Origin of the sequence: Agromyces sp. ISL-38 (assembly GCF_018613935.1) — a bacterium.
Taxonomy (GTDB): domain Bacteria; phylum Actinomycetota; class Actinomycetes; order Actinomycetales; family Microbacteriaceae; genus Agromyces.
Genome location: NZ_JAGGPF010000001.1, coordinates 561,218 through 616,932, shown reverse-complemented (window position 1 = coordinate 616,932; position 55,715 = coordinate 561,218). Strand labels below are relative to the sequence as shown.

The 55,715-nt window shown below is 68.4% G+C and carries 51 protein-coding genes and 1 pseudogene; 26 read left to right on the top strand and 26 right to left on the bottom strand.

Going from position 1 to position 55,715, the window contains the following annotated elements; genetic code table 11:
• Positions 1-5,214 (bottom strand): PA14 domain-containing protein (locus J7E25_RS18255; protein ID WP_214867753.1); only part of this gene is annotated, 5,214 nt, incomplete at its 3' end.
• Positions 5,215-5,779: 565 nt separating this feature from the next.
• Here J7E25_RS18255 and J7E25_RS02955 point away from each other — a divergent pair.
• Entirely contained in the window at positions 5,780-6,652 is an 873-nt protein-coding gene (locus tag J7E25_RS02955) for a GNAT family N-acetyltransferase (protein ID WP_214867751.1), read from the top strand.
• Positions 6,653-7,839: 1,187 nt separating this feature from the next.
• Positions 7,840-8,145: a hypothetical protein gene (locus tag J7E25_RS02950; protein WP_214867750.1), complete on the top strand. Its 306-nt coding sequence runs from the start codon at positions 7,840-7,842 to the stop codon at positions 8,143-8,145.
• A 121-nt stretch (positions 8,146-8,266) separates the two neighbouring features.
• Here the strand turns inward: J7E25_RS02950 and J7E25_RS02945 are convergent, their stop codons facing one another.
• From J7E25_RS02945 to J7E25_RS02935, 3 genes are all read right to left on the bottom strand, one after another.
• Positions 8,267-9,253: an aldo/keto reductase gene (locus tag J7E25_RS02945; RefSeq protein ID WP_214867748.1), complete on the bottom strand. Its 987-nt coding sequence runs from the start codon at positions 9,251-9,253 to the stop codon at positions 8,267-8,269.
• 1 nt (position 9,254) lies between these two features.
• The gene (locus J7E25_RS02940) at positions 9,255-9,665 is read right to left on the bottom strand and encodes a cupin domain-containing protein (protein ID WP_214867746.1); all 411 of its coding nucleotides are present in this window, start codon (positions 9,663-9,665) and stop codon (positions 9,255-9,257) included.
• 203 nt (positions 9,666-9,868) lie between these two features.
• Positions 9,869-12,172, bottom strand: a complete 2,304-nt coding sequence (locus J7E25_RS02935; RefSeq protein ID WP_374196187.1) for a glycoside hydrolase family 3 C-terminal domain-containing protein — start codon at positions 12,170-12,172, stop codon at positions 9,869-9,871.
• Positions 12,173-12,267: 95 nt separating this feature from the next.
• Here J7E25_RS02935 and J7E25_RS02930 point away from each other — a divergent pair, with 95 nt between their 5' ends.
• Entirely contained in the window at positions 12,268-12,846 is a 579-nt protein-coding gene (locus J7E25_RS02930) for a TetR/AcrR family transcriptional regulator (protein ID WP_214867742.1), read from the top strand.
• Between the two features lie 5 nt (positions 12,847-12,851).
• On the opposite strand, the gene J7E25_RS02925 is transcribed toward J7E25_RS02930, so the two are convergent.
• Positions 12,852-14,066: an amidohydrolase family protein gene (locus tag J7E25_RS02925; protein WP_214867740.1), complete on the bottom strand. Its 1,215-nt coding sequence runs from the start codon at positions 14,064-14,066 to the stop codon at positions 12,852-12,854.
• A 38-nt stretch (positions 14,067-14,104) separates the two neighbouring features.
• On the opposite strand from J7E25_RS02925, the pseudogene J7E25_RS18415 reads away from it, so the two are divergent.
• Positions 14,105-14,683: pseudogene (locus J7E25_RS18415) on the top strand (creatininase family protein); the annotation flags it as partial.
• Positions 14,684-14,775: 92 nt separating this feature from the next.
• Positions 14,776-14,880, top strand: coding sequence for a creatininase family protein (locus J7E25_RS02920; RefSeq protein WP_214867871.1), 105 nt, complete (start codon positions 14,776-14,778; stop codon positions 14,878-14,880).
• Position 14,881: 1 nt separating this feature from the next.
• On the opposite strand, the gene J7E25_RS02915 is transcribed toward J7E25_RS02920, so the two are convergent.
• Both J7E25_RS02915 and J7E25_RS02910 read right to left on the bottom strand, forming a co-directional pair.
• Positions 14,882-16,243, bottom strand: a complete 1,362-nt coding sequence (locus J7E25_RS02915) for an amidohydrolase (RefSeq protein ID WP_214867739.1) — start codon at positions 16,241-16,243, stop codon at positions 14,882-14,884.
• Positions 16,240-17,292 (bottom strand): LacI family DNA-binding transcriptional regulator, encoded by a 1,053-nt coding sequence (locus J7E25_RS02910; RefSeq protein ID WP_214867737.1) that lies wholly within the window; start codon positions 17,290-17,292, stop codon positions 16,240-16,242. The genes J7E25_RS02915 and J7E25_RS02910 overlap by 4 nt, the downstream gene beginning before the upstream one ends.
• Positions 17,293-17,581: 289 nt before the next feature.
• Here J7E25_RS02910 and J7E25_RS02905 point away from each other — a divergent pair, with 289 nt between their 5' ends.
• From J7E25_RS02905 to J7E25_RS02875, 7 genes are all read left to right on the top strand, one after another.
• Entirely contained in the window at positions 17,582-18,694 is a 1,113-nt protein-coding gene (locus tag J7E25_RS02905) for an ABC transporter permease (RefSeq protein WP_214867735.1), read from the top strand.
• Positions 18,691-19,671, top strand: a complete 981-nt coding sequence (locus J7E25_RS02900; protein ID WP_214867733.1) for an ABC transporter permease — start codon at positions 18,691-18,693, stop codon at positions 19,669-19,671. Before J7E25_RS02905 ends, J7E25_RS02900 begins: the two co-directional genes overlap by 4 nt.
• Positions 19,672-19,741: 70 nt before the next feature.
• Entirely contained in the window at positions 19,742-20,821 is a 1,080-nt protein-coding gene (locus J7E25_RS02895; RefSeq protein ID WP_214867731.1) for a BMP family ABC transporter substrate-binding protein, read from the top strand.
• Between the two features lie 94 nt (positions 20,822-20,915).
• Positions 20,916-22,454 (top strand): ABC transporter ATP-binding protein, encoded by a 1,539-nt coding sequence (locus J7E25_RS02890; protein ID WP_214867729.1) that lies wholly within the window; start codon positions 20,916-20,918, stop codon positions 22,452-22,454.
• A complete protein-coding gene (locus J7E25_RS02885) occupies positions 22,451-23,776 on the top strand; it encodes an amidohydrolase family protein (RefSeq protein WP_214867727.1) in 1,326 nt (441 codons plus the stop codon). Before J7E25_RS02890 ends, J7E25_RS02885 begins: the two co-directional genes overlap by 4 nt.
• 19 nt (positions 23,777-23,795) lie before the next feature.
• Positions 23,796-24,377 carry a hypothetical protein gene (locus J7E25_RS02880; RefSeq protein WP_214867725.1) on the top strand — a complete coding sequence of 194 codons (582 nt, stop codon included), beginning with the start codon at positions 23,796-23,798 and terminating at the stop codon, positions 24,375-24,377.
• Positions 24,378-24,415: 38 nt separating this feature from the next.
• The gene (locus J7E25_RS02875) at positions 24,416-25,312 is read left to right on the top strand and encodes a nucleoside hydrolase (RefSeq protein WP_214867723.1); all 897 of its coding nucleotides are present in this window, start codon (positions 24,416-24,418) and stop codon (positions 25,310-25,312) included.
• Here J7E25_RS02875 and J7E25_RS02870 read toward each other — a convergent pair.
• On the bottom strand, positions 25,288-26,250 hold the full coding sequence (locus J7E25_RS02870; RefSeq protein WP_215006437.1) for a nucleoside hydrolase: 963 nt from the start codon (positions 26,248-26,250) through the stop codon (positions 25,288-25,290). The genes J7E25_RS02875 and J7E25_RS02870 overlap by 25 nt on opposite strands.
• Before the next feature lie 104 nt (positions 26,251-26,354).
• Between J7E25_RS02870 and J7E25_RS02865 the strand changes: the two genes are divergently transcribed.
• The 3 genes from J7E25_RS02865 to J7E25_RS02855 all read left to right on the top strand — a co-directional run bounded on the left by J7E25_RS02865 (position 26,355) and on the right by J7E25_RS02855 (position 29,653).
• Entirely contained in the window at positions 26,355-27,845 is a 1,491-nt protein-coding gene (locus J7E25_RS02865) for a carboxylesterase/lipase family protein (protein WP_214867719.1), read from the top strand.
• A gap of 84 nt (positions 27,846-27,929) precedes the next feature.
• On the top strand, positions 27,930-28,715 hold the full coding sequence (locus J7E25_RS02860) for an SDR family NAD(P)-dependent oxidoreductase (protein ID WP_214867717.1): 786 nt from the start codon (positions 27,930-27,932) through the stop codon (positions 28,713-28,715).
• A gap of 56 nt (positions 28,716-28,771) precedes the next feature.
• The gene (locus J7E25_RS02855) at positions 28,772-29,653 is read left to right on the top strand and encodes an AraC family transcriptional regulator (protein ID WP_214867715.1); all 882 of its coding nucleotides are present in this window, start codon (positions 28,772-28,774) and stop codon (positions 29,651-29,653) included.
• Positions 29,654-29,894: 241 nt separating this feature from the next.
• Here J7E25_RS02855 and J7E25_RS02850 read toward each other — a convergent pair whose 3' ends face one another.
• The 6 genes from J7E25_RS02850 to J7E25_RS18110 form a co-directional block, all read right to left on the bottom strand.
• Positions 29,895-31,106, bottom strand: coding sequence for an MFS transporter (locus J7E25_RS02850; RefSeq protein ID WP_214867713.1), 1,212 nt, complete (start codon positions 31,104-31,106; stop codon positions 29,895-29,897).
• A gap of 105 nt (positions 31,107-31,211) precedes the next feature.
• Positions 31,212-31,994 (bottom strand): polyprenol monophosphomannose synthase, encoded by a 783-nt coding sequence (locus J7E25_RS02845; protein WP_214867711.1) that lies wholly within the window; start codon positions 31,992-31,994, stop codon positions 31,212-31,214.
• Between the two features lie 503 nt (positions 31,995-32,497).
• Positions 32,498-32,932: a DUF2809 domain-containing protein gene (locus tag J7E25_RS02840; protein ID WP_214867709.1), complete on the bottom strand. Its 435-nt coding sequence runs from the start codon at positions 32,930-32,932 to the stop codon at positions 32,498-32,500.
• A gap of 84 nt (positions 32,933-33,016) precedes the next feature.
• Positions 33,017-33,715, bottom strand: coding sequence for an alpha/beta fold hydrolase (locus J7E25_RS02835; RefSeq protein ID WP_214867707.1), 699 nt, complete (start codon positions 33,713-33,715; stop codon positions 33,017-33,019).
• 139 nt (positions 33,716-33,854) lie between these two features.
• Positions 33,855-33,980, bottom strand: coding sequence for a hypothetical protein (locus tag J7E25_RS18115; RefSeq protein ID WP_285289787.1), 126 nt, complete (start codon positions 33,978-33,980; stop codon positions 33,855-33,857).
• 155 nt (positions 33,981-34,135) lie between these two features.
• Complete coding sequence (locus J7E25_RS18110; protein WP_285289779.1) at positions 34,136-34,774, bottom strand: Lrp/AsnC family transcriptional regulator; 639 nt, start codon at positions 34,772-34,774, stop codon at positions 34,136-34,138.
• On the opposite strand from J7E25_RS18110, the gene J7E25_RS02825 reads away from it, so the two are divergent.
• Both J7E25_RS02825 and J7E25_RS02820 read left to right on the top strand, forming a co-directional pair.
• Positions 34,728-35,795, top strand: coding sequence for a DMT family transporter (locus tag J7E25_RS02825; protein ID WP_214867705.1), 1,068 nt, complete (start codon positions 34,728-34,730; stop codon positions 35,793-35,795). The genes J7E25_RS18110 and J7E25_RS02825 overlap by 47 nt on opposite strands.
• Complete coding sequence (locus J7E25_RS02820) at positions 35,677-36,867, top strand: aromatic amino acid transaminase (RefSeq protein ID WP_214867704.1); 1,191 nt, start codon at positions 35,677-35,679, stop codon at positions 36,865-36,867. The genes J7E25_RS02825 and J7E25_RS02820 overlap by 119 nt, the downstream gene beginning before the upstream one ends.
• A 12-nt stretch (positions 36,868-36,879) precedes the next feature.
• Here J7E25_RS02820 and J7E25_RS02815 read toward each other — a convergent pair whose 3' ends face one another.
• From J7E25_RS02815 to J7E25_RS02800, 4 genes are read right to left on the bottom strand one after another with little or no spacing between them, the layout of a single operon-like run.
• Entirely contained in the window at positions 36,880-38,049 is a 1,170-nt protein-coding gene (locus J7E25_RS02815; protein ID WP_214867702.1) for a glycoside hydrolase family 1 protein, read from the bottom strand.
• 43 nt (positions 38,050-38,092) lie between these two features.
• On the bottom strand, positions 38,093-39,004 hold the full coding sequence (locus J7E25_RS02810) for a carbohydrate ABC transporter permease (protein ID WP_214867700.1): 912 nt from the start codon (positions 39,002-39,004) through the stop codon (positions 38,093-38,095).
• Position 39,005: 1 nt separating this feature from the next.
• Entirely contained in the window at positions 39,006-39,926 is a 921-nt protein-coding gene (locus tag J7E25_RS02805) for a carbohydrate ABC transporter permease (protein ID WP_214867698.1), read from the bottom strand.
• 5 nt (positions 39,927-39,931) lie between these two features.
• A complete protein-coding gene (locus J7E25_RS02800) occupies positions 39,932-41,194 on the bottom strand; it encodes a sugar ABC transporter substrate-binding protein (protein ID WP_251038708.1) in 1,263 nt (420 codons plus the stop codon).
• Between the two features lie 142 nt (positions 41,195-41,336).
• Between J7E25_RS02800 and J7E25_RS02795 the strand changes: the two genes are divergently transcribed.
• On the top strand, positions 41,337-42,029 hold the full coding sequence (locus J7E25_RS02795; RefSeq protein ID WP_214867696.1) for a TetR/AcrR family transcriptional regulator: 693 nt from the start codon (positions 41,337-41,339) through the stop codon (positions 42,027-42,029).
• A gap of 3 nt (positions 42,030-42,032) precedes the next feature.
• On the opposite strand, the gene J7E25_RS02790 is transcribed toward J7E25_RS02795, so the two are convergent.
• Positions 42,033-42,539, bottom strand: coding sequence for a CGNR zinc finger domain-containing protein (locus J7E25_RS02790; protein WP_214867694.1), 507 nt, complete (start codon positions 42,537-42,539; stop codon positions 42,033-42,035).
• A 139-nt stretch (positions 42,540-42,678) separates the two neighbouring features.
• Here J7E25_RS02790 and J7E25_RS02785 point away from each other — a divergent pair, with 139 nt between their 5' ends.
• Complete coding sequence (locus J7E25_RS02785) at positions 42,679-43,512, top strand: alpha/beta fold hydrolase (protein ID WP_214867693.1); 834 nt, start codon at positions 42,679-42,681, stop codon at positions 43,510-43,512.
• Positions 43,513-43,891: 379 nt separating this feature from the next.
• Positions 43,892-44,455 (top strand): hypothetical protein, encoded by a 564-nt coding sequence (locus J7E25_RS02780; protein ID WP_214867691.1) that lies wholly within the window; start codon positions 43,892-43,894, stop codon positions 44,453-44,455.
• 78 nt (positions 44,456-44,533) lie between these two features.
• Here J7E25_RS02780 and J7E25_RS02775 read toward each other — a convergent pair whose 3' ends face one another.
• Positions 44,534-45,397 (bottom strand): hypothetical protein, encoded by an 864-nt coding sequence (locus J7E25_RS02775; RefSeq protein WP_214867689.1) that lies wholly within the window; start codon positions 45,395-45,397, stop codon positions 44,534-44,536.
• Positions 45,398-45,532: 135 nt separating this feature from the next.
• On the opposite strand from J7E25_RS02775, the gene J7E25_RS02770 reads away from it, so the two are divergent.
• Entirely contained in the window at positions 45,533-46,063 is a 531-nt protein-coding gene (locus tag J7E25_RS02770; protein WP_214867688.1) for a hypothetical protein, read from the top strand.
• A 177-nt stretch (positions 46,064-46,240) separates the two neighbouring features.
• On the opposite strand, the gene J7E25_RS02765 is transcribed toward J7E25_RS02770, so the two are convergent.
• From J7E25_RS02765 to J7E25_RS02745, 5 genes are all read right to left on the bottom strand, one after another.
• Complete coding sequence (locus J7E25_RS02765; RefSeq protein ID WP_214867686.1) at positions 46,241-46,642, bottom strand: hypothetical protein; 402 nt, start codon at positions 46,640-46,642, stop codon at positions 46,241-46,243.
• 461 nt (positions 46,643-47,103) lie between these two features.
• Positions 47,104-48,321 carry an ornithine--oxo-acid transaminase gene (rocD, locus tag J7E25_RS02760; protein ID WP_308164326.1) on the bottom strand — a complete coding sequence of 406 codons (1,218 nt, stop codon included), beginning with the start codon at positions 48,319-48,321 and terminating at the stop codon, positions 47,104-47,106.
• A gap of 158 nt (positions 48,322-48,479) precedes the next feature.
• Complete coding sequence (ddaH, locus tag J7E25_RS02755) at positions 48,480-49,340, bottom strand: dimethylargininase (protein WP_214867682.1); 861 nt, start codon at positions 49,338-49,340, stop codon at positions 48,480-48,482.
• A gap of 321 nt (positions 49,341-49,661) precedes the next feature.
• A complete protein-coding gene (locus tag J7E25_RS02750) occupies positions 49,662-50,462 on the bottom strand; it encodes an LLM class F420-dependent oxidoreductase (protein ID WP_214867681.1) in 801 nt (266 codons plus the stop codon).
• Between the two features lie 55 nt (positions 50,463-50,517).
• The gene (locus tag J7E25_RS02745) at positions 50,518-51,129 is read right to left on the bottom strand and encodes a TetR/AcrR family transcriptional regulator (protein ID WP_214867679.1); all 612 of its coding nucleotides are present in this window, start codon (positions 51,127-51,129) and stop codon (positions 50,518-50,520) included.
• Between the two features lie 65 nt (positions 51,130-51,194).
• On the opposite strand from J7E25_RS02745, the gene J7E25_RS02740 reads away from it, so the two are divergent.
• From J7E25_RS02740 to J7E25_RS02720, 5 genes are all read left to right on the top strand, one after another.
• Positions 51,195-52,016 carry a sugar phosphate isomerase/epimerase gene (locus J7E25_RS02740; RefSeq protein WP_214867677.1) on the top strand — a complete coding sequence of 274 codons (822 nt, stop codon included), beginning with the start codon at positions 51,195-51,197 and terminating at the stop codon, positions 52,014-52,016.
• Positions 52,016-53,143, top strand: coding sequence for a Gfo/Idh/MocA family protein (locus tag J7E25_RS02735; RefSeq protein ID WP_214867675.1), 1,128 nt, complete (start codon positions 52,016-52,018; stop codon positions 53,141-53,143). The genes J7E25_RS02740 and J7E25_RS02735 overlap by 1 nt, the downstream gene beginning before the upstream one ends.
• Positions 53,144-53,242: 99 nt before the next feature.
• The gene (locus tag J7E25_RS02730; RefSeq protein WP_129518914.1) at positions 53,243-53,680 is read left to right on the top strand and encodes an Lrp/AsnC family transcriptional regulator; all 438 of its coding nucleotides are present in this window, start codon (positions 53,243-53,245) and stop codon (positions 53,678-53,680) included.
• Between the two features lie 2 nt (positions 53,681-53,682).
• On the top strand, positions 53,683-54,123 hold the full coding sequence (locus J7E25_RS02725; protein ID WP_214867673.1) for a toxin-antitoxin system YwqK family antitoxin: 441 nt from the start codon (positions 53,683-53,685) through the stop codon (positions 54,121-54,123).
• A gap of 19 nt (positions 54,124-54,142) precedes the next feature.
• Positions 54,143-54,511: a GntR family transcriptional regulator gene (locus J7E25_RS02720; RefSeq protein ID WP_214867671.1), complete on the top strand. Its 369-nt coding sequence runs from the start codon at positions 54,143-54,145 to the stop codon at positions 54,509-54,511.
• Positions 54,512-54,524: 13 nt separating this feature from the next.
• On the opposite strand, the gene J7E25_RS02715 is transcribed toward J7E25_RS02720, so the two are convergent.
• Positions 54,525-55,715, bottom strand: a complete 1,191-nt coding sequence (locus J7E25_RS02715) for a RimK family alpha-L-glutamate ligase (protein ID WP_214867669.1) — start codon at positions 55,713-55,715, stop codon at positions 54,525-54,527.

Genomic DNA, 55,715 nt, shown 5'->3' with positions numbered 1-55,715 from the left:
CACCGTCTCGACCTGCCCGTCCACGTTGTACGACAACTCGGTGGTAGCAGCGGTGCCCCCAGGAGGCACCACCATCCCCTTCGTGGCCTGCCCGATGAGGTTGTACTCCGCCGTTGACGTCGTGCCCCACACATCCGTGTAGCTCACGACCCGGCCGAGCAGATCCACCACCGTGGTCACTCGACCAGCCGCGTCCTCCGCCCAGCCCGTAAGCGGGTCCCCGCCCGCCGCGAACGTGAACGTCGCAGTGCGCGCCGAGGTGTCTCCATACGCGGGGTAGGCGACACTCGTCGCGCGTCCCCGCGCGTCGAGAGTGGTGCAGGTCCAGTCGTTGTCACCGGTGCGTTTGCTGCCCAGAGTGCGGCCGAGCTGGTCGTACACGAACGAGGTCTCGACGGCTTGGCCGTTCGCGGCGACCGGCTGGCGGACGGACTTGAGGAGCCCGGCCTGGTTCGTCCCCGCCGGGATCCCGCAGGTCGCGGTGCCGAGGCCTTCCTTGTCGCCGTAGTACGTCGAGATCGTGCCGGCGTCGGTTGAGGAGGGGTTCGCGGCGGGCAGGTGCCGGGTGGTGCGGCGCAGGTACCCGGTGCCTTCTGGTTCGTAGCCGGTGCGGGTGGTCAACGCCAGCCCGCCCGGGTCCAGGATCGACTCCCGTACCAACCCCAACCATGGGGTCGACCCGTACCCGGTGGCGGTGGTGATATCGGGTGCGGCGGCGTCGGTGAGCCCGTACGTGTTGGTCGGGACGCTGTCCTCGGTCAGGGACGAGGTGACGAGATTGTACCCAGGTGACAAGGCGGTGCCGGGGATGGTTTCCTCGGTGCCGCCGGGTTTGGTCCAGGTCAGGCGCAGTTGTGCGTCCCCGGTGAGCTCGAGGTACTGCAGCCGGATCCGGGCGGTCTGCCCGGCGGTTGCGTTGAAGGTGACTTCGTTTGACCAGGCCGCGGTTTGGGGTTTCCAGTTGTCGATCTTGATCACGTCGTCCAACCAGAGTTGGGTGCCGTCATTGGAGTAGGTGCGGAGCTTGTAGGTGCCTGCGACGGGGAACGTGATCAGCCCGGTCAGCCGGAGTGACCAGTTGTCCGCTGGGATGCCGGTGAGGGGAGCGGCAGTGCCCCACTGCTTGTTCACTTCCCCAGTGGCCGGGCCGACCCCGAGCTGGTACACCTTGGGGGCGCCGCTCAGGCTCTTGTTGTCGTAGTACGCTGCCGCGAGCCCCGGCAGTTGCCCGTCATACATCGGGACGGTATGCGCCGGGGTCACCTCACACGGGGTCTGTGGGACTCTCGTGGTCGGGTTGAAGCAGGACGCCGGCGCCGGACCGTAGGTGTGCGTGACCCGGTTCTGCGAGTCGTACAGGGTGGTGGACTTCACGTTCCACGGGTCGGTCTGGGACAGGATCAGGTCCCTCCCGGTGGGATCCCATTCAGTGGACGCGGTCAGCCCGGCCGCGCCCTGGTCGGTCACCTGGCGGAGAGCGGTGTCGTATGTGACGGTGCGGGCGTGCCCGTTGGATGGGGCGGTGTTCGGGACGGTCAGGCCGGCCACGTCCACATAGCTCGTGCGAGTGGCGGTGTCGTACGTGTACGTCTTCTTCGGTCGTTTCGCCGGTGTGGTCCCGTCCGGGGCGGCGAGCGTCACCGTCGCGACCCTGCCCTTGTTGTCGTAGCTGATCTCGGTGCGGGACAGCGTCGGGTCTGGGGTGGTCGGGTTCTTCGCGTACCAGTCGTTCTGCAGGCTGTCCCGGATCGCGGTGAGCTTGCCGGTGGTGCTGTCGTAGCCGAACGATGCGGAGGCGCCGCCAGGGTCGATGATCCGGGCGATCTGCCCGCCCTCGTAGTACAAGATCCGGGTCGTGTCGTCCACTCCCGCGCCCGGGTCATGCCCGGGATAGAAGATCCGGCAGAGATTCTGATCGGGTGCCTTGGCGTACTCGCTGGTCAGGGTGGGACACGCCGTCCCGGTGCCGGGCAGGCCGAGGCCTTCGAGCGTGTCATCGCCGTACGCGAGGATCACCTCGCGCGTGTAACCCGGGCTCGTGTACGTGGCGTAGTTCGTCGGTGCGGTGGTGTCTTTCGAGGTGGGGTCACTGATTCGAGACAGGCGCCCGTCCGGCCGGTACTTCAGGACCGGATTCGCGGGCTTTCGCACATCTCCGGCGGTCGTGACCGACGCGAGCTTCCCGTCCGTTCGGAACGTGTACACCGTTCCGCCCCCATCGACCAGGACTGGCTGGCCGTTCGCGTCCAAGCTCGCGGTGCCGACCTCTCCCGGCGGGGATGCGTACCCGCCCGCGGAGGTCTTCGTGTAGGTGTGCGGGGTCCCAGACGAATCGGTGAACGCCAAAGCCGTCTCGGTAACCCGGACCGACTGGTACGCGTTCGCGCCTGCGATCGCGGAGGACGAGGTCCACCCCTGCGGCAGCAGCGGCAGAGACCGGCTGAACCAGTCCGCGGGCACGGCATGTTGGTACTGGACCCCGGCCTTGGTGTACCTGACCCACAATTGCGCGTACGCCCACCCAGACATCTCGAAGTAGTCGAGGCTGAACTTGTGTGCCTTGGTGTCGCCGAACAGTTTCGTGCCGGCCCACTCCACGTTCCCGCTGGTCTGGCTGACCGTGTACCGGTCGAATATCTGCTGGCCGTCGATGAGCAGCTTCGCGCCGTCGTCGCGGGACATCCCGAACTCGTACGACCCGGCATCGGGAACCCGGATGTACCCGTCCCACCGCACAATGAAATGATCCGACGGTATCGACGGTGACGGCGAGCCAGCGCCCCAGTCGAAGTTGACCCCAGGATCGGTCCGGATCAGCACCGGCGTGCGCGACCCGTACTCGATGTGGTAGTTGATTCCAGCGGTGTCCGTCGCGTCGTAGTAGGTGCCCGTCAGGCCGAGGTTGTTGGGTTGTTGCGAGTTGTACCGGAAGGTAAGCCCCATCGGCCCGCCCACCGTGTTCACCGTCGGTGACGAGAACGACAATGCCGCGTTCCCATTCGCGAGGTTCACCGTCACCGGCCCGGCAGCATCCATCGGTGACGGCCCGGACGCGCCGAGGCGGAGGTTGACCGTGAACCGGTTCACCCAGGTGTTCACGGACTCGCCGTACTGGTCCTTGGTCTGTACCCGCCACGTGTACGCGCCGCCGTCCTGGAGCACGCCCTCCGGAACCTGCCAGGTCGTCCCGGTCTGCCACCCGGACATCGCGACCGCACCCGACTTCCCATCCGGCCCGGTGGCGACGGTGAAACGGTACGAGTCCGGCGCCGCGCCGAACTGGTTCGTCGCCGGCGGCGCCGACAGGGTCGGCTGCAGTTCCGCGAGCACCACCCCGTCGGCGGGTAAGCTCGGCCCCTGCGCCGGGTCCGCCGGTTGGCGCACGGTGAACGAGTACACCGGGGTCACGCGTTCCGTGGATGTGCCGTGGTTGCCACTGTACGCGTCGGCGACAAACGCCTTCCAGTAATACGTGGTCCCCGGCTTCAGCACCGTCGCAGGCACCTTCGCCTCGTCCGGGCCGATCCAGCCGGACTCCCACACCGTGGCGGTGTCAATCGTCGCCGCGGACGTGCCGATCCGGAACAGATGCGCCAGCCCGCCACCGGCGGGGTCGGTGTACCCCCCGACCTTCAACGTTGGCGTTTCACCGCCCCACCCGCCATTCGATGGTGACGGTGACACCAAGGCGCCAGGGGTCGGGAAGTCCTTCCACACCGTGATCATCTGGGCGGTGTTGAACATCTTGTATGTGTACGTGTTCGACTCGTCGCCGCGGTGCATGAGATACCCGTCGGGCCCGCGCGTGTTGACCCAGTCCACCATCTGCTGCGTCAGCCGGTCATCATCGACCCAACCTTCGTCGCTGTCCGTGTACAGTCCGCCGAGGCTATGCCCGACCCCGTTGTAGGAGAACGCGTTGGCCCAGTTCAGGGACCCCGTCCGGTCGGTGACCGTCGAATCGTTGGTGATGTTCCAGAACGCGAGGTTCACGTCCAGGACCTGCTTGCCGAAGAACTGCTCGTAGGGATAGTGCGCGACCGTGCGCCAGATGCCGTTCGTGTTCGTGTCGCCGATCTTCAGCCCGTAGTTGTACGTGTACTGCCCGTTCGACTTGTACGCGTGGACCTTGTCGACACCATTCGAGTACTGCCACAGCGGGTCAATCCACACCGGATATACCCGGTCCTTGTCGTTCAACCAGTCCCGGTCCGCGCGGACCGTGACCTCCCAGTCGGATCCGCTGCCCGAAACGAGCGTCTCCAAGCCCACGGACACGTTCGCCTGGGTGCCCACGTTCGCACCCGACTCGCCCGCCGAGTCCCACGCCTGCAATGGCGGCAGGGCCAGCACGACCTGGTCGTGCTCGTCGCGGAACTCGACGACGTTGTCCTCGGTCTTCACCAGCTCGAGCCCGCCCGAGTCGACCCGCCACGTCCATGACGCCCGCCCGTCCTGCCCCGGAGCATCCGCCAGACGGAAGAACTGCTTCACGCCGCTGTTCTCGACGTCGTACACCAACGTCGTCGCCGGAAACACATTCGGGTACTCGACCCGGTTCTTGTCCCCGAACCCGAGATTGCGCTGCATCCCCGAATCCGCAGCGCCCTCTAACGCATACGTCAGGTCGTAACCCTGCGACGACACCCGCAGCAGCTCATCCGACGTGGCGTTCTCCGCGAACCGGGGCGACAACGGATGATCGATAACCTCACCCTCACCGAACCCGAGGAACGACCAGAACCCCACCCCCTGCACATCCGTGGAAATCTCACGCCACTCCCCGTCACGCTTGACGTTGATCGGCTCCAAACTCGACCGCGTGATCCGAACCCCGTCTCCAACGTCGTACGTGTCGGAGAACATGTCCTGCTTGATGATCTTCGAATCATCCGGCAACTCCGACTCCGCGACCGGAGCCTGAACCTCGGCCACCGCATCCCCGGCATCCTCCGGTTCGGAGGACGACGGCCCGTCAGTTGCGACGGGCTCAATGGGGAGGCCCGGCTCAACCGAATCCGGCGTCGACGCTTCCGGGAGCACCTCACCAGGCGCGTCACCACCCTCCAACGGGAGATCCAAGATCTGCGCATCGCTCGGCGAGCCGACCTCCGCCTCGTCGGCGACAGCAGGGAACCCGGGGTCGAGGAGCAACCCACCCAACAATGCGATCGAAGCAACAACACCAATGACGCCTGCGCCAGATCGAACCACTTGCACTCCGAATCACATGAAACCCCACGAGGAGTCTCAGCCGAATGCAACCCCGGTCAAAATCCACAACCGCCCCCAGTTGGGGGGCCTTGCTACGCGGTCCGTCCAGCCAATACCGTTGTCGGCCCGATCGGAGGGATGGTCCATGGATGAAACCTCGCGGGTTCGCGCATATGGAGCGGATTTGGGTGCCCTCCGCGACAGCCCCTGCGGATATGCCGTGGTCGAATGCCCGGCGATCGGACCTCAAATGTACGCCGGATCAAGCCCGGTTCGGCCCCCGTCCACCAGCCGGAACGGGCTCGTTCGTCGTGCCCGTTCGGGAACCCCTCATTGGTGATCTATCTACAGGGCCCGCGCGGCGCACGCGCCACGGCGTCAGCGGTTCCGTGCACGCCGATCCTCTGGGCGAGGGTGTCGAGGTCTGAGAGCTCGTCGGCCGACCCCGCGATCTCTCCCATCGATGTCGCGAATCATCCGTCACACACGCACGTCGAATTCGTCACCGTGCGCGTGCCCTCGCGCACACTCGCACCTCCATGCAGGTGCAGTGCGAAAATGAGGGGTGCTCCCGATCTCGACTCGCCCGCTCGTTCGCCGGGCCATCCTCGGCGGCGAAGACTCAGCGGCGGTGGGGCGACTCGTCAGGGCCTATTTACGCCAGACGGAGCACGAGAAGGCCGCGCACTTGCCCGGCGCGTTGAGCGACAACGACGAGCTCCCCGCGGGCTATCGGTCCGAGGCCGAGAATCCGGATGCGGCCTACGCGGGCTCGTCGGTATACCTGGCGGAGCTGGGCTCTGCCGTTGTCGGCGTCGCAGTGCTCAAGAAAGCCGATGGTGCGACGGAGATCAAGCGTCTCTGGGCTGACCCAGGTGCGCGTGGGCGCGGGTTCGGATCCGCCCTCCTCGATGCTGTTCCCATCAACGGGTTCGACTTCAGCGGCCAGCGCCAAGACTGCGGTGCCTGTAACCATGGAAAAGTCGGTGCGAAGCGTGGGTGGTGGCAATTCGCTTCATATTCGTATCGACACGAATTCACGGTAGCGAGTGTCAGCAAGAGATGGAACGCGAAGTCGGTGATGGACGTGTTCAAGTCCAAGCCGCGGCAGATCTTCCCATTTGGCGTTTCTGGGTGCTCAGGGTTTGCCAGCGGCGGTGTGTGTCAGTTAAAGGGCTCCATACCCGCTGAGGAAACCGCAAAGGTGAGTGTCTCAACGACGCCCACAAGCGTCACATTCACGGTTCTTTCGAATGGCTACTTCGATGAGCCTGGCTCGAAAATCACGTTCAGCACTTTCGAACGGGACGGGTTCGTATATCTCCAGCAGCAGGCCAGTGCCAATCAAGCGAACATGTTTGTCGCGATGGGAATAGATGTCGGATCTGAATTTGTGTTGACCGCTCAAGCTCAAAACCTGTACAACCTCCTCCAGTAAGGCCTATCCATGCGAAGACCTTTGTCCCTTCTTTCCGTTCTCCTAATCGCTGCTGGCGTGGGTGGCGTGACTGCGCTATCCGTCGCCCTTGTGGGATATCTCTCGACGGACCCGCTCGGTTCTTTCATCGTGTGGATTCTCGTCGCCGTATTCATGGCAATGCCGCTCGGTGCGGTGATTGGGATGGTTTGCGCGACTGCTGGCATAGCCCTTGCAGCAGTTGCCCAGTTTCTGCCCGCTCAGTCCGGGTGGCGGGATACGGCCGCGGCAGCTGCTGGCGTTGTTGTGAGTGGTATTGGTGTGGCGACGCTATTGGCGACCATTGGGGTCATTCCTGTCTTCTCAGGTGGGTGGGTGATTGTGGTGCTCGTAGCGCTGAGTGGGGCTTGCGCCTTGGGCGCGTGGATTCGACGTCGAGCGGCGCCTGCGGCTTCCTCATCACGAGTGGGCGGGTTGGAGGTGAGTCCCACCTCGGGAGGTTCGGCTCTCAGTCGTCGTCAGCGGAGACAGTCGAAACGGGAACATCGCCGCCGCTATCGCTGCTCCACCCTCAGAGTTCCACAGCGGCGTTGGTTTCGCCCTGACGGCCAGACCTATGAGCCCTTCCTGCGTGGACTGCGTTTGATCTACGCAATCGGGATGGGGGTCGCCGCTGCATTCGTCTGTTCGTTGAACCTTGATGGACAGCCGCTCGCGATGATGACCTGGCTCGTGTTCCCGCTGACGCCTGTCGCATACTTTGTTGGTGCGATCATCGCCGTATCAGCCGGGTCATGGTTCGAGCAGCCAACTGACCTTCTGGTCACGTCGAGCGTCTACGGGCTCGTCATTGGTGCATGCGCGTATTTGCAAGTCAGCGTCATTGTGGCCATTATTCGATGGGCTCGACGGAGAGGAGTACGAACAGGATAGGGCGTTGCGGCAATCCCGTGTCGCGCACCCGATGTATCTTGCGGACATCGTGACCGCGCGTGCTAATCAAGTCTCGAGTGGTGGTATGCCGGTAAGTGTTCCTTCGAGGAATGGTTAGGTGATTCGGCCTGGGTTTAGATCCGTCTTTTGATCAAGGATGGAACCGATGGCCAGATACACACCCGAGTTGCGTGAGCGGGCGCTGCGAATGCTGGCCGAGGCGCGTCCGGAGCACCCGAACCTGATGAGCGCGATCCGGCACGTTCTTGGGCGAGGTGGCCCGCAACGCCGGCCACCGGATCGACTGGCGCTCGGCCGCATTCCAGGAGCGCAACGACGACGCCTCGCTCGAGGCGCGCAAGAACGACAACATCGAGCCGCTGCGATCGATGATGCGCGAGTGCGTCGTATCGACGCAGCAGTGGGCGGCACGTCAGCAGGCGATCGCAGCGGCGCGTCTCGCCGCCAACTCGGCCAGCCGTGCACCAGGTGCAGGCACGCCGTCGTCTCCCCGACGGCCCGGAGCGCCCGGTGCGCATATCGGAGGCGAGTCCGAACGGCGTGGTGGTCGTGTCGGATGAGTTCGGGGCCGCCTCGGCGGTGGGCGCCGTGCTCGACCGGTACCGGGTGGCCTTTCCGGTCTCGGACGAGTTGCGTCTGCGTTGACGGCCCGCATCATCGGCCCAGAAACGATCGCCTGCGTCAGTGGTTGACGTACTGCATCTGCGACTCGTTGTACCGGGCGCCGTGCACGCCGATGCGCTGCGCGAGGGTGTCGAGGTCTGAGAGCTCGTCGGCCGACAGCGGCACCTGGGTGGCGCCGGCGTTCTCCTCGATCCGTGAGGTGCGCCGCGTACCGGGTATCGGGACGATCCAGGGCTGCTGCGCGAGCAGCCACGCCAGCGCGATCTGACCCGGTGAGGCGCCCTTCCGCCGGGCGAGCTCGGCGACGTGGTCGACGAGCTCGGCGTTCGCGGTCCGGTTCTCCTCGGTGAACCTGGGGATAGTGGCACGGATGTCGCCGTCGGCGAAGTTCGTGGTCGGCGCGACCGTGCCGGTGAGGAAGCCCTTGCCGAGCGGGCTGAACGGCACGAACCCGATGCCGAGCTCCGCGAGCGTGGGCAGCACTTCAGCCTCGGGGTCGCGGGTCCACAACGAGTACTCGCTCTGCAGCGCGGTCACCGGGTGCACCGTATGCGCGCGGCGAATGGTCGGGGCGGCTGCCTCGGACAACCCGAAATGGCGGACCTTGCCGTCCTTGACGAGCTCACCGACCGTGCCGGCGACATCCTCGATCGGCACGTCGGGATCGACGCGGTGCTGGTAGAACAGGTCGATCACGTCGGTGCGGAGACGCTTGAGGGATGCGTCGGCGACGCGACGGATCTGCTCGGGGCGGCTGTCGACCCCGACGCTCTTGCCGTCCTCGATGCGCCACCCGAACTTGGTGGCGATCTGCACCTCGTCGCGGATCGGCTCGAGAGCCTCACCGACGAGTTCCTCGTTGACGAACGGGCCGTACACTTCCGCGGTATCGAAGAAGGTCACGCCCAGATCGAGGGCCGACCGAAGCACGGCGATCATGTCGTCGCGGCTGCCGGGGTTGGGGCCGTAGCTCTGCGACATCCCCATGCAGCCCAACCCGACCGCGGACACCTCGAACCCCTGGCCAAGAGTGCGTCGATGCATGTCACACCTCCGTTGCGTTGCGGTAGTCGTCGTCGGAGACGTGCTCGAACCAGCCGTCCTTCGCACCGGACCCCTCGGCGGTTTCGAGCATCGCGAGGTGCTCCATGAAGTCGTCGGGCGTGGCGCCGTGCCAGTGCTCTTCGCCAGGCGGGGTGTAGATCGTCTGGCCGGGAGTGGCGCGGACGACGTTCCCGTCGCGGGTGCCGATGAGCGCTACGCCCTGGGTGATGTGCAGGGTCTGCCCGCGTCCGTGTGCGTGCCAGGCGGTATGGGCGCCGGGGGTGAACCGGACGCGGCTGACGAGCATCCGCTGGTCCCCCTGCTTCGGTGCGGCGAGCGGGTCCACGTACACGTCGCCCGTGAACCGCTCCGGCGGTCCCTTGGTGGTGGGCGGTTTGGGTTCGATGTTCATCGGTGCTCCTCTGCTTCGCGGCGGCACGTTGCGTTCCGCCGCGTGCTGCCATCGCGACCGATGATACGCCGGCGGATTCACACGAGGGATGCCCTGCCAGAACACCTCTCGTTCGATTTTGGAACACCGGATGCCGCGTTCCTCTGCCAGCACCGCCCCACCAACCCTCATCAGTGGGGCACGCCATCAAGGCAGAGCCCGCGCTACCGCGACACCTGCGGCGCGTTCGCCGCGGCGAGGAGCTGCTCGACCTGCTCGCGGCCGAACGGCGATCCGGGGAACGACGCGACGCGCCCGATCGGGAACGATGCCATCATCTTGAACACGCTCGGGTCGGCGATGAGCGCACTCTCGACGCTGTCGCCTGCGGCGAGCGCCTGCCGTGCGAACCCCCCCGCGATCGGGTGCTCGAGCACCTCGCCGATCGTCGAGTTCAGCGTGAGCGGCACGGGAAGGCGGTCTCCCTCCACGGCGACCGACACCGACGAGCGGATGTCGCGGCTCGATGCCCCGACCGCCACGGTGTACTCGCCGCCCTCGACCAACCATCGGTCGACACGGATGTCCCAGTACGCGAGGTCCTCACGGCGCACCTGCACCACGACCTCGCGCGACTCCCCAGCGGCGAGCGCGACCTTCGCGAACCCCTTGAGCTCACGAGGCGCGCGAACCACCGCCGAGCCCGGCAGCGACGTGTAGACCTGCACGACCTCGGCGCCGGCACGGTCGCCCGTGTTGGTCACGGTGACCCGCACAGCGAGTCCGGTGGCATCCGTGGTGACCGCGACATCCGTGTACGCGAAAGTCGTGTACGAGAGGCCGTGCCCGAACGGGAACGACACCTCGAGGTCGCGCGCGTCGTACCAGCGGTAGCCCACGAAGAGGCCCTCGCCGTAGCGCACGTGGCCGTGCTCGCCTGGGAAGTCGAGGTACGCGGGGCTGTCGGCAAGGCGCAGCGGGATCGTCTCGGCGAGGCGGCCCGACGGGTTCACGACCCCGTAGAGCACGTCGGCGATCGCGCCGCCGCCGGCCTGGCCGAGCAGCCAGCCCTCGACGATCGCGGGCACGCGCTCGGCGAGCCCCGAGAGACGCACGACGCCGCCGTTCGAGAGCACCACGACGGTGCGCGGGTTCGCGGCGATGACCGCATCGGCGAGCGCGAGCTGCGCGGCCGGCAGCTCGATGTCGTCGCGGTCGAAGCCCTCCGATTCGAGGGCGGCGGGCACGCCGAGGAAGAGCAGCACGGTTTCGGATGCGGATGCCGCAGCCACGGCTTCGGCGGTGAGCTCATCGGATGCCGCGCCGTCGCCGCCATACCCGGCGGCGAACGCCACGTCGGCATCAGGCCCGGCGAGCGCGCGGATCTCGTCGAGGGCGTTGTCGAGTCGCGTCGGGTTGATGAGCGACGAGCCGGCGCCCTGGTAGCGCGGTGTGCGCGCAAGGTCGCCGATGACGGCGACCGACGCATCGCGGCCGAGCGGCAGCACGGCGTCGTCGTTCTTCAGCAGCACGATCGACGCAGCGGCGACCTCGCGAGCGAGCGCGTGGTGGGCATCGGCGTCGTACGCGGCATCCGCTCGGGCTCCCTTCACTGCCTTCTGCACGAGCTCGACCGCGCGCGTCGCCGCGGTGTCGAGCGTCCGCTCGTCGAGCACCCCCGAGCGAACCGCGGCGACGAGCTCGGCGTCGGTGCGGCCGCCGCTCGCCGGCATCTCGAGGTCGAGGCCCGCAGCGACGCCGGTGACGCGCTCGTTCACGGCGCCCCAGTCGGAGACCACGAGACCCTCGAAGCCCCACTCATCTCGCAGCACTCGCGACAGCAGCCACGGGTCTTCCGAGGTGTAGACGCCGTTCAGGCGGTTGTACGAGCACATGACGGTCCACGGCTGCTCGTCTTCGACGACGCGCTGGAACCCGCGCAGGTAGATCTCGCGCAGCGGCCGAGGGTCGATGTCGGCCGACACGCGCATGCGGTCCGCCTCCTGGTTGTTCGCCGCGAAGTGCTTGAGCGAAGCGCCGCCGCCCTGCGACTGCAGTCCGCGCACGAGCGCCGAGCCGAGCACGCCCGAGACGAGCGGGTCCTCCGAGAGGTACTCGAAGTTGCGGCCGCACAGTAGCGAGCGCTTGATGTTGATGCCCGGGCCGAGCAGCACGCCCACGCCCTCCGCTTGCGATTCCTCGCCCAGGGCGATGCCCACCCGCTCGAGCAGCGCCGGGTCGAACGTCGATCCGAGCGCGACGGCTGGCGGGAAGCACGTGGCGGGCACGCTGTCGCCGATGCCGAGGTGGTCGGCTCCGGCGCGCTGCTTGCGCACGCCGTGCGGGCCATCGGTGAGCATGATCGACGGCAGGCCCACGCGATCGATCGGCTTGGTCGTCCAGAAGTCGGCGCCGCTCGTGAGCGAGGCCTTCTCCTCGAGGGTGAGGTCGGCCACGATCTCGGCTGCAGGGCGATCGAGGGCGGATGCCGCAGCGGCATCCGTCGACTGATTCAAGAGGTCGGTCACGAGTGGGTCCTTTCGACGCCGCAGCGGTGAGGCAGTGTCGGAAACCATATCCCGTTCGGTTTTCATTCGCAATGGCAAGTCCGTACGATGCAGGTATGGCGCGCAGAGGCTCATACGCGAAAGGCATCGCGAAGCGCGAGGAGATCCTCACGGCGGCGCTCGAGGTCATCGCCCGCAACGGCTACCGCCGCACTTCGGTGCGTGAGCTCGCCGAAGCCGTCGGGCTCAGCCAGGCCGGCCTTCTGCACTACTTCAGCTCGAAGGAAGAGCTCTTCCAGGAGGTGCTCCGAAAACGCGACGAGGTCGACCACGACAGCTACGGCGTCGACATGGCGCGCCCGATCGACGGCCTCATCGCCGTGATCCGTCACAACGCCGACGTGCCCGGCCTCGTGCAGCTCTACGCGCAGCTCTCCGTCGAGGCGGTCGACCCCGAGCATCCGTCGCACGACTTCTTCGTCGAGCGGTATGAGTCGGTGCGCCGCGAGTTCGGCGAGTTCATCCGTGAGGAGCAGCGGGCCGGCGCGATCGACCCCGAGCTCGACCCCGACCTCACCGCGACGCTCTTCGTCGCGGCATCCGACGGCCTCCAGACCCAGTGGATGCTCGACCCGTCGATCGACATGTCCGAACACATCATGCAGCTGTGGCGACTCGTCGCCCGGAAGGCCTGAACGCCTCAGTCGAACGCCGCGGTCTCGCCTCCGGCGACCACCCGGCCGCGTGCCACCACCGCGACGATGCGATCCGGATCGAGTTCCACGAGGTCGACCCAGGGGCGCCCGCGCAGCACGACGAAGTCGGCGCGCATCCCGGGTGCAAGCCGACCGAGCGAGTCGGCCCGGCCGATCGAGGCCGCCGCGCGGGACGTCGCTGCCTGCAGCGCGCGCTCGGCGCTCCAGCCGAACACCGCGGCCATCCGCCCGACTTCGAGGTATTGCTCGCCGAAAGCCACGTGTGCACCATTGGCGTCGGTCCCGAGAACGAAATCGACTCCCGCGTCCGCGGCAGCGCGCAACAGCACGTCGCGGCGGTCGACGAGCTCTGCGGCCTTCTGCCGCTGCTCCGGCCCGGCGCCGCGTCCGCCTGCGATCCGGTCGTTGATGAGCAGTGTCGGCGCGACCGCGACCCCGGCCGCCGCGAGACGATGCGCCTGCTCGACGCCGAGCAGCGTGCCGTGCTCGATCGAGTCGACGCCGGCTGCGAGCGCGATCTCGATGCCCTCCTCGGTATGGGCATGCGCCGCGACGGGCATTCCGAGTGCATGCGCCTCGTCGACGATCGCCTCGATCTCGGCGCGGGTGTGGTTGCGCCAGCTCGGCCGGTCACCCACGGAGAGCACGCCGCCGCTCGTGGCGATCTTGATGCCGTCGGCGCCGGCGCGCGCGTGGCGACGCACGAGCGCGCGGCAGGCGTCGGGCCCGTCGGCGACGGGTTTGCGCTCGGCGACGGCCGGGGGGACGAACAGGTCGCCGTGCCCGCCGGTCATGCTCACCATGCCGTGCGCGAGCACGCGCGGACCCTCGACGAGTCCAGCGTCGAGCGCCCGTCGCAGCGAGAACTGCACGTCGTCGGCCGCGAGGTCGCGCACAGTGGTGACCCCTGCGCGCAACGCCCGCTGCGCGTGCGCGAGCCCGTGCAGCGTCTGCTCCTCGGGCCGTGTCGTGAGTGGCCAGGTGAGGAAATCAGCATGACCGTCGCCGGCGTATCCGATCAGGTGCACGTGGGTGTCGATCAGGCCCGGGATGACGCTCAGCCCGCTCGCCGAACCCGCTGCCGCCGGGTCGATCGCTACGATACGACCGTCGCGTCCGTCACGCTCCCAGCGCAGGTCCACCAGGCCGACGGCACGTTCGCCGTCCCACAGCTCGACACCCGTCAGGCGCTCGGTCATGGGATCTCCTCGGGGATCGGGTCGATGGATTCGCGCCGATGACCCCGGCGACCGGCCGAGGTCTGACGTTGGAAGAGGGTACCGCTCCCATGCTCGATGCCTATCGCACACCCTGGACGGATGTCGCCGCGCACCTCGCGCGACCGGCATCCGTCGCCATCCTGCCCTTCGGAGCGCTCGAGCAACACGGTCCGCAGCTTCCCCTCGGCACCGACACGGCGACCGCGCTCGAGGTCGCGCGTCGGCTCGCCGAGCGACTCGACGCGGTGCTGCTGCCACCTGTGCACTACGGGGACACGTGGAACAACGCGGGCTATCCCGGAACAATGTCCCTGTCGACGGCGACCGTCGTGGCGATCGCGACCGACATCGGTCGGTCGGCAGCCGCGTCGGGCGCAGCGCGGTTCATCGTCGTGAACGGCGACTGGGGAAATCGGCTGCCGCTCGCGCAGGCGATGCGCGCCCTCGACGACGACGGGGTGCGAGCGATCACGCTCGACTACCCGGGCATGGATGCCGCGATCGCGGAGGTGCGCGAGAGCCCGGCCGCCGCGCCGGGACTCAACCACGCCGAGGAGGTGGAGACCTCGATCATGCTCGCGATCGATCCCATCGCCGTGCACGCCGATCGGTTCGCCGCCGACTACCCGAGCTTCCCGAGCGACTTCGGCATCCGTCAGATGCAACTGCACCCGTTCTCAAGAGTGGCGTGTTCGGCGACCCGACGCCCGCGACCGCGGCGAAGGGCGAGCAGATCCTCGCCGCGACGGTCGAGGCCTCCCTCGCCGTGCTCGCCGACTTCCTCGCGGAGTAGCTCACGCATCGTAGTTCTGGATGCTCCGGCCGTGGCTGCGATCGGTGAGGCGGGCGAGGCGCGGGCGGAGGTCGTCGAGGATCGCCTCGAGATCCACGGTGAGCAGCTTCCGGTCGCGCATGAGCACGCGTCCGGCGACGATCGTCGTGTCGATGTCGTCGGAGCGGCCGCTGTAGACGAGCGTGTTCGCGAGGTCGTGGATCGGCTGCAGGCGCGGTGCGTCCAGGTCGACCAGCAGGATGTCGGCCTGATGGCCCGGCGCGAGGCGTCCGATCGTGCCGGTCATACCTAGCGCGGCCGCACTCTCGGTCGTCGCATGGCGAAGCGCCGCACGTGCTGGCAGGTACGCAGGATCGCGCTCCGCGGCCTTGTTCACCAAGGCGAGGTAGGTCATCGACTCCCACACGTCGAGTGTGTTGTTGGAGGCCGCGCCATCCGTAGCGAGGCCCACGGGAACGCCCGCCGCGGCGAGCAACCGCACCGGGGTCGAATCCGGGCCGTGCTTGAGATAGCCCTTCGGCGCCGAGGCGACGCCCACGCGACCGCCCGCCGCACTGAGCGCCGGGACATCCTCGGCGACGATGCCGATCCCATGGGCGATGAGCGTCTGTACGTCGAGCAGACCGGCCCGGCGAAGCGCCTCGACGGGCGTGTACCCGTGACGGTCGATGCTGTGCCGGGTCTGGCCGCGACTCTCCGACGCGTGCACGTGCACGAGCAGGTCGTGCTCTCGAGCAGCCTCGGCGGTGGCTGCGAGGTCGTCGTCGGTCACGGTGTAGGTCGCATGCGGGGCGAGCGCCGTGGTGATGCGCCCGGCTGCGGTGCCCCTTCGTTCGAGGGCGAAGCCGAGCGAGCGTTCGAGTCCCGCGGCGCCGTCGCTGGAGAAGAACGTCGAGCCGAGGACGGCGCGGAGGCCCGAGGCGTCGACGACGCGAGCGATGGCATCCATGTCGAAGTAGTGGTCGGCGAACGTGGTCACGCCGGCCCGGATCATCTCCGCTGCGGCGAGCCACGTCGCGACCTCGACATCCGTCTCGGTCAGGTTGACCTCCATCGGCCAGATGAACTCGTTGAACCAGCGCTCGTCGGGCACGTCCTCCGCGGCGCCACGGAACATGACCATCGGCGAGTGGGTGTGGCAGTTGATGAATCCCGGCATCGCGACCGTGCCGCCGGCGTCGATCACGAGGGACGCGGCCGGAGCGGGCCCGGTGTCGGGCTCGACGGCCGTGATGGTGTCGCCGTGCACGAGGATCCGGTGGCGGTCGGCGAAGGAGACCTCTCCCGCGTCGTCATGCACCAGCACGGTCGCGCCTGTGATGAGGAGGTCGGCCGGGATGCCCCGGGCTCCATCTTCGGTCATGTCGGCTGATTCCCTTCCATCTGCTGCGACGCCCCGGCGCCAGGCGCTGCGGTGGACTCCCGAATGACGAGCTCGACCGGGAGCACCGTGGACGCCGGCACGATCGGCGCGTCGTCGACGAGTGCCTTCAACACGATCTGCGCGGCTCGGCGGCCCATCTCCTGCGCCGCCTGGCGTACCGTCGTGAGCGCGGGGCGCATGCCGGCGGCGAGTTCGACGTCGTCGAAGCCGACGACGGAGACATCCACGGGGACACGGACGCCCCGCTCCTCGAGCCGCCGCACCGCGCCGACCGCGATGTCGTCGTTGCCGGCGAGCACACCGGTGAACGACACCCCGTTGCCGATCAGGCTGTCGATGAGCCGTGCCGCCGAGGCCTCATCGAACGAGCCGTGGAGCACGAGCGCATTCGGGAAATACTCCGTGAAGCCGCGCACCCGCTCGGTCGTCGAATGCAGCGGCACCGGCCCCGCGAGGACGACGACCTTGCGGTGGCCGAGCTCGTGCAGGTGACGGGCGGCCAGGCGCCCGCCGGCGACATTGTCGCTCGTCACGGTCGCGACCGACGGGATCTCGGGGAGCTCCTCGTCGGCCAACACGAGTGGGAAGCGCGCGGCGAGGCCGCGCAGTTCATCCCGATCGATCGCTGTGTCGCTGCCCACATAGACGAGACCGTCGATCGTGTGGTCTCGGAGCAGGCCGAGGTAGCGCCGGCCGCGGGCGAGGTCGGACTGCCCGCTGCTGCAGAAGATCACCCCATAGTCGTAGTCGCCGGCGGTCTCCTCGACGCCCTTCGCGATGCGCGCGAAGAACGAGTGCGTGATGTCGGGCACGACGAGGCCGATGAGCAGGCTTCGCCCGGTCTGCAGGGTGCGCGCTGCGGAGGCCGGCGCGTAGCCCGCGGCCTCGATGATGGCGCGCACGCGGCCGGCCGTGGCGGCGTTCACCGGTCGCTTGCCCGAGATCACGTGGGACACCGTGGTCGAGCTCACGCCGGCGAGCCTGGCGATCTCACCCATGGTGAGAGGTCGCTCGAAACCGCCGGTCATGATCCTCCATCGGAATGCGCGATGCAAAGGGTTTTGCACAGGTGCGAACGCACCCCGTCGCCAGCCATTGTGCACGATCCGGCGACAACCTGCACCTTCTCCGCGCCTCGGCTTCGCCCTGTTTCACGGATGTTTCCGCCGAAATACGAACGGATTGAGATTTCGTCATGCGGTCGAGGCGTCCCCAAACGGCTTTGTATGCTCGCCTTTCCCTCGTGCTCTGTTGAATGCGAGGTCGGCTCGAATGCAAACGGCTTTGCATTCCGACCAGGCAACGCAGGAGGTGCCCGTGAAGGATCTCGACGTCGCCCGACTCGTCCAGCGCGTGTCGGTCCCCGTGCTCGCGGTGATCTTCGCGCTCGTCGTCGGCGGGTTCCTCATCGCGACGTCGGGCTACTCCCCCGGCGACGCCTTCGTGACCGTCGTGCAGTCGGCATTCAGCTGCTCGCCGGGATACTGCAATGTCGCTACCGTGCTCACGACCGCCGCTCCTCTGATCTTCACCACGCTCGGTGCGATCCTCGTGCTGAGCGCCGGGCTGTTCAGCATCGGGCAGGAGGGTCAGTACGCCGTCGGCGGACTCGCCGCGGTCGTGGTCGGCTACGCCCTCCCGTTGCCCGATGGCGTGCACTCGGTGGTGGCACTGGTCGCCGCAGCCATCGGCGGTGCCGCCGTCGGCGTCATCCCGGCGATCTTCCGCATCTTCCTCGGCGCCAACGAGCTCATCGTGAGCATCATCCTGAACTCGGTCATCATGCTCCTGCTGAGCTTCCTCGTGAACTACCCGCTCCGCCAGGCGGGCGGCAGCACGTCGTACACGAATGTCGTCGACGAGTCGGCCCGGCTCGCGATCTTCGACCCGGCGACCAAGCTCGGAATGAACATCGTCATCGCCCTCGCCTTCATCGTCATCGTCTGGCTCTACCTGGCGCGCAGCACTTGGGGCTACGAGCAGCGGATGGCGGGCGCGGCGAGCGCATTCGCCCGCTATTCGGGCATGCGCACCAGAGCCGCGGTCATCCGCGCCGCTGCGCTCGGGGGTGCCCTCGCCGGCATCGGCGGCGGCATCCAGGTGATCGGAATGAACTACCGCGTCATCGACGGCTTCATGGACGGCACGGGCTTCAACGGCCTCACGGCGGCGATCCTCGGCGGCATGACCGTGTTCGGCGGGGCGCTCGCGGCGCTGCTGTTCTCGGCGATCATGGTCGGTGCCGTCAACGGGCTCCAGATCGTCATGGGCATTCCCCGGGAGATCGGGGCAACCGTGCTCGCGCTCATGATCGTCTTCGTCTCGGTGCAGACGCCACTCGTGGAGCGGCTCGAACTGTGGCTGAGCAAGAAGCGCGGTGCGGCCGAGATCGCACGGCGCGCGGCCGAGTCGCCGGTTGCGGAGGGATGACCGTGGACCCGATCGCCAATTTCTTCTCGTCCGAGATGCTGCACAGCGGCATCCGGCTCACGACGCCGATCCTGCTCGGCGCGATCGCGTCGGCGCTCAGCTCGCGGGCCGGCGTGCTCAACCTCGCCATCGAGGCGAAGATGCTCGTCGGCGCGTTCGTCGGCCTCGTCGCGCTCGACGCGAGCGGCTCGACGTTCACCGCCATCCTCGCCGCATTCCTCGCGGGCGCCGCGACCGGCGGGCTCATGGCCGGAGCGCACCGCCTCGGCGTCGACCTCATCGTCTTCGCCATCGGGCTGAACATGCTCGCCCTCGAACTGTCGGTCTACCTCATGCGGGTGCTGTTCGGCGGCACCGGCGTGTGGACGCCCGACGTCGAGACGCTCGGCGACATCGACATCCCGCTCATCGGGTCGATCCCGTTCCTCGGCGACCTGCTCAGCGGCTACAACATCCTCGTCTACCTCGCCTTCGCCGCGGCGATCGCGTTCACCCTCTTCTTCCGCTACCGTCCCGGCCGTCACCTGCTCGCGATCGGCGAGGCGCCCGGTGCGGCCGCGGCCGCCGGCATCGCCGTTCCGCGGTACCAGACCACGAGCCTCGTGATGGCGGGCGGCCTTGCTGCGGTCGGCGGCGCATTCCTCACCGTCGGCGAGCTCGGCCTCTTCGCCCGCGGCATGACCGACGGCGCGGGCTGGATCGCGGTCACCGCGGCCCTCCTCGCGATGAACCGCCCCGGCTTCCTCATCCCGGCGTCGCTGCTGTTCGGATTCTCCGACGCCTTCGCGATCAGGCTCCAGAGCACGACCGACCTTCCCCAGGTCGTCGTGCAGCTGCTCCCGTTCCTCGCAACGCTCGTCGTCCTCGGCTTCGTCGGTTACCGCGCCATGCGCGCCGCCGCGACGCTCGGCATGCCGAAGCGACCGCGGGGCGCAGCCCGACCGCCGCAGCCTGCCACGAGCACGGCCGGTACCTGACCAGCGAGCGACCCTCGCCGGACCGCACCCTGCACCCTCGACCTGCACGCACCAGGAAAGGAATCCCCCGATGTCCACCACCACTCCGCGGCTCATCGCCGCCGCCGCCGCGCTCGGCGCCAGCGCGCTCGTCCTGAGCGGCTGCGCCGGATCGTCGGCGGCCGGCAACGACTCCGACGACACCTTCTCGGCGACCCTCGTCGGAGGCGTCGCCGGCGACCTCTCGTACACCGACACCGCGCTCGCCGGCCTTGCACAGGCGAAGGATGAGCTCGACGTGACCACCAAGCACATCGAGACCCCGGATGCGGCGCAGGGCGAGACCCTGCTCCGCTCGGCCATTCCCACGTCGCCCGACCTGCTGCTCTCGATCACCCTCCCCCTCGACACCGTTGTGTCTATCGCCGAGCAGTACCCCGACCAGCTCATCGCCCTGCCCGACCAGGCCGATGAGGGCACGGAGCTCCCCGACAACGTCGCGGCGTACACGATCAACGTGCATGAGGGCAGCTTCCTCGCGGGCGTCGTGGCAGGCGCGATGACCGAGAGCCACGTGGTCGGTGCGATCATCGGCGGCCAGGCTCCCGGTCTCGACCAGTTCGCGCTCGCCTACAAGCAGGGTGTGCTCGCCGCGTGTCCCGACTGCGAGGTCAAGCTGAGCTACCTGAACTTCCAATTCGCCGACCCGGCGCTCGGCAAGTCCACCGCGCTCGACCTCCACAGCGACGGCGCCGACGTCATCTTCCAGGTCGCCGGTGGCACCGGGACGGGCGTAATCGAGGCGGCGAAGGAGGGCGGCTTCTACGCCATCGGTGTCGACAGCGACCAGGATTCGGTCGCACCCGGCACCGTGATCACCTCGATGCTGAAGCGGGTGGATGCCAACGTGCTCGCCCTCATCACGGCGGCCGAGGAGGGCGACTTCGCCTCGGGCTTCACGCAGGTGGGCCTCGCCGACGGCGCCACCGGTCTCTCGTGGGACACCGGCTCGACGGTGTTCGAGGAGAACGCGCCGACTGAGGCCGCCGCGAAGATCCCGGCCGTGAAGGATCTCGTCGAGGACTTCCGTGCGCAAATCCTCGACGGCTCGCTCGAAGTCTGCGACGCACTGAACGCCCCGGACTCCGAGGCCTGCGCCGCGCTCGGCTGATGACGAGCGGCCGCCTCCTCCCCCCGGGGGCGGCCGCTCCCCCACACGGACACGACCATGCATCACGGACACGACCACGGATGGAGGCAGGCGGATGACCGCATTGCTCGAGCTCGATGGCCTGCGCAAGTACTTCGCATCGTCGGGCGTGCTCGCCGTTGCGGATGTCTCGCTCGAGATCAACGCCGGTGAGGTGCTGGCCCTCGTGGGCGAGAACGGCACGGGCAAGACGACGCTCATGAACCTGCTGTTCGGCGCCTACCAGCTCGACGCCGGCCGCATCCTCATCGACGGCGAGGAGGTCGCCATCCGCAGCGCGCAAGACGCGATCGACCACGGGATCGGGATGGTGCAACAGCATTTCGCCCTCGTGCCCTCGTTCACGGTCGCGCAGAACGTCATGCTCGGGCGGGAACCGCTGCGCGCCGGCGCCGTCGATGATCGCGAGGCGGAGCGGGTCGTCTCGGAGCTCGCCGACCGCAGCGGTTTCCCCATCGATCCGCGCAAGCTCGTCGCCTCCCTGCCGATCGGGCTGCAGCAGCGCGTCGAGATCCTCAAGGCCCTCGCGGGCGACACACGACTGCTGATCCTCGACGAGCCGACCGCCGTACTCACCCCCGCCGAGGCCGACGACCTCATCGGCGCTGTGCGGCAGCTCGCCGCCCTGGGCACCGCGGTCGTCTTCATCAGTCACAAGCTCCCCGAAGTCCTCGCCGTCGCCGACCGCATCGTGGTGATGCGGCGCGGACACGTCGTCGGCACGCTCGACGTCGGCGATGCGACGCCCGCGACCATCGCGCGCATGATGGTCGGACGCGACGTCCTCCTCAGCGCCGACATCGGGCATGTCGAACCGGGCGCGCCCGCCCTCGAGCTCGAGGGCGTCTCTGCACCGCAGCTGTCCGCGGGCGACTCGGGGCTCGACGACGTGTCGCTCACCGTGCGCGAGGGCGAGATCATCGGGGTCGCCGGCGTCAGCGGCAACGGCCAGGGCGACCTCGTCGACGCGATCGCCGCGATCCGCAAGATCGAGCGGGGCCGTATCCGCGTCACCGGCACGGATGTCGCGAACACCGACCCGCGCCGCGCGCGCGACGCCGGACTCGCCCACATCGCCGAGGACCGCATGCACGTGGGGCTCAATCGCGAGGCGACCCTCGAGGAGAACGCCATCGCGACGGCGTACCGCTCGAAGCGGTTCAACGTCGCCGGGATCCTGAAGCCGCGAGCCATCCACGGGTTCGCCGCGCGACTGATCGCCGACTACATCGTGCGCGGGGCATCCCCTCGCCGCATCATCGGACACCTCTCCGGCGGCAACCTGCAGAAGATCGTCATCGGCCGAGAGCTCGACGGCGAGCCAGCCGTGATCCTCGCGAACCAGCCGACGCGCGGGCTCGACGTCGGCAGCATCGAGTTCGTGCACCGCTCCCTGCTCGACGCTCGAGACCGGGGTGCGGCGATCCTGCTCGTCTCCGCGGAACTCGAGGAGATCGTCTCCCTGTCCGATCGCATCGTCGTCATGTACGACGGCACGCTCGCCGGTCCGTTCGACCGCGGGGAGCTCAGCAACGAGCAGATCGGCACGCTCATGGCCGGTCACGATCTCGAAGCGGTGGAGGTCGTGGCGTGAGCACGGTGGTGCGGATCGTCGCTGACCACGTCTACGTGAACGACGACGACGGCACGGTGCTCTCCGCCGGCGTCGTCGAGATCGACGGCGGTCTCATCACGAGCGTCGAACCGGTCAGCGGTTCCCGGCCCCGTGGTGAGGGGGTCCTCGACCTCGGCGAGTCGATCCTGATGCCGGGGCTCGTCAACGCCCACGCGCACACGCCGATGTCGCTCATGCGCGGCGTCTCGGAGGGGCACTCCCTGCTCACCCTCGAAGGGTGGCTCGGCGCCATCCGTTCCCTCGAAGCGCACCTCACTCCAGAGCTGGTTCCTGCGTCCGTCGCCGTGAGCTGCGCCGAGATGATCGCCAGCGGCACCACGACCTTCGCCGACCAGTACTTCTACGCCGAGCAGTATCTCCCGGTGATCCGCGACTCAGGGCTCAGGGCCGCGGTCGCCTACGGCATCGTGGAACTCGGCGACGACGACGCCCGGGCTGCGGGCCTGGCCGCCGCCGAGGCGTTCCTCGAGTCGGCCGGCGACGACCCGCTCGTGCGCGGATGGGTGGGCCCGCACGCCTTCTTCGTCGACAACCAGCTGGAGGCGATCGACGCGGAGCTCGCGATGGCGCGCCGACACGGCGCGGGCCTCCACACCCACTACGGCACCTCCGCCGAAGAGGAGGAGGCCTGCCAGCGCGACTACGGGCGCAGCGCGCTTTCGATCATGCGGGAGATCGGCCTCTTCGACGTGCCCTTGCTGCTCGCGCACTGCAACGCGATCGCACGCGACGAGCTCGCACTGCTCGCCGGCACTCGAGCCACGATCGTGCCCGCGGCATCCGTCGCCATGATCAGCGGGGCCGAGGCGCCGCCCGTGCGCGAGGCGCTCGACGCCGGCGTCAACGTCGCACTCGGCACCGACAACTGGTGCGGTGACAACAATGCCGACCTGTTCGAGGAGATGCGCACGCTCGGCAAGCTCGCGGCCTTCACCGCGAAGACCCCGAATTCCATCCCGCCGCGGGAGCTCATCGCCCTGGCCACCTGGCGAGGCCACCGCGCGCTCGGCGGGTCGGATGACGACGGGCGTCTCGTCGCCGGAGCGGTCGCCGACGTGATCGCCCTGCCGGTCGGTGCGCTGCACCGCGGTCCTGCGGGTGCGCAGAGCCTCGCCTCGGCGCTCGCATACGGGGCATCCGGCTTCTCATCCACCGACGTCATGACCGCCGGACGCTGGCTGAAACGCGACGGCGCGCTCACGACGGTCGATCTGCCGTCGGCCCGTGCGCAGCAGCAGCGGGACTTCGACGAGCTCATGGCGCGCGTGCGCGCCGCCTGAACGAAAGGAACGATGCGACATGCCGGCCCCACACACCGAGGACCCGTGGACGCGCGTGACGAGCAAGCGCGGCTATGCGGCCGACGAGCTGATCTCCGCGCTGCAGAAGTCGATCCGGCGCGGCGACGTGCGCCTAGCGGTGCTCATCGGGCGCGAGCTCTACGAATCGAGCGCCGAGCTCGAGGCGGTCATGTGGTCGAGGCTCTGCGTCGTCTCGGCGGAAGACGCCGGTGACGGCTCCTGGCAGGAGCCCGTCGTCGTCAACAGCCTGTTCGAGATGCACGAACGCCTGGACCGCGCGGCGGGCGACCGGTGGCTCTTCGCCGCGCACGCGATCCGCTTCCTCGCCGAGCGAACGAAGGACCGAACGTCCGATGAGTGGGCGAACCTCGCGATGCATCTCGTGAACTCGTCCGACCGGCCGTTCGAGATCCCCGATTACGCGCTCGACGTGCACACCCGGCGCGGTCAGCTCGCCGGGCGGACCGTCGACGATTTCTGGGCCGACGGCTCGGTCGTCGCGAACGAGCGCGAGGATCGCGATCGCAGCGTGCGCGACGAGATCCTGCGCGTCCGCGCCGCCGGTGCGTGGCGCGGCTGAGGGCCGGGACTGATGGGCGAGGCCTGAGGGGCGAGCGGATGACGCGAATGCATCGGGTGATCTTCGACACCGACCTCGGCAGCGACGTCGACGACGCGCTGGCGCTCGCGCTGCTGCTCGGCACGCCGTCAGTCGTGATCGAGGGCGTGACCACCGTCTACGGCGACACGCTGCTCCGCGCGCGGCTCGCCCAGCGCTACGCGTCGCTCGCCGGGCGTCGGCTCGCCGTCCACGCCGGCCGGGGGGCGACGCGCTCCGGGCGCGAGGTGTGGTGGGCGGGCCACGAGGGCACCCTGCACGAGGGGCTCGAAGCCGAGCCCGTCGACCCTGAGCCCGCCGTGGACTTCCTCGTGCGGGCCGTGCGCGAGTCGCCCGGCGAGATCGACGTCATCGCCGTCGGACCGCTCACCGATATCGCCGCGGCGATCGAGCGTGATCCCGCCTTCTCGCGGAACGTGCGGCATCTCTGGCTCATGGGCGGATGCTTCGACGGCAGCGGCGAGACCGAGCACAACATCCGCAGCGACATCGACGCCGCCGAGCTCGTTTTCGCCTCCGGTGCGCCCATCACCATCGCGGGCCTCGAGGCCACCCGGCGGATCTCGATGGATGCGGCGCACCTCGAACGCATCGCCGCAGCAGGTGCGCTCGGGCGGGCCCTCGACGCCGACATCCGTCAATGGTGGGCGTTCTGGAACGAGACCTGGAATGTGCCGCACGACCCGCTCACCGTCCTCGCGCTCGTGCAACCCGAGCTGTGCTCCACCTCACCTCGGGGCGTCGTGCGCGTCGACGCCGACGGCCGTACGCGATTCACCCCCGATCCCGATGGGCGCACCCGGCTGGTGACGGACCTCGACGCCGATGCCGTCGCCGAGGCGATCGTCATCGGGGTGTTGGCCGCCAGCGGTCAGCCCGCGAGCAGTTCGCCGTAGCCCGGCGCGGCCTCCTGGGCGAGGAGCCCGAGCATCGACTCGAAGAACCGCTCGGCGTCGATCCGTTCGATCGCCGTCACGTTGGGCTCATCGCTCCGCCAGTCGAACACGGTCGCGCCGCGAGTGAGCTCGCCGCGCGTCTCGACCGACATCCGGTAACGGCGCTCCTCGAGCGCGTACGAACGGTCGATCGCGAGCAGCACCGAGAGCGAATCGGGATGCGTCGAGCCGTTGATTCCGACGCGGACGTCGAAGTCGAACGTCGCCTGGTTCGCACGCACGAAGAAGCGCGAGAGCGTCGTGTCGAGGTCGCGGATCCGGTCGATGTGCTCGGCCGTGAAGACGGCGTCGCGCAGCGTGAGCGGGTCCCAGCTCACGATCGTGACGTTCGGGAATCCCGCGCCGAGCACGATGTCGGCCGCCTCGGGGTCGACGTAGATGTTGTACTCGGCGGCGGGCGTGATGTTGCCCCGGCCGTTGATCGAGCCGCCCATGATGACGAGCTCCTTCACGAGCGCGGCGAATCGCGGCTCCTTGCGCACTGCGAGGGCGAGGTTCGTGAGCGGTCCGATCGCGACGACCGTGAGTTCGCCGGCGTGCTCCTCGGCGAGCCGGATCAGGGCGTCGACGGCGTGCTCGGGCGACGGAGCGTGTGCATCGTCGAGACGCCGGAGTCCACCGACCCCATCGCCGTGCACCTCGCTCGCACTGCGCCACTCGCGCACGAGCGGCCGTTGTGCCCCGAGATGCACCGGCACGTCGCCGAGGCGCCCGGCGAGGCCGAGGGTGAGCAGGGCGTTGTGCACCTGCTGCTCGAAGCCGACGTTGCCGGCCACCATCGTGATCGCCTTGAGGTCGGCGCGAGGATGAAGGAGCCCGACGAGGAGCGCGAAGCAGTCGTCTGCGGCGGTGTCGGTGTCGATGACGAGGGGGATCACGGTGGCCTTCCGTCGTGGGGAGGACGAGAGCGTAGCATCCGGTAAGGTCTCGCTCAGCGCCGGGCACGCCGGGCGCGACGGCCGAGCGCCGGAGAGGAGCATCCGTGACCACGATCGAAAATGTCTCGTTCGTCGAGGCCGACACCCGCGCCGGTCGCGTGCGGGGGGCCTGGCGTGGCAACCGCTCGGCCGCATTCCTCGGCATCCCCTTCGCTGAGCCGCCCGTCGGCGAGCTGCGCTTCGCTGCTCCCGTGCCGCACCGCCCGTGGGAGGGCGTGCGCGACGCGCTCGAGTACGGCGCGACCGCACAGCGCGGCGATCCCGGCGTGACGTTCATCCCCGAGCCGTCGATTCCCGGCGAGTCGACCCTCAACGTCAACGTCTTCACGCCCGCCCCGGCGACGGACTCGACGGATGCCGCGCTGCCGGTGCTCGTCTACATCCACGGCGGCGGCTACTTCGCGGGCTCCCCCGCGAGTCCGTGGTACGACGGCGCCGCCTTCAACCGCGACGGCGTCGTCACGGTCTCGATCTCCTACCGGCTCGGCTTCGACGGCTTCGGCTGGATCGCGGATGCCCCGATGAACCGCGGCGTGCTCGACTGGCTGCTCGCCCTCGAGTGGGTGCGCGACAACATCGCGTCCTTCGGCGGCGACCCCTCGCGCGTCACGATCGCCGGACAATCGGCGGGCGGCGGGGCGGTGCTGACCCTGCTCGGCATGCCGCGCGCCCAGCCGCTCTTCGCCGCCGTCTACAGCATCTCGGGCGTCGCGGCCGACGTCACCCTCGAGCGCGCCGAGGCGTTCGGCCGTCGCCTCGCCGAGGCCGCCGGCGTCGAGCCGACGCGTGCCGGATTCTCGGCGCTGAGCGAGGAGCGTCTCCGTGAGGTCCAGGGCGAGCTGAGCGCCCGCGAACAGGGCGGCAGCCCCTTCGACGCGCTGCGCCGGTTCATCGACGGCGGACTCGAGTTCGGTCCCGTGATCGACGGCGACCTCGTGCCGAAGCCCACCGTCGACGCGATCACCGCGGGCACCGGGGCCGACAAACCCCTCGTGCTCGGCGCGACCGACGACGAGTTCTCGACGATCCTCGACGGCGCGAAGGGCAAGCTGCGCTTCATTCCCGCGCGGTTCCTGCTGGGCAGGGCGGGGCTCGAGCGCGCGGCCCGCTCGCCCTACCTCGCTGCGAACCGCGAGGTCGCGAAGCTCGGCAGCGCGGCGGTGGTCGGCCGCTACCTCACCGACCGGTTGTTCCGCACCCTCGCGCTCCGCATCGCCCGCGCCCGCGGCGCTGCGCCTACGTGGCTGTACCGCTTCTCGTGGGTGTCGCCGAAGTCGGGGCGGGCCGTGCACTGCCTCGACGTGCCGTTCTTCTTCGATTGCCTCGATGCCGGGCGCGTCGATGTTGTCGCGGGCGACGCGCCACCGCAGGCACTCGCCGACGAGGTGCACGGCGGCGCCGTCGCGTTCGTCGTGAACGGCGACCCCGGATGGCCCCGGTTCACGGATGCCGCGGGCACCGTGCGCGTCTTCGACACGACCTCGACCGTCGCGGAGCACGGCTTCGCCGCGGTGCGGCCGCTCCTCGCGGACTGAGCGGCGCGAGCGACACAGCGAGTGCGAGTCGAGGTCGATTCGGGGGGCTCCCCGAACGCGGGCCGCCGTGCTTACGATGTGGTCATGGCCCTCCCCGCGCTGTGGAACCTCGACGGGCGCGTCGCCATCGTGAGCGGCGCCGGCAGCCCTATCGGCATCGGATTCGCCGCCGCCCGCGCCCTCGGCGAGCTCGGAGCGGGCATCGTGCTCACCGCGACGAGCGAGCGAGTGCACGAGCGCGCCGAGGACCTCCGCGAAGCGGGCATCACGGCCGTCGGCTTCGCGGCGCGATTGGACGTCGAAGACGAGGTCGACGAGCTCTCCGCCGAGCTCGCGGCCACCGGCATCCGCCCCACCATCGTCGTCAACAATGCGGGCCTCATCGCGACCGGCGACCCCGAGATGATCGGTGGCGACGCGATGATGTCGCTCGACGACTGGAACTCCAGATTCGCCATGAACCTCACGACGGCGTTCCTGCTGACCCGCGCCATGCTTCCCGGAATGCGCGAGACCGGCTGGGGCCGCATCATCTGCGTCTCGAGCGTCACCGGCCCCGTCATGGCCTCGCGCGGCGACGTCGCGTATGCCGCGGCGAAGGCCGGGATGCTCGGATACGTGCGCGCCCTCGCGGTCGACGAGGCCGCCTACGGCATCACCGCGAATGCCGTCGCCCCAGGCTGGATCGCCACCGCGAGCCAGCTCCCGAACGAGGCCGAGGAGGGGTTGCTCGTGCCGGTCGGGCGCAGCGGCCGGCCCGAGGAGGTCGCATCGGCCATCGCCTGGCTCGCGACGCCCGGAGCTGCCTACACGACCGGGGAGCTCATCGTCGTCGACGGCGGCAACGCCATCGCCGAAGAGCGCCGCTGAGCGGTGGCCTCCTCGCTCTCGGGAATGATCGGGGGCGCTGCGCGCTTGAAGCTCACATGAGCGCGATCGAGGCATCCGCAGTCCCCGACGTCCTCGGCGAAGCCGAGCGCACCATCGACGCCGTGCTCGAACGCCTGCACTGGAGCGTGCTCGAGTTCGGAGATCGCGAGCTTCCCGCCGGTGTCAAGGCGCTCGACGACGGCCCCGGCATCCGCTTCCACTACGTCGCGACGGGCGCGATCGAGGTGCACCGCCGCGGCGACGAGCCGCTCGCCATGCAGGCCGGCGACTTCGTCATGATCCCGCACGGCGGGCCCGTCGACCTGCACACGATGCGCGACACGCTGCTGCTGAGCGGCTCGCTCGCCCTCAACGGCACCGACCCCATCTCGGCGCAGGCCATGCCGCCCGTGCTGTTCACGTGCGGCTTCCGGGTGCACGAGCCGATCTTCGCCTCGCTGCTCGACACGATGTACCGCGAGGCGTCGAGCGATCGAGCCGGCAGCCATTCCGTGATCGAGCGGCTCGCCGATGTCGTGGCATCCGCTGCCGTGCGCATCTGGCTCGAACGGGGCTGCGGCAGCGCGCTCGACCTGCTCGCCACCGGGCGCGACCCGCACCTCAGCCGCGCGCTCGAGGCGATCCACGACGACCCCGGCTCGCCCTGGACCGTCGAGTCCCTCGCCCGCCTCGCCCGGGCCTCCCGCTCGCAGTTCGCCGAGCAGTTCAAGGACGCGGTCGGCGACTCCCCCGCCCGCTACCTCACGCGGGTGCGCATGGAGCGAGCCGAGCGGATGCTGCGGGCCGGGGCATCCGTCACCGACATCGCCTACCAGCTCGGCTACGAGAGCGACGCGGGATTCAGCCGCGCGTTCCGGCGGCACGCCGGCGTCTCGCCGAGCCTCTGGCGTCGCGCGGCCGTGCACGCCGTGGCGTAGCAGCCGACCTTTGTGTGCAGAATTCAGGAACGCCGGTGCTGGGCCGCGTGAATCGGGGGCGAATCGCCGCACTGACCACACTCGACCAGCGCAGGCTTCCTGAATTCTGACCGCGCGCCGCCGCCTCTGAGCATGCAGAATTCAGGAACACCGGCGCTGGGCCGCGCGAATCAGGCGCGAATCGCCGCGCTGACCACGCCCGGCCCGGGCAGGCTTCCTGAATTCTGACCGCGTGCCGCCGCTAACGGGCGCGGGCCGAGCTCAGTACACCCGCGCCGAGCACCGCCGCGATGCCGCCGCCGATGAGCGCGGCCTGCACGCCGACCGAGTCGACGAGCAGACCGCCGACTGCGGCGCCGATGGTGATCGCGAGCTGGAACGCGGCAACGACGAGTCCGCCGGCGCTCTCGAGCCGTTCGGGCACGACGTGGGCCATCCAGGTCTGCACCATGGTCGGGATCGCACCGAATCCGACGCCCCAGACGAACACCGTCACGGCGGCGAGGCCGACGCTCGATCCGGCGAGCGCGAGCACGATCGTGCCCACGCCGATCGCGACCGGCGCCGCGATCACCAATACGGGCAGCCGGCGATCGGCGAGCGGCCCGGCGAACATGTTGCCGATGAAGCTCGCGACGCCGAAGATCATAAGCAGCAGAGCGAGCAGGCTCGGAGTGATGCCGTCGATCGCCTCGAAGGCGGGTCGCAAGTAGGTGAAGCCCATGAAGTGCCCGCCCGCAAGCAGGATGATCGCGAGAACGCCAAGGGCGACCACCGGGATGCGGGCGGTCTGCAGCAGGGTGCGGAAGCCCGGGGCGCCGCTCGGCGGGATCGACGGCAGCGTGGCGAGCTGCGCGACGAGCGTCAGCACACCGGCCGCGGCCGCGAGCAGGAATACCGCACGCCAGCCGAGCAGTTCACCGAAGTACGCTCCGGCGGGCACCGCGGCGATCGTCGCGAGCGAGACGCCGGTGTTCACCACGGTCATCGCGCGGCCGAGCCGGTCGGCGGGCACGAGCTTCGCGGTCACGGCGAGCGACATCGCCCAGAAGCCCGAGATCGCGATGCCGAGCAGCAGGCGCGAGGCGAGCATGAGTCCGAACACGGGTGAGAGCGCGACGAGCACGTTCGACACGATCGCGAGCGTGGTGAGGCCGGCCATCACCCACCGGCGGTTCACCCGCGGCAGTGCCGAGACCACGAGCGGGCCGCCGATGATGCCGATGATGCTCGTCGCGGTGACCAACTGGCCGGCGACGCCCTCCGTGATGCCGAGCTCGGCTGCGATCGGCGAGAGCAGGCTCGCCGGAAGGAACTCGCTCGCAACGAGCGTGAAGATTCCGAGGCCGAGTGAGACGACGGCGAGCCAGGCGGCCGGGCGGACCGCCGGCGTGGTCTCCTGGGGCGGCGTGCCCGGGGACTGTGTCGGTGTCGACAGCGTGTTCGTTGACATGGTGCTCCTTCAAGTCGACTCCCAGCCTCGCGCGCACAACCGACATGCGCCCGACCGATCGTCCTCCCGATCCGACCGTTCGTCCGGAAGGCGCAGACCGCGCCGTCAGGCGTGGGAGCTCGTCGAAGAGCCGTCGCTGCTTGCAGCCCGCCTCGGCCGGCGTTTGAACAGGCTGCGGATGCCCCATGCGGTGACGCGCACCATCGCCTCGAGCACGATCGCCGGGGTCATCTTCGATCGGCCGCGCGCTCGCTCGACGAACGTGACCGGCACCTCGGCGACCGTGAGTCCGGCCTCGCGCGCGTGCCAGAGCATGTCGACCTGGAAGCCGTAGCCGCGAGTGTGGACATCCTCGAGGCGGATGCGGCGCAGCGCGTCGGCGCGGAACGCGCGATACCCGGCCGTCGCGTCGCGGGTGTCGAGCCGGAGCACGGCGCGGGCGTAGGCACTCCCCCACCGGGAGAGCAGCTCGCGATGACGCGGCCAGTTCTCGATCGAGCCGCCCGGGATCCACCTCGACCCGATGACGAGATCGGCGCGCCCCGCGGCATCCGTCGCCTCGAGCCGCTCGAGCAGGCGCGGCAGTTGCTCGGGCAGGTGCGAGCCGTCGGCATCGAGCTGCACGATCGGATCGAATCCGCGATCGAGCGCCCACGCGAAGGCCTCGAGGTAGGCGGCGCCGAGTCCGTTCTTCGCCGTGCGGTGCAGCACCTGCACGGCGGTATCGGCCGCCGCGAGTTCGTCGGCGAGGTCGCCCGTGCCGTCTGGTGACGAATCATCGACCACGAGCACGGATGCCGCAGGCACCGCAGCGCGAACCCTGGCCACGGTGTCGGCGAGGTTCTCGCGCTCGTTGTACGTCGGGATGACCACGAGGGGCCGCGACATCCGTTCTCCCCTCGATGCGTGCTCGGACCATCGTATGGGGCGCGGCAGACGGGCGGCTGCGAGCGGTCGACGGCGACGGCGACGGCGACGGTCAGCGAACCGTCAGCGAACCGTCAGCGCAGCGACGCCGTCGCGGCAGCCGTCATGAGCGCCGCCGCCGCCTCGTCGTCGAGCCCCTCGCGCGTCAGGCGGCGCCACGTCCAGAAGTCGAGTCCCAATCGCACCAGTGCTCGGCGTTCCGAACTCCCGCACAATTCGGTTGCGAGCGTGTCGGCGAGCTGACGACCGCTTCGGGCTCGATCTCGACCTGCCGAGCATCCCGCGATTGACCGCGGAGCACGGGCTGACCTTCGGCAGGGGCTGAGGTGGGCCGGGTCGCCCTCGCCCTGTTCCCCTCGACTCGGGCGGCCCGAACTCCCCACCGGAGCAGGGTCGGTAACGCTGCTCGTGGGCCACCATACTCTCGGCCCCACCAGCGCGGGCGTGATTGTGAGCAGTTCTCGCTATCGGATCGACTCGTCCGCCACCCCAGAGGTGGGCACATCCCGGGTCAGTCGCGTGATCACGTGGAGGAGGAGGAACAGCAATACCGCACCACCGACGTAGGCGACGAGGTCGATCGGATCGAACGCGCTACCGAGGACCAAGGGCGCCAGCGGCACAACGGCACCGATCGAGTCGGGGATGCCGGTGAGCTGCAAGAGCTCGATCGCCGTCGCGATCGCGAACGCGACCGAAGCGACCACGAACTCCGGAATCGTGGGCCTGACGAGCAGCACCAGCAGACCGACGAGCACGACGTACAGGATGCTGCCGAGCACGTCGAGGATCGGTGATCGGTCGAGCAACTGCAGGCCGAGTCCGAGAGCGATGCATGCCACTGCTCCCAACGCGCCGAGCCTCCTGACGTTTCGCGGCGAGGCGGTCAGGCGAGGCATCCGATCAGTGAAGCACACCGACCCCTCGTCAGGTCGCCGCCATCGCCTCGACTTCGACCTCGAGTTTCCAAGAGGGGGAGCGGCTCAAGAAGCCTCGGTCAGCCACGACAGCATCAGCTCGCGGGTCGCGTCGGGGGCGTCGTAGTGCGGTGAGTGGCCGGCGCCCGGCACCACGCGGTAGTCGACGAGCGGGGCGCGCTTCGCGATCGCCGCAGCATCCGCCGGGTCGAGCATCGTGTACACCTGCGGGTCGCCGCTGACCACCAGCGTCGGGATGCCCAGTCTGCCGGCAGCGTCCGTCAGGTCCCAGCGGCCGGTATCGGTGAACGTGCGGGTGACGGCCTCTGGGTCGACCTGGGCGATCGACGCCAGCTTCGCGTCGATGTCGCGGGGATCCCAGTGCGGCTTCTCCGCCTCGAGTTGCGGACGAGTGAGCGCGAGCTCCGCGCGCTGGTCGGCGATGATCGTCGGCTCCTCCTCGGCCGGGATCCGCCACACGGGCTCGAACAGCACGAGCCGAGCAGCCCAGCCTGGATCCGCCGCCGCAACGAGGGTCGCGGCACTGGCACCGAGTGAGTGCGCGACCACCGCATCCCATGGCCCGGTTGGCGCGAGGTCGGACGCGTACGACGGCAGTGCGTAGTCGACGGCCGCGCGTTGCCCGCCATGCCCGCGCAACGCGATTGCCTCGGTCGTCCATCCGGCATCCTCGAGCCAGTGCCGCACACGCCACAAGCCTGCGGGGCTCGAACTCAGACCATGGATGAGGAGTACGCGGGGCATGTCGTCACGCTAACCGGGCGGAAGGGTCGTGCCAGCGACAGGGCCGGTGCATTGGCGGGATGTTGCGGTGGCTCGGCACGAAATCGTAGAAGGTTCAGTGCAAAGGTCGCGGTGAGCCGCTCGTTCGACGGCGTTCGGATCAGGCGATGATGCCGTCGGTGAGCAGCTCCTGCAGACCGCGAGCGAACTTCTCCCGGCCGCCGTGGGCCGGATGCCGCACTCGTGGCACCGTGAGCCCGCTTCGCACCATGCTGTGGTGGGACACGTTCCCCACCGCAACCACTGGTCGAGGTACAACGCCAGGTTCCGACGCCGGATCGCATTGTTCGGGCGCGAGAAGTCGAACTGGTTCACGCTGTTCGGGCCGGCGGGGGGCCGCCGCCATCCGCTCAACGAATGCGTCGATCGAATCCGGAGTCATCAACGCCCTGCGCTCGGCAGCGGTGTGCGTGCCTTCGTCAGTCCGAACGCGAAGGAGGTCTCGATGGAGGACAGATTCGGGATGTTTCGCAATGCCGTCCGAACGAGTTCCTCATAGGATTCGAGGCTCGCGACGACGATCTTGAGGAGATAGTCGGTGTCGCCGGCCATGAGATGGGCCTCGACGATGCTCTCGATCTCGCCGATCCGGCGTTCCACCTCGGCAACGGCATCTTCGGCATGCGTGTTCAGCCTCAGCCGTACGAACGCGGTGATCGGCAGACCCAGGGACCCCTGGTCGACCGTCGCCACGTAGCCCGTGATGATGCCCTCGGCTTCAAGCCGGCGAACCCGCCTGAGGCACGGGGAGGGCGAGAGGCCGACCCGCTCGGCGAGGTCTTGGTTCGTCAGTCGGCCGTCGAGTTGCAACTCGCGGAGGATGGCAATGTCCGTGCTGTCCATGACCAATTCGTAGCATGTCCTGCCAACAGACCGCCCACCAGAGACAGAATTGGCAATCGCCTGCTTGCCTCTCTCTCCTAGCCTGAATGGGTGCGCGCGACCGCGGTACAGGGCACACAGGACGGGCGGAATGACGAGAGCACTCGGCGGCACCATCGCGATGATCGCGACGATCATCGTCTGGGCGGGGTTTGCGCTCAGCATCCGCGGCATCTCGGCATCGACGCTCACCGTGGGTGACGTCGCGCTCATCAGGTTCGGACTCCCCGTTCTGGTGCTGTCACCGTGGATCGCGCGAACGTGGCGAAAGCTCGGCGACGAGCGGCCGCTCACGATCATCGTGCTGGTCATCGGTGCAGGTGTTCCCTATCTCACGATCTCCGCGCTCGGTGGAGCCCTGACATCTGCTGCGCTGGTCGGAGTGGTCATTCCCGGCTGCGTGCCGCTGTTCGTGAGCGCACTGATGTTCATGGCCTGGCGTCAGCGCATCACCCGAAGCCAGATCGTCGCGGTCGCCGTCATCGTGCTCGGGGTCGGGGTGGCCATCGCGTTCGCACCGAGCGAGGCGACGGTCGTCGGCATCCTCGTGCTCCTTGCCGCGGGCGTGCTCTGGAGCATCTACACCTTGGCTCTGCGGCACACGAATCTCGATCCGATCGGTGCTGCGCTGGTTCTGTGTGCTCCTTCGTTCGTGGTGGCACTCGCGTGTGTCGCCGTCGGCATCCTGCCGTCGAACATGCTTCAGGGCGACGCGGCAACGCAGGACATCGTGACGTTCGCGCTCGTGCAGGGAATCGGTGTCGGTGTGGTCGCAGCGCTCTGCTACGCATTCGCGGTTCGAGCTCTCGGGGCGGGCACCGCAGCTGCGTTCGGGGCTCTGAGCCCGGCGCTTACGGCGGTGCTCGCAATCCCCGTGCTCGGAGAGGTTCCTGACCTCGGTACGGCCGTCAGCTTGGCGTTGATCGTCGCAGGTGTCCTCGTCTTCCACGACCGCGCGACGCGACGCGCCCGAGCGAGGCGACTGCACTGCCGACCGCGCTGCCAACCGCAACTCGATCCAGCCTCGAAGGAGCCGTCCGATGATGCTCACGACCATGCCCCAAATGCGAGTCGACCCGATCTGGGATCTCGCCAGCACCTTCCAGAGCGATCCTCGCGAAGACAAACTCGACCTGCTGCTCGGCGTCTACCGGGATGATTCCAAACGGGCTCCTGTCATGCGGTCCGTGCTCGCCGCGGAGGCGAAACTGCTCGAACTCGCCGAATCGAAGCAGTACCGAGGGCTCTCCGGCAACCTGGTCTTCAACGCGCGAATCAGCGAGCTGGTTCTCGGTCCTGAGCTCGTCGCGCGCGCCACGACCGTGCAGACGGTCGCGGGCACCGGCGCACTCCGCATCCTCACGGAGCTTCTCGCGATCACCGGCCCGTCGCGGAGGTTCATCCTGGGAACCCCGTCATACGTCAACCACGCGCCGATCATCAAGGCCGTCGGTCCAGCTTTGACCTCCTACGACCTGCTCGACCCTGAAGGCAGATTCGATGAGCAGGCGATGCTCGACGCCGTGGCCCAGGCGCGACCGGGCGACGTGCTCTTGCTGCAGGGCTGCTGTCACAACCCGACCGGGCTCAGCATGTCTTCACGGTTCTGGGCCGAACTCACCGAGGCGATGCTCACGAGCCACGTCGTTCCGTTCGTGGATCAGGCGTACTTCGGGCTCGGCGACGGGCTTCAGGAAGACCTCGAGGGCATGCGAGGCATGCTGGCGCGGGTCCCCGAGGCGGTCATCGCGGTGAGCGGCTCGAAGGCCTGGTCGCTCTACAACGAGCGCGCCGGCGCCGCGATCGTCATCACCTCCGAGGACAAACGCGGCTTCGCACGATCCACCCTCGAGACCATCGCGAGGTCGAGCTACTCCCAAGCACCTGAGCACGGTGCGGCGATCATCGCTGAAATCCTGAGCGATCCGGCCCTCGAACGGATGTGGCGTGCCGAACTCGACGCGATGCGCCGTCGTCTGGCAACCCTTCGCACCGACCTGATCGACGGGATACTCGCGGTCCACGACTCCCCGACATTTCGCGCGGTCGCGGAGCAGCGCGGAATGTTCTTGACGCTACCGCTCACCGTCGCTGAGATGCAGACGCTCAGCACCGAGTTCGGGGTCTACGGACTGCCGTCCGGCCGAATCAACCTCGCAGGCGTCCCACGCGGCCAGGTCTCGACGATCGCCGAACAGATCGGGCAGCTCCTCACGCGCCGGCGCGACTAACATCGTGCAGGGTCAGCTCTCCCCCACGACCCCCGTGCGCGCGACCTCGCCGAGCCATGCCAGGCTCGGCTTGGGCCGCCGCTCGAACGTGCGCGGGTCCCAGCCGATGAGCCCGAACGTCGGCGTGAAGCTCCCCCACTCGTAATTGTCGAGTGCGCTCCAGTGCAGGTAGCCGCGCACGTCGACACCATCCACCAGCGCGGATGCCACGGCGCCGAGCGCGCCCCGCGTGTAGTCGACGCGGCGACCGTCGTCGGCCGTGGCGATGCCGTTCTCGGTCACGTACACCGGCAGCCCGTTGCGGGCCCAGGAGTTGCGGATGCCCTCGCCGATGGCGGGCGGGTAGTACTCCCAGCCGGTGAGCGTGCGCTCCGCGTCATCCGGAATCGGAAGCGGCCCGTCGGTGCCGACCTTCGTACGTGTGTAGGCCTGCACGCCGACCCAGTCGTCGCCGGATGCCGCGTCGAGGAACACGTCCTCGCGCGACCAGCCGTACTCCGCCGCGACCTGCTCGGCGCCGGGCTCGGCCTGGTAGGCCTGCGTCGCGATCGACCACCCGGCGCGGCTGCCGGCCCCGCGCACGAGTTCGACGGCTCGCTTGTGTGCGTCGATGAGCCGGTCGGTCACGTGCGGCACGCCGGGCGGCAGCCCGATCGACGGGAACCCCACTGCCGGGTCGGCGAGCACCGAGACCATGTTCGGCTCGTTGATCGTGCACACCAGATCCACCTCGTCGAGGATCGGCAGCGCGGCCTCGACGAACCGGGCGAAGCGGTCGACCGCGGCATCCGTCAGCCAGCCGCCGGCGCGTGCGAACCACGCCGGGTTCGTGAAGTGATGCAGGGTGACGATCGGTTCGAGGCCGAGCCCACGGGCGGTGTCGACCATACGTCGGTAGTGGTCGATCATGGCCCGTGAGACGAAGCCCTCCTCGGGCTCGATGCGTGCCCACTCGATGCTGAACCGGTAGGCGCTCAGCCCGGCGCCCGCGAGCAGCGCCATGTCCTCTGGATAGCGATGGAAGCTGTCGGCGGCATCGCCCGAGGGCGTCTCGACCGGCGCGCCGGGCAAGTGGCCGTGCTCGCGCTGCCACCAGTCGGAGTTGACGTTGTTGCCCTCGATCTGATGGGCGGCGGTCGAGGCGCCCCAGAGGAAACCGTCGGGGAAGCGGATGTCTGCCATCCAGCCCTCCTTCACTTGGATCGGAACATGGATCGGATCAGAATCACTTGATTCCCGTGAGGGCGATGCCCTGCACGAAGTAACGCTGCAGCACCACGAAGATGAGCAGCACGGGCACGACCACGACGACCGCACCGGCCATCATGAGCCCGTACTGTGCCGCGTTCTGGCCCACCGAGTACAGCGCGAGCGCCACCGGCAGGGTGTACTTGTCTTCGCTCGTGGCCACGACGAGCGGCCAGAGGAAGTTGTTCCAGCTCCCGAGGAACGTGAGGATCGTGAGCGTCGCGACCGCCGGGCCGCAGAGCGGCATGATCACGCTGAGGAAGGTGCGCCACTCCCCCGCGCCGTCGATGCGCGCCGCCTCGATGATGTCGTCGGGCAGGCTCAGCATGAATTGGCGCATCAGGAACACCCCGAGCGGGGTGATCAGGAACGGCAGGATCAGCCCCGGGTAGGAGTTCACGAGCCCGAGGTTCGCGGTCAGCACGAAGAGCGGAACGAACGTCACGACGCCCGGCACCATGAGCGTGCCGAGCACGAGCACGAAGAGCAGCTTCTTGCCGCGGAACTCGAGCTTCGCGAGGGCATAGCCCACCATCGACGAGAACACGATGTTGCCGAGCGTCACGAACACGGCCACGATGATGCTGTTCGTGAAGAACGTCGCGAAGTCGAGCCTGCCGAACAGCTGGGCGTAGTTTTCGACGGTCGGCTCGATCGGCCAGAAGTTCGTCGGGTACTGGCGGATCTCGGCGGTGGTCTTGAACGAGCCGAGGATCATCCACACGAACGGCATGACCATCGCGACGAGACCGAGCGTGAGCACGACGTAGAGCCACCGGCGCGGTCGCGGTCGTCGTCGACGGCCGCGCGTTCCGGTCGTTGTCGAGCGAGCGGATGCCGCGTTGCGGGCGGCATCCGGCACCTGGGTGTCCTTCGCGATCGCCGACATGTCAGTCCTTCTTTCCGAGCAGCCGGAATTGGATCAGCGACAGCGCGACGATCGCGAGGAAGAGCACGTAGCTCGCCGCGGAGGCGTAGGAGTAGTTGCCGAACCCGAACTGGTTGAAGGTGTACATCGCCGCCGACAGCGTGGCGTCGAGCGGTCCGCCGCGCGTCATCACGAACGGCTCCTCGAAGAACTGCAGGAAGCCGATTCCGGTGATGACGGCCGCGAAGAGCAGCGTGGGGCGCATCGCCGGAATCGTGATGTTGCCGAAGCGCTGGAACGCGTTCGCGCCGTCGACCATCGCCGCCTCGTGGTGCTCCTTCGGCACTCCCTGCAGACCGGCGAGGAAGATCACCATGAGCGTGCCGATGTTGCGCCAGACCGCCATGAGGATGAGCGAGGGCAGCGCCCAGGTCGTGCTCTGCAGCCAGTCGGGGCCGGCGATGCCGAACCAGCCGAGGAACGCGTTCAGCAGCCCGTCGGGCTGGAGGATGAACCGCCAGACGATCGCGATCGCCACGATGCTCGTCACGACGGGCGCGTAGTAGCCCACCCGGAACACCGTGCGGAACTTCGCGATGCCGGTGTTCAGCGCGAGCGCCACGGCGAGCGCGAGGGCCATCGTGAGGGGAACACCGACGATCACGAAGACCGCGGTGTTCAGGAGCGATCGCACGAACCGCGGGTCGACGAAGAGTTCGGCGTAGTTCTCGAGCCCCACGAAGTTCACGTTGAACGGGGTCTGCAGATCTCGTGTCGTGAGGTCGGTGAAGCTCATCATGAGCGACGCCACGATCGGTCCGGCCATGAACACGAGGAACAGGATCAGGAACGGTGCAGCGAAGCCCCACGCGACGAGCGTGGCGTGCCGGCTCCGACGCGACGCGCGAGGGCGCGCCGGAGCCTGCGGGGCGAGGGCGACCATGATGCCTACTGGCCCGTGCCGATCGACTCGGCCTGCTGCTGCACCGCAGCGAGTGCGTCTTCGACGCTCGTCTCACCACGCGTGACCTTCTCGAGCTCCTGGTCGATGACCGCCGACACCTGCGCCCAGGTGGGGATCGCCGGCGGGGCCTTCGAGTCGGTGAGCTGCTCGCCGAAGACGCTGAGGTACGGGTCGTCGGCGAACACCGGGTCGTCCCAGGCGGCCTCGACGCTCGGCAGGTCGGTCGAGATGTCGTACCACTGCACTTGCGTCTCGGGCTGGCTCAGCCAGCGCACGAACTTCCATGCGGCGTCGCGGTTCTCGCTGTCGTCGAAGACGGCGAGGTTGCCGCCGCCCGTGAAGCTCGTGCGGGTGTCGGCGCCCGGCACCATCGCGACGGCGAACTTGTCGGCGAACTCGGGTCCGCCCTGTTCGCGCAGCAGGCTCACGTGGAACGGGCCGCTGAAGAACGATCCGACCTCGCCCGAGATGAACTTCTGCTCGATCTCGCCGCCCTCGAGCCGCACGGGCTCGGAGATGCCCTCTTCGAAGAAGCTCGCGTAGAACTCGAACGCCTCCTGCCACTCGGGGCTGTCGAACGTGAACGTCTCGCCGTCGGCGTCGAGGATGTCTCCGCCCTGCTGCCAGGCGAGCGGTGCGATGTACTGCCACGAGTCGAATCCGCCGGGCGGGAGTGAGACACCGGAGGTCGCACCCTGGTCTTTCAATGCCGCGGCGAAGGTCTTGTACTCGTCCCACGTCGTGGGCGCTTCGACGCCGGCCGCCTCGGCCAGGTCGGTGCGGTAGTAGAGCACGCGGGTGTCGACGTACCAGGGCACGCCGTAGGCCACGTCGTCGACGACGGCCGTGTTCCACGAGCCCTCGAAGAAGTCGCCCTCGTCGACGAGCCCGTCGGGCGTCGGCTCGAACGCGCCGGTGGCGGCGAATTCGCCGACCCACGTCGTGCCGAGCATCGAGATGTCGGGCGTCTCACCGCCGGCGATCGCGGTGGCGATGCGGTCGTGCGCGCTCTCCCACGGCACTGCGGTGACGTCGATCGTGACGTCGGGGTTCTCCTCCTCGAACTGGGCGGCGAGTTCGCCGAGCACTTCACCCTCGTTGCCCATCGCCCAGATCTCGACCGTGCCCGTCGCGGGCTGGTCGTCGATCTCGCCCTTGCTCTCAGGGCCGTCGGCCGCTCCGTCGCCTCGTCCGCACGCGGTCAGCATGATCGCGCCGGCAGCAACGATCGCGCCGGCCGCTACCATGCGCCCGGTTGCTCGCTGTGATCTCCATCGATTCATCGTCTCGGCCTCCATTGGTCGGTGCCCGCTCGGGGCACGTGCGACGGCTACCCGACGCAACGCATCCAACATAGCGCAGAAACCTTTCATGCGATAGGTTTTAGGTATGGAACGCAATAAGGCGACGGATGCCGCGAGCGGCACGAGCGTGTCGACGCCGACGCCCGAGGCATCCGGGCCCGAGGCATCCGGTGCCCCGTCATCGCGCGCGCCGCGCGGCAGTTACGCGAAGGGGCAGGCCAAACGCCAGGAGATCGTCGACGCCGCACTGCTGGTGTTCGGGCGCAGCGGCTATCACAGCGGGTCGCTTCGTGAGATCGCGAAGCGGGTCAACCTCACTCTCGCCGGGCTCATGCATCACTTCGCAGGTAAAGAGGAGCTCTTCACCGAGGTGCTCCGCCAGCGCGACGCGCGAGTGCAGGAGGCCGCCGGCGACGTGTCGGAGTTCACCCTGCTCGAGCAGGTGCGCAAAGTGGTCGCGTACAACCAGACCACTCGCGGCCTCACCTCGCTCTACACGGTGATCTCAGCGGAGGCCACCGACAGCGAGCACCCCGCCCATGAGGAGTTCGCACGTCGGTATGCCGAAGCGGCGACCTCGGCACGCGCCGTGCTCGACGATGCCCAACGCGACGGCATCATCCGTGCCGACATCGACACCGCCCACGCCGCCCGGCTCATCGCCGCCGTGATGGACGGCCTGCAGCAGCAGTGGCTGCTCGACGAGTCGGTCGACATGACGGCGGCGTTCGACGAGTTCTTGCGCGGTTACCTGCTGGCACCGCGGGGCGACGCCTGACCTTCAGCTCACCGCGACCCCGCGCTTCGCCCGAGCGTAGTGCCGGCGCGCCTTCTCCCGGTTGCCACACGTCTCCATCGAGTGCCACTTGCGCGCGTTGGCTCGGCTCTCGTCGATGAGGAAGTGCTGGCAGTCCGCGGCGGCACACGGCCGGATACGCGAGCCCTGCTCGCCCTGCAGCGCGCTCCACTCCTCGATGGCCTTCGCGCCGATCGCGAGTGCGGGGTCGACCTCGTCGACCCACTCGATGCCGCCGTCGTGGAGTTCGGCGCGCTTGCGCATGGCGCCGGCCCACGGCGCGAGCGCAGTGGCATCCGTCTGCCCTCGCAGGAACGGCACGAGCACCTCGCGCACCGCCCGCGCATCGGCGATCTCGGCCCTGGTGCCGGCGTGGCCGTGAGCCTTGAGCCATGCGGATGCCGCGGAGTCGTCGCCGAGCTCATCGCTGACCTCGTCGCCGAGCACGAGGCGCGAGTTCACGAGGTCGAGCAGGAGGGAGAAGTCTGGCATGAGGGATCTCGATTCGGACGGTGACGTTCTAACCACGTTAACGCACTGGACAGGTTGGAATAGTCCCGCTATCGTAGCGTTGTAACCAGCATCACCAGCCTATCCGGTTAGAAGATCCAACTTCAAGGAGTACAGAACCATGTCGACCATCACCGTCGGAACCGAGAACAGCACCCCGATCGAGCTGTACTACGAAGACCACGGCTCCGGCCAGCCCGTCGTGCTCATCCACGGCTATCCGCTCAACGGCCGCTCGTGGGAGAAGCAGACCGCCGCGCTCCTCGCCGCCGGCTATCGCGTCATCAGCTACGACCGCCGCGGGTTCGGCCTGTCGAGCCAGCCCACCGTCGGCTACGACTACGACACGTTCGCCGCCGACCTCAACACCGTGATGGAGACGCTCGACCTGCACGACACCGTGCTCGTCGGGTTCTCGATGGGCACCGGCGAGGTCGGCCGCTACCTCAGCACCTACGGCAGCGAGCGCGTCGCAAAGGCCGCGTTCCTCGCCTCGCTCGAGCCGTTCCTGCTCCAGACCGACGACAACCCGGCGGGCGTGCCCTCCTCGGTGTTCGAGGGCATCGAGCAGGCCGCGAAGGCCGACCGGTACGCGTGGTTCGACGACTTCTACCAGAACTTCTACAACCTCGATGAGACCCTCGGCAGCCGCATCAGCGAGGCCGCGGTGCGCGCGAGCTGGAACGTCGCCGCGGGCGCCTCCTGGTTCGCCTCCTCGGCCGTCGTCCAGACGTGGCTCACCGACTTCCGCGCCGACATCGAGAAGGTCGACGTGCCCTCGCTGATCCTGCACGGCACGGCCGACCGCATCCTCCCGATCGACGCGACGGCTCGCGAGTTCACGAAGCGCCTGCCCGACGCCGACTACGTCGAGATCGAGGGCGCCCCGCACGGGCTGCTCTGGACCCACGCCGAAGAGGTCAACGAGGCGCTGCTCGCGTTCCTGGCGAAGTAGTCGACGCAAGGCGTCGGCGCTGAGTCGCGCGCCGAGTCGTTGGTGAACTGAGCCCCAGCGCCACGCGCGCAGAAGGTATGCGGATGCTGCGGCATCCGCACACCTTCTGTCGCGTATCCCGCGCGGATCTGGCCCGGGAGCAAGTCGTATGTACGGAAGTTCTCCAGCGCAGGCGCGACCGTTTCCATCGCTGGCCGAAGCCTCTGGTGTGGTAGTCGAAAACCCCAGACACGCGAGGTTTCGACATCTTCTCTGGAATCGTGAGTTTCGACCACCGATTCGGGCGGGTTCTGACCATCTCGCCGGCAGTGTTCTCAAACGATCGTTTTCTGACGCGGTCCGACGTGCGAGCACTGAAGGGTTGAGGCATGATCGGGCTGTGAAGTTTAATACGGTGCTACCCCGATCGGACGGGCCCGGCGTTCTGAATGAAGTCCTGCGGATGACTTCGCATGCCAGCGTTCGCGCGACTGGAGTGACCCAACAGGGTGAGCATCACTTTCAGTTCCAAGTTGAGCTCGACCTCCCCGGCGGCGAATGGCACATGGTCACCAGTCGCGGGGAGGTCTATTCCTATCGCGACGGTACCGTTTCTCTGCCACCTGACCCTCCCTTTCAAGCTGAGTTCGGAAGCGGCATGTTCAATGAGATCCGGATGCTGTACCCGGATCGGTTGCTGCTGTGGGGACGTCGGAACGAGAGCTTCTACCCGATGCTCGCGCAGGAGATCGGAACGCACTCGATCCTGCTCACGTTCGAGCACGTCGAAGACCCCGCTTTTCGGGCAACGATGGTCATCGACCGTCGCCTCGGTGTGATCCGCAAGACGGCGATGCTCGGCGACCTCCGCATCCTCACCGACGTGCAGATCGATCAGCCAATGGCGAGAGACACGAACCCAGTGCTCGAGCCGATCACCGACTGGATCCGCGCCGACTACTGAGAGGAGCATTGAAGACCTCGCCGCGTCAGAAACAATCGTTATTGAGCTGCGGGGCACGGCTGCGCGATGGCTCATCCGCTATGGCCAAATCCCCACTTCCTGCTTGTTGGGCCAAGCGCAGTTCTTGGAGTACGCGGGTCCAACATATTGGTAGCACTGAAAGCGCGGGGAGCTGCCGATGTATCCGTTGAAGGCGAACACTATGTCGTCCTCGGAGTCATAGATCGAGTCCAGGTGAAACGCAATAGAGTACTTCCCCTCGGTCTTATCGGCTCGACTGAGCCATGAAGTGCGGATGAGCTGGTTTTGGGGCGTGAGGAATAAAAACGGCTTCTCTTGCTCGAGCGTGGGGCTGAGGATGTTGTGCATTCGGTATAGATCTAACTCACCGTGGGCAGTGATGGGGATCCCGTCGTCGCTCGTGATGCGAAACGAGACCAGCTGATTCAACTGCTGCAAATCGAACTTCACGTAGAGCGAAATGGACCTCTGCCAGATAATCTCGCCAGTGGTCGGATTGTGCCGCAGATACGGCTCACGGTAGTTGCAATCGGCCGCGCACACGCTGATGATCACGCACGTCCACGGTTCCGCTGGCAGCGGTTCCTCGCTCTCGGTTGACAGCGCTTGATTCTGACCCTCGGTCAGGATTTGTCCCTGGTTGCTCGGCGCCTCGCTGCTCTCGCTAGTCGGGATGGGCGCGCTTTCTGGCTCTAGCCGAGTACCGTCTGGAAGTTCGGCCCACACCGTCACAGCGCTCGAGGTGCATACAGCCGCCATTTCAGCGTCCGCCGGCACATTCTTCGTCACGCGGTAGTGATCAGCGAACTCCTGACTCACCGAAAAGCAGTCGGCCGGCTCAGCGGCGTGCGCCGCAGCCGGTAGGAGAGCCAGCGATACGGCCATCGTGACCGTCGCCACTCCTGCGATCAGAACCTTCATGACACACTCCATATCCGTCGGCTGGGCCAGACACTAGAGCAGCGGCAGTGTGGCCGCGACCCACCTTCTGGTGCCACCTTCCCAGAGGGGGAAGCCTACGGCCTGTCACAAACGATCGTTTATGACGGGCGCAGTATGCCGGCCGCGCCTGCTCACCACAGCGAAGCATCGGGAACGACCGCCTCGGCGGTTTCGTTGGGCGCGGCCCGTCACGATGCCGCGACGATCCTGCATCGGTTTCGCAACACTTGTCGCAGCACCGACAGAGGTGTCTCTGCCGCCCGTGACGATGGTGTCAACGAGAACCCCGAGCGAAAGGCAACAACGCAAATGGCATCCATCACAGCTGCAAGCCGAGCATGGATCCCGACCACCACCACAGCCGCGATCGTCGTTGTGCTTCTCCTAGTCGTCGCGCAAATGCCTGAGGTCTGCCCGGCGGTTTTGCCCGCGCCACCGAGCTGCGCGGTCGATGCCCGGGAATCCGCCGCGATCTCGGCTGGCTTGCTCGTGCTCGCTTCAGCGGCGATCGCGATCGCGGTGACGTACGCGCTGCCGGTACGGGCTCGCCCCATGGTTCTCCGACTCACGATGATCGCCATGGCTCTCATCGGTGCCCTGGCCCTCGTGATGACCGTTGGGGCCTCTGGCTTCATCCTGGTCTAGACGAACAGGTCGGGCATCGGGCCGCGCTCTGCTGCCGTCATTGTTCAGAAACGATCGATTCTGACAACTCGCGATGTGGCCGACCCTGCGCACCGCTCGCGGGTTGAAATGCCTCACGAATCAACCGGCCTTGTTCGGTCGCACGCACGCACGCTAACTCACTGACGACGGATCGACCTACCCTATCTTGACCGAGATGTTCTCAGTCAGGTCCGTATAGACGCCATCGGGCGGCCGTGCGCCATCGGGGTGCACGTGGTACGCGTGGCGGCCAGGCCCTTCCATTCCAACCCAACTGCCGCCGCTGCACGCCGCCGAGACGCCCTCGTCTCCGGGACCATCGACGAGAAGACAGATCCCCCCTTTGGGGTCGCTGCCCTTCGCAAGGTAGAGGCGGTCGCCCTCATACTCGGTGGCGAAGCGAAGGCTGTCGACGTCGACGCCGTAGAGCTCCTGATCGGCAAGCTCGGATGGAGGCGCGTCGGCCGGCTCCGCCTCCCGGTCGAAGATCGCATAATGCTCATAGTCCTCACCGAACGTGCAACCGCTGAGCAGCACCAGGAGCGCGATCGATGCCAATGGCGTCAGGAGTGCCGACGCCTGCTGCCGGCGAGTAGCCCGCGGCCCGCGTCGGCGGTTCACCACGGTGTTCGACGTGTCCTGTACCCGCCCACGCGGCCTCCCATCGTCGTGGACCTGCTGCGGTGTCCCGTCGGCACTCCGTCCACGGCCATGCTGGCGGGAAACGTCCAACGGGGCAAGAACCACGGTGCACGAGCGAGGGTGCCACAACCGATCGTCAGTGAGTTACCGCCGGCGTCGGAAGCCGCCGACGTCTCATGTAGCCAGCGAGTGCGCTACCGATCGCGAGTACTACGCACGCGATCGCGGCCACCGCGAGCCACGTGGGCAACCGTCCGGGCGGTACAACAACGTCTGTGCCTCACAAGGACGGGAACCGAAGAGCTGCGAACCTAGAACGGCGCGATCACCGTCACGACCGAGTGAGCGGATGCCGCGGCATCCGCCCACTCGTCAGGTCACTCGCCGCGCAGCTCTTCGAGCACGACCTCGAGCTGGTCGACCGCCCAGTCGAGATCGCTCTGCTCGACGACGATCGGCGGCGCGAGCCGGATCGTCGAACCGTGCGTGTCCTTCACGAGCACGCCCCGGCGCATGAGCGCCTCGCACACCACGCGACCGGTCGCGAGCTCGGGATCGATGTCGATGCCGGCCCAGAGGCCCGCGCCGCGCACCGCGACGACGCCCCGCCCGATGAGCGCGACGAGCCGCTCGTGCAGGTGCGCGCCGAGCTCCCGCGCACGCTCCTGCGGCTCTCCCGTCGCGAGCATGCGCACGACTTCGAGGCCGACCGCTGCGGCAAGCGGGTTGCCGCCGAAGGTCGAGCCGTGCTGGCCCGGCTGGAGCACCCCGAGCACGTCGCGGTCGCCGACCACCGCGGAGACGGGCACGATGCCGCCGCCGAGGGCCTTGCCGAGCAGGTAGAGGTCGGGCACGACGCCCACGAGGTCGCACGCGAACGTCGACCCCGTGCGGCCGAGGCCCGACTGGATCTCGTCGGCGATGAGCAGCACGTTGTGGCGGCGGGTGATCTCGCGCAGCGCCGGCAGGAAGTCGGCCGACGGCACGAGGATGCCCGACTCGCCCTGGATCGGCTCCACGAGCACCGCGACGGTGTTGTCGTCGATGGCCGCCTCGACCGCCGCGGCATCGTCGTAGGGCACCTTGCGGAAGCCCGGGGTGTACGGCCCGAAGTCGTCGCGCGCGACGGTGTCGTCGCTGAACGAGATGATCGTCGTCGTGCGGCCGTGGAAGTTGCCCGCCATCACGATGATGTTCGCGGCATCCGCGGTCACGCCCTTCACCCGGTAGCCCCAGGCGCGAGCGACCTTGATGGCCGACTCCACGGCCTCGGCGCCCGTGTTCATTGGGAGCACCATGTCCTTGCCGGCGAGCGCGGCGAGCTCGGTCACGAACGGGCCGAGCTGGTCGTTGTGGAACGCGCGGCTCGTGAGCGTGATGCGGCCGAGCTGCGCGCGCGCCACCTCGAGGAGGCGCTCGTTGCTGTGGCCGAAGTTCACGGCCGAGTAGGCGGCGAGGCAATCGAGGTAGCGGCGGCCGTCGACGTCCGTCACCCAGGCGCCGTCGCCGCGCTCCACCACGACGGGCAGCGGGTGGTAGTTGTGGGCCGCGTGCTCGTCTTCCTCGCGCAGGAACTCGGCGGTGCGCTCACTCACGCCGGTGGCCTCGGTCGGGATCTCCTGAGTTGGGTCCTCCTGAGTCGGGTCCTCCTCAGTTGGGAGGACATCTGCGGCTTCGGAGGACGAATTCGGCACCGAGCGTCCTCCGAATCCGGCAATGTCCTCCCGAACGGCGTCGTGGTCCAGCTCGCGGCTCATCGGCGCAACTCCAGCGTGCAGCACTTCACGCCGCCGCCGCCGCGCAGCAGCTCGGAGAGGTCGACGCCGATCGGGTTGTAGCCGTGCTCGCGCAACTGCCGCTCGAAGTCGGCGGCCCGCGAGGCGATGACCACGTTGTGGCCGTCGCTGAACGAGTTGAGGCCGAGCACCGCGGCATCCGTCTCGTTGACGATGATCGCGTCGGGGTACCGCTCACGCAGTACGGCGACGGATGCCTCGTCGAACGCGCTCGGCAGGTAGGCGATGTGCTCCTGGCCGGGCGTCGGGTCGAGCACCGCGATGGCGGTGTCGAGGTGGTAGAAGCTCGGATCCACGAGTCGGAGGGTCACGATCTCGCGACCGGAGATGCGGCCGAGCTCCACATGCGAGAGCGAGTGGCTGCGGAAGCCGGTGCCGGCGAGGATCGTGTCGCCGACGAGCAGGAAGTCGCCCTCGCCCTCGTTGATCTCCTCGGGAACGCGCACGTCGAAGCCCGCCTCGCGGAACCAGTCCATGTACGCGGGACCCTCGGGCGCACGCTCGGGGTGCGTGAACTTGGCGCCGTAGGCGATGCCGTCGATGACGAACCCGCCGTTCGCCGCGTAAACCATGTCGGGCAGGCCCTCGATGGGGTCGACGAGCTGCACGTCGAAGCCGAGGCCGACGTACGTCTCGTAGAGCGTCTGCCACTGCGTGAGGGCGAGGCTCGTGTCGGTGGGCTCGGCCGGGTTCATCCACGGGTTGATGCGGTACACGACCGTGAAGTGCTCAGGACGGCACATCAGGACGCTGCGGCCGGTGGGTCGGCGTTCGGGCCGGATCTCCGGCTGGTCTTCGGTCTGGATCACGGTCGACATCTCACTCCTCGAGAGCACTTGCGGAGGTCGCGACGCACCGTTTCCGGTGAATGGGTCGCCTCGGTCCGCGGTGTGGGCAAAGATGGCGGACCAGGTCACTCTCGCGAGCCTCGACGACGACGTTCGGGTTCGCCGCCGTCGAGACGCCACTTCCAGTGTGAACGCAATCGGGCTGTGGTTCCCGGATTGCTGCGCAGCTTTCGTGCTCGTTCGGCCGTGATTCGCGGCATCCCTGCGCGAATCGGCGGTCGGATGCCGCGACCTGCGCGTTCGGGCACCGGTTTACCGCGCAGCGGCGGGTGCGGCATCGAGCAGCCGGACTCAGCCGTTCTTGGCGTCGCGCCAGCGGAGCCAGTGCTGCACGCGATCGAGGTCGTAGTCGGGACCGGTGATGCCGAGCGTGAACAGTCGCACGCCTGCGTCGTAGAGCGCGTCGGCGTGCTCGATGTCGTAGCCGCGGCCGAGCTCGTTCGACACCGTGATGCCCGAGACATCCCGGCCGTCCTTCTCGCCCCAGCGGGCGATCACGTCGAGCTTGTGCGCGATCTCGTCGGGTCGCACGAAGGAGTGCCAGATGTCGGCGTGATGCGCGACGATGCGAAGCGTCTTCTGCTCGCCCTTGCCGCCGATCATGATCGGGATGCGGCGCGTCGGCGGCGGGTTCAGCTTCGCCCAGCGCGCCTCGATGCGGGGCAGCGCGTGGGCGAGCGCGGTGAGCCGTGTTCCGGGCGTGCCGAACTCGTAGCCGTACTCGTCGTAGTCGCGGTGGAACCAGCCCGACCCGGTGCCGAAGATGAAGCGGCCGACGCCGGTGCCCTTCTCGCTGATGTGGTCGATCGTGCGGGCCATGTCGGCCTGCAGGTCGGCGCCCCGATAGGAGTTGCAGTTCACGAGGGTGCCGAACTCGACGCGCTCGGTCTGTTCGGCCCACGCGCCGAGCATCGTCCACGCCTCGAAGTGCAGGCCATCGCGATCGCCCGAGAGCGGGAAGAAGTGGTCCCAGTTGAAGACGATGTCGGCGCCGAGCTCTTCGAGGCGGAGCACGGTGTCGCGGATGGCGGTGTACTGGGCGTGCTGCGGCTGAACCTGGATACCGAGACGCACGGGGGAATCGAGACGCATTCGTCCAGCCTATGGCGATCGGATGCCGCGGCGGCGGCGGGTGGTGCGGATTTTCCTAGCGCTCGACGCCGAGGAGTCGTTCGAGCAGTTCGAGCGAGGGGGCGGGATCGACGCCGGGGTCGAGCAGCCACTGCACCTGCAGGCCGTCGGATGCCGCGATCACGAGCGAGGCGACGGATGCCGCGTCGACGTCGGCCCGCATCCGGCCGGCAGCCTGCTCCTCCTCGACCTGCGCGACGAGCCGGGCGCGGACGGCGGCGAAGCGCGACGTCGCGAACTCGCGCGCATCGTCGTGCCCGCGCTCGAGCGCCGAGGCGACGAGGGTCGTGTAGAGCTGCACGAGACCCGGAACGGCATGGTTGCGGCGCGCGGCGTTCGTCATCGAGCCGACCGCGGTCGTTCCCTCGGGGTTCCGGTCGTGGGTGTGCGAGCGCTCCTCGGCGGCGCGGTACACGGCGACGAGGAGCTGTTCGCGAGAGTCGAAGTAGTGGCGCAGCGCTGCGTGCGAGACCCCGATCGCCTCGCCGATCGCGCGCAGCGACGTGCCCTCGGCGCCGCGCTCGGCGAAGACCTCGATGGCGCGGTCGAGGATCTCCTGCCGTCGTTCGACGCCCTTCGCGTATGACCCCCGGCGGCGATCGTCGGGGTCGGCGCTGGGCGACTCCATGCCGCCATCGTATGCCGTGAAACAAAAACCTCCACGCGGAGGTTTTCGGTGCTAGGGTCGTTCGGGTGACCTCATCGACGAACTCACCAACGACCTCCATCCAGCTGTTCACCATTCGCGAGCACCTGGATCGCGACCCCGACGAGGCGCTCGGCCGCCTCGCCGACATCGGCTACACGACGGTGGAGCCCTACGACTTCGTGCGCCGCGCGGGCGAGCTCGCTGCCGCACTCGGCCGGCACGGGCTCACGGCGCCGACGGGCCACGCGTTCCTCGCCTCCCCGTCGTTCATCGCGCCCGACGGGAGCGGCACCTCGAACGCGACGCCCGGCCACGAGGAGGTCTTCGCTGCAGCGCGCGAACTCGGCATGTCGATCGTGATCGACCCCTACACCGACCCCGAGCGCTGGTCGACCCGTGAGCAGATCGAGGAGACCGCCGAGCGCCTGAACGCGGCCGCCGCCACGGCGGCCACGCACGGCTTGCGCGTCGGCTATCACAACCACGCGCACGAGCTCGACCGCGACATCGACGGCCGGCGCGGCCTCGAGATCCTCGCCGACGCGCTCGACCCCGAGGTCGCGCTCGAGGTCGACCTCTACTGGGCGGCCCGCGCCGGCGTCGACGTCGTGGCGCTCATCGGCCGCCTCGGCGACCGCGTTCGCGCCGTGCACGTCAAGGACGGCAGCCTCGACCCCGAGCTCGTCGCGGCCTACCCGCCAGCCGACCAGGTGCCGGCCGGCCAGGGCGCGGTGCCGCTTGCAGCCGCCCTCGACGCGGCATCCGCCCTCGAGTTCGCGGTCGTCGAGTACGACGCATTCGGCGGCGACCTGTACGACGGACTCGCGCAGAGCCGCGAATTCCTCGCGGCACGGAGTGCCCGCTGATGGGCGCGGGCAACGCCGTCGGTGTCGGCGTCATCGGCGCCGGCAACATCAGCGACACCTATCTCGAGCACCTCACGAGCTTCCCCGACCTCGAGGTGCACGTCGTCGGCGATCTCGACCTCGACCGCGCACGCACGCAGGCCGAGAAGCACGGAGTCCGCGCGTCAGGCGATGCCGTCGCCGTGCTCTCGCACCCCGACGTCGAGCTCGTCGTGAACCTCACGATCCCCGCCGTGCACGCCGAGGTCTCATCGGCCGCCGTGTCGGCGGGCAAGCACGTGTGGAGCGAGAAGCCCATCGGCATCGACCGGGCGAGCGCCGCGGCGCTACTCGACCAGGCCGCAGCGGCGGGCGTGCGCATCGGCGTCGCGCCCGACACCGTGCTCGGCCCCGGGCTGCAGTCGGCGAGGCGCGCCATCGCCCGCGGCGACATCGGCCGCCCGCTGTTCGCCCAGACGACGTTCCAGTGGCAGGGCCCCGAGCTGTTCCACCCGAACCCCGGCTTTCTCTACGCGCGCGGCGGCGGACCCCTCCTCGACATGGGCCCCTACTACGTGTCGGCGCTCGTTCACGTCTTCGGCCCCGTCGCCGAGGTCGCCGCGCTCGGGCAGCGCGGCACCGACATCCGCTCGGTGCAGGTCGGCCCGCTCGCCGGGGAGTCCTTCCCGGTCGAGGTGCCGTCGACCGTGCAGGTGCTGACCCGATTCGAACAGGGCGGTCAGGCCCAGAGCCTCTACAGCACCGACTCCCCGCTCCTGCGACACGGCGTCGTCGAGATCTCGGGCACGGAGGGAACGATCCTCATCCCCGACCCGAACACCTTCGGCGGCCGCATCGCCATCGTGCGCCCGCTCGCCTCGCTCGACGACGGCCCGGTGCAGGAGTGGATCGACATCGAGCAGGAGGGCGTCATGGTCGGTCGCGGCCTCGGCGCGCTCGATCTCGCCCGCGCGGTGCGCGACGGCCGCACACACCTCGCGAGCGGCGAGATCGGCTACCACGTGCTCGACACCCTGCTCGCCATCGAGGAGTCGGTGGAGCACGGCGGGTTCGTGTCCGTCGAAAGCACGGTCGACCTGGTCGGCATGATGCCAGCCGACTTCGATCCGTTCCGCCGCACGGTGTGAGCGGCGGCGCGCCGTCGTGCTCGTCTGCCCTGAACGGCCCGCGCAGGAAACCCGCGTTCTAGGCTGTCCCAACGCAACGAATCCGCATAGACTTCGAGGATGGACAACCTCGATCGCGCCATCCTCGACCTGTTGCGGCAGAACTCCCGGGCTGGCTACGGCGACATCGGGTCATCCGTGGGCCTCTCGGCATCGGCCGTGAAGCGCCGTGTCGACCGGCTCGTCGCCGACGGAGTCATCCGGTCGTTCACGATCCAGGTCGACCCCGCCGTCGACGGCATGAGCACCGAGGCCTACGTCGAGCTCTTCTGCCGTGGCACCGTCGCGCCCGATGAACTGCAGCGCATCCTCCAGGGCGTGCCCGAAGTCGTCTACGCTGGCACGGTCACGGGCAGCGCAGATGCGATCGTGCACATGCGCGCCCGCGACATCACCTCACTCGAAGACGCGCTCGAGCGCGTGCGAATCGCCCCCAACGTCGACCACACCCGCAGCGCGATCGTGCTCTCGAGACTCGTGAATCGCAACCGGGACTGACGATGACGGATGCCGCGAGCAGCACGCCGAACGAGTCGGCGCCGAGCGAGTCGGCGCCGAATGCCCTCGACGAAGAGGGTCGCAAGCACGGCCACTGGCAGGAGCACTTCGCCAACGGCCGGGTCTCGGCCGAGGGCACGTACGAGCATGGCGTGCAACAGGGCCCGTGGCGGTACTGGTATCGGAACGGCCAGCTGAAGGCCGCCGGCAATCGCCTCGACGACACCCTCGACGGCTATTGGCGCTGGTGGCGCGAAGACGGCGGCCCGCTGCAGGAGGGCGCATTCATCCGCAACGAGCAGCATGGTGCGTGGAAGCGCTGGCATGCGAGCGGCGAGCTGCTCGACGAAGGCGAGTACGACCAGGGCCGCAAGATCGGGCTGTGGCGCAGCTACCACCCCGACGGCAGCCTCAAGCAGGAGCGGTCGCATCAGCCGCGCTAGCGGTGGTGCTGGAGTGCCGATGTTCGAGGTCGATCCGAACAGTGCCGTGGCACCCTACGAGCAGATTCGCGTGCAGGTGATCGAGGCCGTGCGCAGCGGAGACCTGGTGCCGGGCAGCCGGATGCCCACGGTGCGCCGGCTCGCCGAAGAGCTCGGCCTCGCCGTGAACACCGTCGCCCGCGCCTACCGCGAGCTCGAACACGACGGCGTCATCGAGACGCGGGGCCGGAACGGCTCGTTCGTGTCGGCGACCGGCGATCCGACCCGGCAGCAGGCGCAGCTCGCGGCATCCGCCTACGCCGATCGCATCACGCAGCTCGGCTTCGACGCGCCCGAAGCGCTCGAGCTCGTGCGCGCCGCCCTCGGACTCGCCGCCGGCCGAGGCTGATCGCGACCCGGTGTCAGTCCTCGGGAATCGGCTGCTTGGGCAGCTTCCGCACCTTCGCGCGCCGACGTCGCCGCTCGGGGATCATCGAACGCATCTCCTCGAGCTTGCCGAAGCAGAGCAGCCGGTCTTCAGCCTGCAGCTCGACGCTGCGCCGCGGATTCGGGATGACGGTCGTGCCGCGGTGCAGCGTGAGCACGGTGATGTCGCGCTCCGAGAGTCCCGAGTCGCCGAGTGTGGTGCCGACCAGGTCGGCACCGCCGTGCACGACGAGCTCGGCGACGCCGTAGCCCGTCGAGACGGTGAGGCGCTGTCGCACGTCGATCTCGGGGAACGCGACCTGGTTCGCGATGTGGTCGACGATCGCGCCGGCGACGTCGAGCTTCGTCGCCGTCTCGATGCCCTCGAGTCCGGGCGAGGAGTTCACCTCCATCACGAGCGGGCCGTCGTCGCCCTCGAGCATGTCGACGCCGGCGACACGCAGACCCATGATCTGCGCCGAGCGAACCGCCGCCTGCTCGAACTCGGGTGTCAGCTCGACGGACTCCACCGTGCCACCACGATGCACGTTCGACCGGAACTCGTCGCCGCTCGCGCTGCGTCGCATCGCCGCGACGACACGATCGCCGACGACCAGGGCACGGATGTCGCGGCCGCGGCTCTCCTTGATGAACCGCTGGATCAGCACGTTCTGCTTCGTCGAGTGCAGCGTCTCGATGATCGCCTCGGCGACCTTGACCTCGGGCGCGAGGATGACGCCGATGCCCTGCGTTCCCTCGAGCAGCTTGATGACGACCGGCGCACCGCCCACCCGCTCGATCGCGGGTCGCACGTCGGCGCGGTTCCGCACGAAGGCCGTCGCCGGCATGCCGATGTTGTGCCGGGAGAGGATCTGGTTGGCGCGCAGCTTGTCACGCGAGTTCGTGATGCCGTTCGCCGTGTTCGGCGTGAAGACGTCCATCTGCTCGAACTGCCGCACCACGGCGGTGCCGAAGTAGGTGACCGAGTTGCCGATCCTCGGTAGCACCGCGTCGTAGTCGGACAGCGGCCGCCCGCGGTACTGCAGGTCGGGCTCGGGCCCCGACAGATCGATCGCGAAACGGAGCGTGTCGAGCACCCTCACCTGGTGACCGCGCTGCAGCGCGGCCGCTCGGAGTCGCTGCGTGGAGTACGCCTGCGGGGCGCGCGAGAGAATCGCCAGTTTCAT

What these genes read in the sequence shown, in the direction of transcription:
- J7E25_RS02945 (WP_214867748.1), bottom strand. Translation starts at nt 9,253, where the DNA reads ATGCATCGACGCACTCTTGGCCAGGGGTTCGAGGTGTCCGCGGTCGGG.
- J7E25_RS02940 (WP_214867746.1), bottom strand. Translation starts at nt 9,665, where the DNA reads ATGAACATCGAACCCAAACCGCCCACCACCAAGGGACCGCCGGAGCGG.
- J7E25_RS02930 (WP_214867742.1), top strand. Translation starts at nt 12,268, where the DNA reads ATGGCGCGCAGAGGCTCATACGCGAAAGGCATCGCGAAGCGCGAGGAG.
- J7E25_RS02925 (WP_214867740.1), bottom strand. Translation starts at nt 14,066, where the DNA reads ATGACCGAGCGCCTGACGGGTGTCGAGCTGTGGGACGGCGAACGTGCC.
- J7E25_RS02915 (WP_214867739.1), bottom strand. Translation starts at nt 16,243, where the DNA reads ATGACCGAAGATGGAGCCCGGGGCATCCCGGCCGACCTCCTCATCACA.
- J7E25_RS02910 (WP_214867737.1), bottom strand. Translation starts at nt 17,292, where the DNA reads ATGACCGGCGGTTTCGAGCGACCTCTCACCATGGGTGAGATCGCCAGG.
- J7E25_RS02900 (WP_214867733.1), top strand. Translation starts at nt 18,691, where the DNA reads ATGACCGTGGACCCGATCGCCAATTTCTTCTCGTCCGAGATGCTGCAC.
- J7E25_RS02895 (WP_214867731.1), top strand. Translation starts at nt 19,742, where the DNA reads ATGTCCACCACCACTCCGCGGCTCATCGCCGCCGCCGCCGCGCTCGGC.
- J7E25_RS02890 (WP_214867729.1), top strand. Translation starts at nt 20,916, where the DNA reads ATGACCGCATTGCTCGAGCTCGATGGCCTGCGCAAGTACTTCGCATCG.
- J7E25_RS02880 (WP_214867725.1), top strand. Translation starts at nt 23,796, where the DNA reads ATGCCGGCCCCACACACCGAGGACCCGTGGACGCGCGTGACGAGCAAG.
- J7E25_RS02875 (WP_214867723.1), top strand. Translation starts at nt 24,416, where the DNA reads ATGACGCGAATGCATCGGGTGATCTTCGACACCGACCTCGGCAGCGAC.
- J7E25_RS02860 (WP_214867717.1), top strand. Translation starts at nt 27,930, where the DNA reads ATGGCCCTCCCCGCGCTGTGGAACCTCGACGGGCGCGTCGCCATCGTG.
- J7E25_RS02855 (WP_214867715.1), top strand. Translation starts at nt 28,772, where the DNA reads ATGAGCGCGATCGAGGCATCCGCAGTCCCCGACGTCCTCGGCGAAGCC.
- J7E25_RS02850 (WP_214867713.1), bottom strand. Translation starts at nt 31,106, where the DNA reads ATGTCAACGAACACGCTGTCGACACCGACACAGTCCCCGGGCACGCCG.
- J7E25_RS02845 (WP_214867711.1), bottom strand. Translation starts at nt 31,994, where the DNA reads ATGTCGCGGCCCCTCGTGGTCATCCCGACGTACAACGAGCGCGAGAAC.
- J7E25_RS02840 (WP_214867709.1), bottom strand. Translation starts at nt 32,932, where the DNA reads ATGCCTCGCCTGACCGCCTCGCCGCGAAACGTCAGGAGGCTCGGCGCG.
- J7E25_RS02835 (WP_214867707.1), bottom strand. Translation starts at nt 33,715, where the DNA reads ATGCCCCGCGTACTCCTCATCCATGGTCTGAGTTCGAGCCCCGCAGGC.
- J7E25_RS02825 (WP_214867705.1), top strand. Translation starts at nt 34,728, where the DNA reads ATGACGAGAGCACTCGGCGGCACCATCGCGATGATCGCGACGATCATC.
- J7E25_RS18110 (WP_285289779.1), bottom strand. Translation starts at nt 34,774, where the DNA reads ATGATCGTCGCGATCATCGCGATGGTGCCGCCGAGTGCTCTCGTCATT.
- J7E25_RS02820 (WP_214867704.1), top strand. Translation starts at nt 35,677, where the DNA reads ATGATGCTCACGACCATGCCCCAAATGCGAGTCGACCCGATCTGGGAT.
- J7E25_RS02815 (WP_214867702.1), bottom strand. Translation starts at nt 38,049, where the DNA reads ATGGCAGACATCCGCTTCCCCGACGGTTTCCTCTGGGGCGCCTCGACC.
- J7E25_RS02810 (WP_214867700.1), bottom strand. Translation starts at nt 39,004, where the DNA reads ATGTCGGCGATCGCGAAGGACACCCAGGTGCCGGATGCCGCCCGCAAC.
- J7E25_RS02805 (WP_214867698.1), bottom strand. Translation starts at nt 39,926, where the DNA reads ATGGTCGCCCTCGCCCCGCAGGCTCCGGCGCGCCCTCGCGCGTCGCGT.
- J7E25_RS02800 (WP_251038708.1), bottom strand. Translation starts at nt 41,194, where the DNA reads ATGGTAGCGGCCGGCGCGATCGTTGCTGCCGGCGCGATCATGCTGACC.
- J7E25_RS02795 (WP_214867696.1), top strand. Translation starts at nt 41,337, where the DNA reads ATGGAACGCAATAAGGCGACGGATGCCGCGAGCGGCACGAGCGTGTCG.
- J7E25_RS02790 (WP_214867694.1), bottom strand. Translation starts at nt 42,539, where the DNA reads ATGCCAGACTTCTCCCTCCTGCTCGACCTCGTGAACTCGCGCCTCGTG.
- J7E25_RS02785 (WP_214867693.1), top strand. Translation starts at nt 42,679, where the DNA reads ATGTCGACCATCACCGTCGGAACCGAGAACAGCACCCCGATCGAGCTG.
- J7E25_RS02775 (WP_214867689.1), bottom strand. Translation starts at nt 45,397, where the DNA reads ATGAAGGTTCTGATCGCAGGAGTGGCGACGGTCACGATGGCCGTATCG.
- J7E25_RS02770 (WP_214867688.1), top strand. Translation starts at nt 45,533, where the DNA reads ATGCCGGCCGCGCCTGCTCACCACAGCGAAGCATCGGGAACGACCGCC.
- ddaH (WP_214867682.1), bottom strand. Translation starts at nt 49,340, where the DNA reads ATGTCGACCGTGATCCAGACCGAAGACCAGCCGGAGATCCGGCCCGAA.
- J7E25_RS02750 (WP_214867681.1), bottom strand. Translation starts at nt 50,462, where the DNA reads ATGCGTCTCGATTCCCCCGTGCGTCTCGGTATCCAGGTTCAGCCGCAG.
- J7E25_RS02745 (WP_214867679.1), bottom strand. Translation starts at nt 51,129, where the DNA reads ATGGAGTCGCCCAGCGCCGACCCCGACGATCGCCGCCGGGGGTCATAC.
- J7E25_RS02735 (WP_214867675.1), top strand. Translation starts at nt 52,016, where the DNA reads ATGGGCGCGGGCAACGCCGTCGGTGTCGGCGTCATCGGCGCCGGCAAC.
- J7E25_RS02730 (WP_129518914.1), top strand. Translation starts at nt 53,243, where the DNA reads ATGGACAACCTCGATCGCGCCATCCTCGACCTGTTGCGGCAGAACTCC.
- J7E25_RS02725 (WP_214867673.1), top strand. Translation starts at nt 53,683, where the DNA reads ATGACGGATGCCGCGAGCAGCACGCCGAACGAGTCGGCGCCGAGCGAG.
- J7E25_RS02720 (WP_214867671.1), top strand. Translation starts at nt 54,143, where the DNA reads ATGTTCGAGGTCGATCCGAACAGTGCCGTGGCACCCTACGAGCAGATT.
- J7E25_RS02715 (WP_214867669.1), bottom strand. Translation starts at nt 55,715, where the DNA reads ATGAAACTGGCGATTCTCTCGCGCGCCCCGCAGGCGTACTCCACGCAG.